Below are 57,671 nucleotides of genomic sequence, written 5' to 3' on the forward strand. Positions count from 1 at the left end.
CCTGCCAGCAATTGCTGGACGTGGCCAGGCAGGACGCCGCCTCGCGCGCCGACACCGCGCGCCTGACGGAACTGTCCGCCGGCGCCGGCTTCGAATCGCCGGCCAACCTGGCGCTGGCACGCGCCAGCGCCGCCGACGGCAACAGCCGCTACCTGGCCCAGCGCGCCAGCTGCGACGTCAACGTCAAGGCGCTGGTGGCGCTGACGGCGATGCAGGAGCCGGAGTTGCGGCGGCGGTTGGCTGGTAATGCCGATGCGAACGCTGGTGGAGCTGGTACTGGTGCTGGTGCTGGTACTGGTGCTGGTGCTGGTGCTGGTGCTGGTACTGGTACTGGTGCTGGTGTCGTTGCCGGCGCCGGTATCGTTGGTGCGACTGGAGCCAACGCCGGCGATAGCGGCGGCGCCAGCGTGCCGGCGATGGCGCCAGCCTTCGGCGTCACCGAACTGCCAGCGCAAACATTGGCCCAGCGCCCCGACGTTTTCACCGCCGAGCGCGAAGTGGCGGCCGCCAGCGCGGAAGTGGGCAGCGCCCGCGCCCAGCGCTATCCGCGCCTGACCATTTCCGGCGCGGTCGGCATCGCCAATTTCCATAGCGGCGGTGTCAATACCAAGACTGACACCTGGACTATCGGCCCGGTCTCGGTATCGGTGCCGATTTTCGACGCCGGCCGGCGCCGCGCCAACGAGGATGCCGCCGGCGCCCGCTACGACGCCGCTGTCGTCAGCTACCGCGCCACGGTGCGCCAGGCCGTGAGCGAAGTCGAGCAGGCGATGGTCAACCTCGACAGCACGGCGCATCGCACGCTGGACGCCGGCACCGCCACGCAAGGCTACCGCACCAACTTCAACGCGGTGGAGCAGCGCTACAAGAACGGCATGGCCAGCCTGTTCGAACTGGAAGACGCGCGCCGCACCCGCCTGGCCGCCGAACAGAACCAGGTCACGCTGGCGCGCGAGCGCAACGCCGCCTGGGTGGCGCTGTACCGCGCCGCTGGCGGCGGCTGGACCGCTCCTGCTGCCGTTGGTAACTCTGCTGACACCGCAGCACCCAACTGATACCTGATCCCGGACTTATGAAAACTCTGAAATCGACTATGAATCCTGCGAATTTGAAGCCCACCGTGCTGGCCCTGCTGGCGGTGTTCGTGGTGGCCGGCGCCGGCATGGCGTTCTATTCGCCCGCCACGCAAGCGGCCGACGATAAAAAAGCTGCCGCGCCCAAGCCCGCGTTGACCGTCACCGTGGTCAAACCGTCGTCCGCGCGTCTGCCCATCACGCTGGCCGCCAACGGCAACGTCGCCGCCTGGCAGGAGGCCAGCGTCAGCAGCGAATCGAACGGCTTGCGCCTGACCGAAGTGCGTGTCAACGTGGGCGACGTGGTCAAGGCCGGCGACGTGCTGGCCGTATTCTCGGCCGACACCGTCAACGCCGACGTGGCGCAGGCCAAAGCGGCCCTGCTCGAAGCGCAAGCCAATGCCGCCGATGCCGTGGCCAATGCCGCGCGCGCCCGCACGCTCCAGGATTCCGGCGCGCTCAGCGCCCAGCAGATCAGCCAGTACAACACCGCCGAACAAACCGCCAACGCCAGGATAGCCTCGGCCCAGGCGGCGCTGGCCACGCAGCAGCTGCGCCTGAAATACACGAAGGTGGTCGCGCCCGACAGCGGCGTGATCTCGGCGCGCACGGCCACCGTCGGCGCGGTGTCGGCGCCGGGAACGGAGCTGTTCCGCATGATCCGCCAGGGCCGCCTCGAATGGCGCGCCGAGGTGGTAGCACAGGACCTGCGCAGCATCGTGCCCGGTTCGACCGCGCTGGTGAAAGCGGCCAACGGCAGCGAAACCACCGGCAAGGTGCGCATGATCGCGCCGACGGTGGACCTGCAAACCCGCTCGGCGCTGGTGTACGTGGACCTGCCGCAGAACGCCGGCTCGAAAGACGCGCCGTTCAAGGCCGGCATGTTCGCCAGCGGCAAATTCGAACTGGGTTCGTCCGAGGCCCTGACCGTGCCGCAGCAGGCCATCGTGGTGCGCGACGGCTTCAGCTTCGTGTTCCGCCTCACGCCAGACAACCACGTGGCACAGGTGAAGGTGCAGCCGGGCCGGCGCCTGGGCGACCGCATCGAAGTGGTGGGCGGCCTGAAGGCCGATACTCCGGTGGTGCTGCGCGGCGCCGGCTTCCTCAATGACGGCGACCTGGTACACGTGGTGGCCGAGCAAGCCGCTACCGCCTCCAAGTAAGGAACGCCATGAACTTTTCCGCGTTATCGATCAAGAACCCGATCCCGGCGATCATGCTGTTCGTGCTGCTCACGCTGGCAGGCCTGATGGCCTACAAGGCCAACCCGGTGCAGGACTTCCCGGACATAGAGCTGCCCATCGTCACCGTCACCGCCACGCTTGAAGGCACGGCGCCGGCGCAGCTGGAAACCGAAGTCACGCGCAAGATCGAGGATTCGGTGGCCACGCTGCAGGGCGTGAAAAACATCTATTCGACGGTGCTTGACGGCGTCTCGACCACCACCGTCGAATTTATCCTGGAAAAGCCGATCTCGGACGCCGTCAACGACGTGCGCGACGCGGTGGCGCGCGTCAAAGCCGACATGCCGGCCGAGCTGCGCGATCCGTCCGTGACCAAGGCTGCCACCGCCGGCCGCGTGGTACAGACCTTTACTGCCGCTGCGGCCAATATTCCCGGCGAGAAGATGGACACGCAGGAGCTGAGCTGGTTCGTCGATAACGTCGTGGCCAAGCGCCTGCTGGCGGTGCCGGGCCTCGGTGCGGTCAAGCGCGTGGGCGGCGTCTATCGCGAGATCCGGGTGGAGCTCGACGATGCGCGCATGGCGGCGTTGCGCGTCTCGGCGCTCGACGTTTCGCGCCAGTTGCGGCTGGTGCAGAGGGAGGCGCCGGGCGGGCGCGGCGACGTCAGTGGCGCCGAGCAGTCGGTGCGCACGATTGCCACCGTCAAGAGCGCGGCCGAACTGGCCGCCATCGAACTGCCGCTGACCGACGGGCGCCGCGTGCGCCTCGACCAGGTGGCCACCATTACCGACACCGTGTCGGAACCGCGCGCGATCGCCATGCAGGACGGACGCGAGGTGGTGGGCTTTGAAGTGTTCCGCACCAAGGGCGCCAGCGAAGTGGCCGTGGCCCGGGGCGCGCGCGCCGCCATCGAACAGCTCAATCTCGACAACCCGAAAGTGGTGCTGCAACAGGTGATCGACAACGCGATTCCGGTCGAAGAAGATTTCGATGGCTCGATGCACCTGCTGTACGAAGGCGCGCTGCTGGCGGTACTGGTCGTGTGGTGGTTCCTGCGCGACTGGCGCGCCACGCTGGTGGCCGCCGCCGCGCTGCCGCTGTCGGTGATGCCGGCGTTCCTCGGCATCTGGCTGTTCGGCTACACGCTCAACATCGTCACCCTGCTGTCGCTGGCGCTGGTCGTCGGCGTGCTGGTCGATGACGCCATCGTCGAAATCGAAAACATCGAGCGCCACCTGCGCATGGGCAAAACGCCGATGGAAGCGGCGCTGGAAGCGGCCGACGAAATCGGCATGGCGGTGATCGCCACCACGTTCGCACTGGTGGCCGTGTTCCTACCCACCGCGTTCATGAGCGGCGTGCCGGGCCTGTTCTTCAAGCAGTTCGGCTGGACCGCCGTGATCGCGGTACTGGCCTCGCTGGTGGTGGCGCGGTTGCTCACGCCGATGATGGCCGCTTACCTGCTCAAGCCTGCCGTGCACAAGGAAGAAAAAGACGGCTGGATCATGACGCGGTACATGCGCACCATGCAGTGGTGCCTGCGCAATCGCGGCAAAACGGCCATCGCTTCGCTGGTGTTCTTTGCCGGCTCGATTGCGCTGGTAGGCCTGCTCCCTACCGGCTTCGTGCCAGCGGCCGACCGTTCGCAAACCCAGATCAACCTGGAACTGCCGCCCGGCTCCACGCTGGCCGAAACCCGCGTGGTGGCCGAGCGCGCGCGCCTGGCGGCGATGCAGGTACCTGGCATCAAGGCGGTATTCAGTTCCATCGGCGGCGGTTCGAGCGGCGACGCCTTTGCTCCCGGCGCGGCCGCCGAGGCGCGCAGCGCGGTGCTCACGCTGTCCACCGTGCACCGCACCGACCGCAAGGAATCGATGGCGGACCTGGAAGCACACATCCGCGAACAGCTGAACAACGTGCCCGGTGCGCGCTTCAAGGTCGGCCCGCCCGACAGCGGCGTCAAGATGCAGCTGGTGCTGCGCAGCGACGATCCGGTGGCGCTGCGCGAGACCGCGCAAAAGGTCGAACGCGAGATGCGCACGCTGCAAGGCGTGGGCAATGTGCGTTCCACCGCGTCGCTGGTGCGCCCCGAGATCATCGTCAAGCCGGACTTCGCCAAGGCGGCCGACCTCGGTGTAACTGCCAATGCCATCGGCCAGACCGTGCGCGTGGCCACCGCCGGCGACTACGACACCGACCTGACCAAGATGAACCTGCCCGAGCGCCAGGTGCCGATCCGCGTCAAGCTGCCCGACGCCGTGCGCGCGGACCTCGACGCCATCGGCCGCCTGACGGTGCCGGGCAAGAACGGCCCGGTGCTGCTGGCGACAGTGGCCACCATCACCATGGAAAGCGGCCCGGCGCAGATCAACCGCTTGAATCGCAGCCGCAACGTCACGTTCGAGGTGGAACTGGGCAAGCGCACCCTGGGCGAAGTGAACACCGAGGCGCGCGCCCTGCCCACCATGCAGAACCTGCCCAAGTCGGTCCACATCGCGGAACTGGGCGACGCCCAGGAGATGGCGGCGCTGTTCAACAGCTTCGGCACCGCCATGCTGATCGGCGTGCTGTGCATCTACTGCGTGCTGGTCTTGCTATTCAAGGACTTCATGCAGCCGCTCACCATCCTGGCCGCGCTGCCGCTGTCGATCGGCGGCGCCTTTGTGGCGCTGTTGATCACGGGCCGGGCGCTGTCGATGCCGTCGATGATCGGCCTGATTATGCTGATGGGGATCGTCACCAAGAACTCGATCCTGCTGGTGGACTACGCGATCCTGGCGCGCCAGGCCGGCATGAACCGCTTCGACGCGTTGGTCGATGCCTGCCACAAGCGCAGCCGCCCGATCCTGATGACGACGATTGCCATGGGCGCCGGCATGATGCCGCTGGCGCTGGGTTGGGGCGCCGACCCGAGCTTCCGTTCGCCGATGGCAATCACGGTCATCGGTGGGCTGATCACCTCGACCTTGTTGAGTTTGCTGGTGGTGCCGGCGGTGTTTACTTACGTGGACGATTTCGAGCACTGGTTGCAGCGTTTGATGCGAAAATTACGCCGCGAGCCGGAACCGGGACCGGATCCAAAAACACATCCGGCCACCACTTAAGGAGAACACGATGGAACACGAGATCAAGGAGTTACCCGCAGTACGCCTGGCGGGCCTGCGCTACAAGGGCCCGTTCGGCCCCGGCATCGGCGAATTCTGGCGCGAAGTGTTCACGCCATGGCAAAAAGCCTATAACCTGCTGGACCGCCACACGTACGGCGTAGCGCTGGACAACCCGGACACCACGCCGCCAAGCGAAACCCGCTACGACGCCGCCGTGGAAGTGGCCGCCGATTACCCGATTGCCTCCCCCGCGATCGAATCGTCGATCCCGGCCGGCCGGTACGCGGTCGCCGCGTTCGAAGGCACCGCCCAGCAAATGCCGGCCGCCTGGGGCGAATTGATGAAAGAACTGCACAGCGCCGGCACTGCCGCCGAAGGCATCTGCTTCGAACGCTACAGCGCCAACGCCGACAGCGTCCCCGATCCCGCTACCGGCATCTTCAAGGCCGAGCTTTGCGTGCCGGTTAAATAATCACCGAGAAGGGCCGGCGGTCCAGCCGCCGCCCATCGCCCGGTACAAATCCACCGACGCCGTCAACATGCGCGTACGCAGCTGCAAGCTGCCCACGTCGGCGCTGTACAGCGTGCGCTGGGCATCGAGTTCTTCCAGGTACGACGCGTAGCCGTTGCGGTAGCGGTTGTGGGCGATGCGCAGGGTTTCGGCCGCTGTCGCGCGGCGCGCATCGTTTTGCACTGCCTGCTCTTTCAACCGGGCGATGGCATCCAGGCCGTTGTCGGTTTCGGCAAAGGCGGTGCGCACCGCGCTTTCGTACGCGACGATCACCTGGTCGCGCTGCGCGGCCACCGAGTCGGTCTGGCTCTGCACCCGGCCGCCATCGAAAATCGGCGCAGCCAGCGCACCCGTCAAATGCCACAGCCGCGTGGGCGCGTTCAAAAAATCGTGCATCTTCAGGCTCTGGATGCCGCCGACGGCAGTGAGCTTGAACGATGGCAGCAGCTGGTCGCGCGTAGCCTGCAAGTTGGCGTTGATCGCTACCAGGTTGTACTCGGCGCGGGCAATATCGGGCCGGCGCCGCAGCAGTTCGGACGGCAAGCCTTCCGGCACCGGCGGCGACTGCAAGGCCGTCAATTCCACGCCGCGCGCAATCGGTCCCGGATTGACGCCGGCAAGGATGGCCAAGGCGTTTTCCTGTTCAAAAATCTGGCGCTTCAACTGCGGCACCGTCTCGGCCGTGGTCTGGTACTCGGCCTGCGCCTGCAGCCACTCCAGGCGCGAACTGTAGCCGACGTCGAACTGGCGCTTGGCCAGGTCGCGCGACTGTTCGCGCAGCTTGAGGGTCGCTTCCGTCAGCGCCAGCTGGGCGTCAAGCCCGCGCAAATTCAGGTAGCCGGTGGCCACGGTGGCGGCAATCGACAACGCCACCGCGTCGGCATTGGCCTGCTCCGCCTGGTACGTGGCAGTGGCGGCATCGGTGGCGGCGGCCAGCCGGCCCCACAGGTCCACCTCGTAGCTGGCCTGGACTTCGGCCTGGTAGACGTTGGTGACAGACGGCGTACCAACACTGGATACCTGGCGCGCGCGGGTGGGCGTGGTATCGGCCGACACCACCGCCTGTTGCCCGGCGGCCGCCACGCCCACCAGCGCGCGGTACTGCGCCACGCGGGCGCGCGCCACGCGCACGTCGCCATTGTGCTCGAGCGCCTGCGTCACCAGCGCGCTCAATACCGGATCGCCGAACGCCTGCCACCACTGCTGTTCCACCGGGCCGGCGTTCTGGCCCGGACCTGCTGCGGGCGTACGCCACGCCGCCGGCGTTTGCAGGGTTGACGCCGGTGGGGGAGCCACGGTGGCCGCGCAGCCGGCCAGCGCCAGCGCCGTCGCCAGCGCCGTCAGCCTGATCACGCTGTCCATCATGGCTGCCCTCCCTCGTCGGCATCGTTGAGCACCGCCGACGTGTCGATGCTGACGATCACCGACATACCGGGCGCCAGCCGCTGCGCGCGCGCCTGGCCGGCGTCGATGCGGATGCGCACCGGGATGCGCTGGGCGATCTTCACGTAATTGCCGGTGGCGTTATCGGCCGGCAGCACCGAGAATTCCGAACCGGTGGCCGGCGAAATGCGTTCGACCTGCCCGGTCAGCTGCGCACCGTCGAGTGCATCGACCTTGAAGGTCGCGCTCTGGCCCACGCGCACGTGGTTCATCTGGGTTTCCTTCAAATTGGCGATGACCCACAACTGGCGCGGCACCAGTCCCATCAACTGGGCGCCGGTGTTGACGTACGCGCCCTTGCGCACCGTGACCTGGCCCAGCTGGCCGTCCTCGGGCGCGACGATGCGGGTGTTCTCCAGGTCCACCTTCGCTGCCTTGAGCGCGGCGGCGGCGTTGTCCACTGCCGCTTCCAGCGACTGCTTGTTGACGGTGACCGAGCGCACCTGCTGCTTGGCGATGTCGAGGTTGGCGCGCGCCTGCGCCACGGCGGCGGCGGTTTGCGCCTGCACTGCGCGCGAGGCATCCTGTTCGCGCAGCGACAGCGAGCCGTCTTCTGCCAGCGAATCCACCCGTTTCAAATCCGCCTGCGACTTCATGGCCTGGGCCTGGGCATTGGCCAGCACCGCCTGGTTGAGCACCACGCCCGCTTCGGCCGTGCGGTGCGACTGCTCCCAGTTGGCCAGCGCCGCCTTCTGCGCGGCCAGTTGCGCCTGCGCCTGGTCGTAGCGCTGCTGGTAGATGCGGTCGTCAATCTTCGCCAGCAGTTCGTCCTTCTTGACGAACTGGAAGTCCTGCACATTGACCTCGGTGACATAGCCGGCGATCTGGGTGCCGATCAGCGTTACCTGGCCGCGCACCAGCGCATTCTCGGTGGAGACGATGGGCGTGGTAAACGGCGGCAGGCGCCACGCGTACAGCACCACCAGCACGCCCACCAGCGCGATCAGGGCAAAGGCGATGGTAGAGATGATCTGCGCGCGCCGGTGCGGCGGCGGCTCTTCCCTGGTGCTGGCCACGGCGGCCGTGGCGGCAGCGGCCGCTACTTCGGCCACATGTTTGTCGGAAGGCGTGGGATTGTCGGGAGTATTGTCGGCCATGGTGTTTTGCGAAAAATTATCGGGATTCGGAATTGGTCAGCGAGACGGCGGCTATGCCGGTCTGGGCGCCCTGGAAGAGGCTCGGCGGGCACACCGTGCAGATACTCCACAGGTAGCGCCCCAGCATCCACGCCAGCGTGAGCACCGCGATCACGGTCACCATCAGGAATACATCGTTATAGGCCAGGATATTGGCCTCGCGCGTGGCCGCCGCCCCCAGCGACGCCACGCCCTGGGCGCTGCGCACGGCCGGGTCGCCCACCACGCCGCCGAGCGCCGCGCCGCCGTTCTGGATGCGCGCGGCCACCAGCGGGTTCAGGAGCGTCAGGTGTTCGGTCAGCAGGCTGGAATGGTATTTTTCGCGCACCACCTGGAACGTGCCGACGATGGCGCTGCCCAGCAGGCTACCCAGCGTCTGCGTGATCGAGAACATCACCGAGAAGCTCACCAGGTTGTTGGGCGCGGCCACCACCGCGCCGAAGCCGGAGACGAACGTGGGGCCGATGAAGAACGCGCCGCCAAAGCCCAGCAGGAACTGGCTGATGTACATGTCGGCCGGGCGCGTGAGGTTGGTGGCGCGCGAATCCATGTAGGCGCCGATCGCCATCACCACCAGCGAGAACATGAGCTGCGCGGGAATGCGCGCCGGCGTGATGGTCCACGCGCTCACCAGCATGCCCAGCACGGCGCCAGCCATTACCACGATCCACAGCATCTGCATCTGGTCGTTATTGAGGCCCAGCGTCTGCAGGAAACCCACGGTGCCATTGGCCTCCGACTGCACGATGCGGATCAGCAGCACCGACAGCGCCAGGCGCGTCATGTTGCCGGTGGTGAGCCAGCGGGTGTTGATCAGCGGGCGCGCGCGGTTATGCTCGATCAGCAGCGCGGCGGAAATGAGCACGATGGCGCCCACCAGGCACAAGCCCAGCCAGCGCGACTCGAACCACCACACGGTGCGCCCCAGCGCCAGCACGGCGGACAGCAGCGCCACACCGGGCGCGAACAGGCCGAACGTGACGAAATCCATTTTCTCGAACGCCTTGATACGGTCGCCCGGCGGCAGTTTCAGGTACAGCACGCAGCCGAGCGACAGCAGCGCCAGTCCCAGTTCGAAAAAATACAGGCCGCGCCACTCGGCGATTTCCATCAGGTTGGTGGAAAACAGCCGCGCCATGGGCGTGGCCAGTTGCGAAAAGCCGATCCCCAATACCACGCCTTTCACACGATGCTGGGCGGGAAACGCCTGCAACACGTAGTACAGGCCCAGGGTGGTCAGCGCGGCGCCGCTCATGCCGTGGGCAGCGCGCACGGCAATCGCCGACGCCAGCCCGTGCACGAACAGGTGGGCCACCGTGGCCAGCGCGTACAGCACCAAAAACAATTCGGTAAACAGCCGCAGCCCGTACTGCTGGCGGAACTTCACCAGCAGCAGGTTCATGGAGACGTTGGCCATCACGTAGGCGGCCGGCAGCCATTGAATTTCAGCCGAGAACACGCCCAGCGAGCCTTGCAGGTATGGCAGGTTGACGATCACCAGTGCGTTACCGAGGCCGCCGGTGATGGCGACAATGAAGCCGATGACGAAAAACGCCACGCGGCGCGGGAAGGAATGGTGCGGGCTGGACGGCGACCCGGGCAAGGTGGGACGCTCATGCGGTTGCCAGACTTGAGGGGCGTAAACGTCCATCGGGGCCAGTTCTTTTAGTATTTTTTGACAGGGTAAGCTGAACTGCGACAGCCAGTATGTTGCATATTACTATGATGAGCCTGCGCACACGATTTGACGACTGCCCGGAAGTGAGGGAGCTTACAGAAAACCAGGCACAAAAAAAACGCCGCCACATCGCTGCGGCGGCGTCTCATGCTGCAATCGCGCTTATACCATCGAACCTTCGGCTTCACGCTGGAAGTTACGGTGTGCGCCCAGTGCCGCCTTGAACTCCGCCAGCGCCGGCGTCACGCTACCGGCATCGACGATCCACAGCGACGGATCGCCCTGGCCGCTTGGCAGCTTGACCTGTACACCGAGCTTTTTCAGCACGTCGGCGCCAGCGCCGATGGCCAGGATCGGCTTGCAGTGGTTGTACTGCTGGCGCACGAAGTCCAGCGCAATGGCTTCTGCCTGCAGTGACTTGGCGCTGCCCTCGCCATCGGCAATGACGACTGCGTCGTACAGCACGGCAGGACCGGCCTCGAACGAGATTTCCACGTCGAGCGCACTGCCATCGGCCGCTTTCAGCTGGCCCAGGTAAGGGCCGACCACGCGCGGCACCGCGCCAGCCTTCAGCAGGTCCGCGTACACGGCCTGCACCCCGGCGGCATCGACCCCATGGGAGGCGATGATCGCGACCTTGCGGCCTTTCACACCGACCGAACCGGGACGCGCCAGCAGCGACAGGGCCGGCGACGGCGCATATTCCGGTGGCGTGGCGTCGGTCGCGAGCGGCATCGGCGCCGGCACGTCCAGGCCCAGGCCGGTGGCCACGCCCTGGGCCAGTTCGGCATCGACATTGGCCAGCATCGACAGCAGGCGCACGCGGATCGCGGGCACCGTCACCCGGCTCAATTCAAAGCGGTAGGCGTTGATGATGTGGGTTTGCTCCGACGGCGTCTGGCTGATCCAGAACAGGCGCGCCTGCGAGTAGTGGTCGGCAAACAGCTCCGGCTTGCCGCGCACTTTATCCTCGGGCTTTTGCAGCTTCTGGTCGATGCTGGAAAACGCCGTGGTAAAGCCGGCCATGCCAGCCTGGAACGGGCAGCCGCCCGCCAGCGAGTTCGGTTCGTACGCCACGCGGCCACGATGGATGGCCTGGCGGTGCATGCCGTCGCGCTGGTTGTTGTGCACGGGCGCGACCGGGGCATTGATCGGCAGCTCGTGGAAGTTCGGACCACCGAGGCGGCTGATCTGGGTATCGACGTACGAATGGATGCGGCCTTGCAGCAGCGGATCGTTCGTAAAATCGATGCCCGGCACCACGTGCGCGGTGCAGAAAGCCACCTGCTCGGTCTCGGCAAAGAAGTTATCGGGGTTGCGGTTCAGGACCATCTTGCCGATGGGCTGCACCGGCACCAGTTCTTCCGGCACGATCTTGGTCGCGTCGAGCACGTCGAACGGGAATTGTTCGGCCTGTTCTTCGCTGAAGACCTGCACACCGAGTTCCCACTCGGGGTAGTTGCCCGCTTCGATCGCCTCCCACAGGTCGCGGCGGTGGAAGTCGGCGTCGGCGCCGCAGATCTTGGCAGCTTCGTCCCACACCAGCGAGTGCGTGCCACCCACCGGGTTCCAGTGGAATTTGCAGAATACCGAAGCGCCTTGCGCATTCACCAGGCGGAACGTGTGCACGCCGAAGCCCTGCATGGTGCGCAGGCTGCGCGGGATGGCGCGATCGGACAGGTGCCACATCAGCATGTGGGTCGATTCGGGCATCAGCGTGACGAAGTCCCAGAAGGTGTCGTGTGCGCTGGCGGCCTGCGGAATGCCGTTGTGCGGTTCCGGTTTCACGGCATGGATCAGGTCCGGGAACTTCATCGCATCCTGGATGAAGAATACGGGCATGTTGTTACCAACCAGGTCCCAGTTGCCTTCGTCCGTGTAGAACTTGACCGCGAAGCCGCGCACATCGCGCACGGTGTCGGCCGAACCGCGTTCACCGGCCACGGTGGAGAAGCGCACGAAGACCGGCGTGCGTTTGCCCTTGTCGGCAAACGGCGCAGCGCGCGTGAGTTCCGAATAATTGTCATAGCTTTCGAAGTAGCCGTGGGCGGCCGAACCGCGCGCGTGCACCACGCGCTCCGGAATGCGCTCGTGGTCGAAATGCGTGATTTTTTCGCGCAGGATGAAGTCTTCCATCGCGGTCGGGCCGCGCAGGCCGACCTTGAGCGAATTCTGGTTGTCGGCCACCGGCACGCCCTGGTTGGTGGTCAGGCGCTGACCGCTGGAATCGACGCGCACGCGGTCGAGCGGGTCCACGGTCGGATTGACGCCCTGCGGCTGGATGCCGTCACCTACTTTGGCGGACGCGTTGGTCTCGGTGGTCGTGCTGGCGCCGCCGAACAGGTGTTTCATCGGGCAAGTGGCGCCCGCTTGCGGCGTGCGCGCGGCATCGCCATGCTCACCGGCCTTGTTCGGATTGAACGGCATGCCTGCAGCCGCTTCCTGGCCGCCGGCCACCTTGTCGAGCAAGGCTGCCTCTTGAGGCGCGCCACCGAGACTTCCTGGCGGCGGCGCGGATGATGGTGTTGACACGGTACTCAAAACGGAACCGGCTCCCATGACGGAAGCCGGTGTTTTCTTAGCATTGCTCATTGGATATCCCTTGGTGTACGGCGCCCGCGCGGGCTGCCGGACATACCGGCAGCAGGACCGGCAGGGCAGCCTGGTTTTACTTGCGCGAGCTCAGCAGCTTGGAGATGCCGTAGCCAGCAGCGGCGGCAATCAGTACTGACAGTGCTGGATGCGAACGTACCTGGGTACGGCCCGATTCGGCCCAGACCTTGGCGTTTTCGCTCAGTTGCTTGGTGCCGGCGGACAGACGCTCGACGGTGCCATCCCATTTCTGGTTGACGCTGTTGACGGTGTCGGCAACCTTGTCAACGCCGTTGTGCGCGCTTTGCGCCAGACGGTCGGTGGTTGGCGGCACTTTGTCGGCCACGCGGTCGATGGTGGAATGGGCATCGGCACGGACGTCACGGTTGATCTTGGTGATACCGTCACGGGCGCTGTCGATCTTGTTCTCAATCTTGTTTTGCGTATTGTTATCCATGATCGTTCCTTTCGTTAGTTTGCGAAGCTGCAAGAACGACAATATGCGCATTTGTGACATGCGACCGTGCGGAATCTAACCATCAGCGCATCTGCAGCCATATGTGAGCTGGCACACGGACGAGCCGGCTGCACTGGAGGATGCTAAACTTTCCCCGTACTGTCTCTCAGGAGCGCGCCATGTTTCCGATCTCGTCCACGCTGACCACGCCGGTCAATTTCCCGACGGTGAACCCGACGCTGCAAACCTCGGCAGTGAATTCGGTCAACTCGTCCACCCAGGCGGTCGGCTCTGCCACCGATGCGCCGCTGGCCTCGGTCACCATCGACCTGTCGCCGGTGGCCGGCTTCCTGCTGGCGGTATCGCGCTCGCAGCAGCAAATCGCCCAGCTGCAAGCCGGAGGCAGCCGCGCCACCCAGGACGGCGCCCTGCGCGCCAGCCTGCTCAATGACGCCACCCAGCAGGTGGTCGATGCGTTCAACCTGTTGCCGGGCGTCGATTTCAACCAGTCGCAGCCATTGGGATCCACCCTGCTCAACAACCTGGTGAACAATCTCAACCAGCAGGTGCAAGGACAACAGACCGGGGCCGAGAGCCTGGCCCGGCTTGGCGTGACGCTGCAGCCGGCGCTGCTGTCCGATCCCACCGGCGGCCTGTCGCTCGACAATGAAATCCTGCGCGCCGCTTTCAATACCAACGAACAGAACACCACCAGCACCTTGCAGGACACGCTGACCAATTTCCGCAACCTGGCCACCGAGTATGCGGAGCAACTGAGCGCCACGGCCACCACCTCGTTCAACCAGCTGCTGCCCGGCGACACGGCCGCACTGTCGCCGGCAGACCAGGCGCAAAACGCCCGCCTCGACTTTGCCCGCGCCCAGCTCGACCTGCTGTCGCAAAACCCCTTGAATGAAACGGCCGCCGATCGCCTGGCAGCGCAGCGCGCAGCGCTCGAACAGCCGCTCACGCCGACCGCCACCGCGCCGGAATCGCCGATCGTCAATCCCTTGTTCACCTCGACCTCGGCCGCCATCGCCGCCCAGAACGCCCAGAACAGTCAAGCGCTGCAAGCGCAGCAGGCCGACCTGGCGCAACAGGCGCAACAGACACTGCAAGCGCAACAAACTACCCAAGCTGCCAACGTGGCGCAACAGCAGGCGCTGCAAGGTCTTAACTACGCCGAACTGCAACAGGCGGCACTGGCCCAGGCCGCCAACCTGAACGCGCAGCAAAATCTGCAAACCGACGCCACCTTGCAAGCACAGCAGGCGGCCCAGGCGCAACAAGTAACCCAAGCCCAACAAGCGGCCCAGGCCCAGCAAGATCTGCAAGCCGACAATACCTTGCAAGCGCAGCAGGCAGCCCAGGCACAACAGGCAACGCAAGCGCAACAGCTCGCCCGCGCCCAGCAAGATCTGCAAGCCGACAACACCTTGCAAGCGCAACAGGCAACCCAAGCTCAGCAAGCAGCCAGGGCGCAGCAAGACCTGCAAGCAGACAACACCTTGCAGGCGCAACAAGCAGCCCAGGCGCAGCAGACGATCCAGGCTCAACAAGCAGCCAGGGCGCAGCAAGACCTGCAAGCAGACAACACTTTGCAGGCGCAACAGGCAGCCCAGGCGCAGCAGACAATCCAGGCTCAGCAAGCAGCCCGGGCGCAGCAAGACCTGCAAGCAGACAACACCTTGCAGGCGCAACAAGCAGCCCAGGCGCAGCAGACGATCCAGGCTCAGCAAGCGGCCCGCGCCCAGCAGGGTCTGCAAGCCGACAATACGGTGCAGGCGCAACAAGCCGGCCAAGCGCAACAAGCACTTGCGCAGCAGGCGCTACAAGCCCAGCAGCAAGTCGCCAATACGCAGCTGGCGCAGGCGCGCCAGAATGCGCAGACCGTCAACGCCGCCCAAGTGCAGCAGGATTTGCAATCGGCCAATTTGCTGCAATCGCAGCTGGCCGCGACGCAGGCTGCGCAGCAAGCCACCGAGCAAGCGACGCAAACATCGGCTGCCGTGCAGGCACAGCAAGCCAATCAGACCCAACAAGCCAACCAGGCCCAGCAGGCCAACCAGCTGCAGCAGACGCAGCAGGCAGACCAGGCGGCCGAGACCACCGCGCAGGCCGACGAGGCCAACGCTACCCAGGCGGCTGCCGAGGCCGCTCAAACCAGCGCCCAGGCCCAGGCTGCCCGCCAGCAGACCGCTGCCAGCCTGAACGCCGCCACTGCCGCCAGCACGCAAGCGGCGGCCCAGGCGCAAGCGGCGCAGAACGCTGCCGCCACCGCTGCCGCCAACAACCCGGCCAATGCCGGCAGCCCCGAACAGCAGGCGCAGGCGGCGCAAGTGGCCGCCTCCAGCCTGGCTGCGGCGACATCGGCAGCGTCCAGTGCGCTGGCCCAGGCCCAGGCGGCGCAAAGCGCGGCCGATGCCCTGTCCGCGCAAAGCGCCGAAGCCGCCGCAGCAGCCGATGCCGCTCGCGCCGTGCTGGCCCAGGCCGGCAACTCGCCGGCTGCCACCGCCGCAGCGGCAGCAGCGGCGCAGCAAAGCAGCGCGGCCGACACGGCCGCCGCCAACTCGGCGGCAGCCAATGCGGCTGCGGCCGATGCCGCCCAGCAAGCGCGCGCGGCCCAGGCCGCAGCGGCGCAAGCTGCCGCCATGCAGGCCAATCCGCTGCAAGGCAACCCGGCGCTGGCAGCAGCGATTGCCGCCTACAACATCAACGACCCCACGCTGGGCAACAACACTCCTCGCGCCGTCCAATCCGCCACGCCTGCCGTGGCCCGGGTGGGTGCAGTGACGGCAGCGGACGGGACCCGTGGCATCGGCGCGTAAGAGCTGAGCAATTGCCAAGTCGCGAAGCCGGTGGTGCACATTCGGTGCACCACCGCCTCGCCACGGTGCAACCCGAATTAAATTCGGGGTGGTTGCCCGGCCGCCCCCACTCCAGCCTCGAAACGGCTGCGAACACGGTACAACTCGCACGATAATATGTCGAATATTTAGCGATAATCAGCGCTCGCTTCTATAGCGTTTATAACGTTTGCAATCATCGACATCGGGAGTTCGCATGGGTTTGAAGGACAACGTGAAGTACGCCGCAGCCGCCTTGGCGGTACTGGCAGCAACTGCAGTGCAAGCGCAGGATACAGTCGTCAAGATCGGCCATAGCGGCCCGCTGTCGGGCGCCCAGGCGTTCTCGGGCAAGGATAATGAAAACGGCGCCCGCCTGGCGGTCGAGGAACTCAATGCCAAGCCCATCACCGTGGCCGGCAAAAAACTCAAGTTCGAACTGCTGTCCGAGGACGACCAGGGCGATCCCAAGGCCGGCGTGGCTGCGGCCCAAAAACTGATCGACAACGGTGTGCGTTTCATCGTCGGCCCCTACAACTCGGGCGTGACCATTCCCGCCTCGCGCGCCTACAACGACGCCGGCGCACTGGTTGCCACCGTGGCCACCAATCCCAAGATCACCCAGCAAGGTTACAAGGGCCTGTTCCGCGTCAACGCCAGCGACACCCAGCTGGGCTCGAAAATGGCGCTGTACGCGGCCAATGTACTCAAGTTCAAGAACGTTGCCGTGATCGACGACCGCACCGCCTTCGGCCAGGGCGTGGCCGAAGAATTCAAGAAGCAGGCGCGCGCCTCGGGCATGACCGTGGCCGGCCACGAGTTCACTACCGACCGCGCCTTCGATTTCAACGCCATCCTCACCAAGCTGAAAAACAAGAAGATCGAAGCGATCTTCTTCGGCGGCTACGCGCCACAGGCAGCGCCGATGGCGCGCCAGATGAAGCAGCTGGGCATCAACGCCAAGCTGCTGGGCGGCGACACCATCTGCACCGCCGAAATGGGCAAGCTGGGCGGCGAGTCGGTGGGCGAGAACGTGCTGTGCTCGCAGGGTGGCGCGGTGCTCGACAAGGCCAGCGCCGGTCCGGCCTTCAAGGCCCGCTTCAAGGCCCGTTTCAAGAAAGACCCGGATGTATACGCGGCCGCCTACTACGACGCCACCATGCTGTACGCGCAGGGCATGCAGAAGTCGGCCTCGGTCGATCCGCAAAAAGTGGGCGCGGCGATCAGCGCCGGCACCTACCAGGGCGTGGCCGGCAGCTACGCGTTCGATGCGCGCGGCGACATGAAAGAATCGCCGGTCACCATCTACACCTTCAAGGGCGGCCAGCCGGTGCCGCTCAGCAGCTATTAACTGGTACCACGGTTAAGCGCGATCAGCCGGTCGAAGGCGTCCCGCGCGCCGGCGCAAGCGTCTTCGATCTGGGCGGGTTCCACCACGTTTGCGCGCAGCGCCACCAAAAACTGCTGCCAGCGCGGCCCGGGCGAACCGTTGCCGCGCAGGTAATCGAGCGGATGCGGCGCCAGCCGGGACGCCAGCCGCTTGTAGAGCACCGCCCCACCGAGCTGCGATCCTTCCACCACGTAGCATACGCCCCAGCGATAGGCGGCACTGGCCTGCGCCGGCCAAGGTGCAGGCGGCTGCGATAGCGACAGCAGCAGTTGCTGCGGCTGTGACTGTGACTGTGACTGTGACTGTGACTGTGACTGTGACTGTGACTGTGACTGTGACTGCGGCTGCGACGACGGCGTCACCGACTCCTCCCCGGCCGCTGCCGACACCAGTGCGCTATGCGCCAGGTCGGCGCGGATTGCACCGAGGTAATCGGGCAATTGCGGACCAACGTCAAAGCCGGCCAGCCACCCGGGCACGGGCGCCAGCCAGCGTTCGAGCAGGCGCAGGTGCGCGCCGTAGGCGGCCAGATCGACCTCGGGCGCGGCCAGCGGCGTGTGCGCGTCGAGCTCGGCATGGCGTGCGGCGGTGGCGGACCGCAGTGCGGCCAGCACGTCTTGTTCCCTGGTTTCCAACAAATCAACTCCTTTTTGTAAGATGCAATGATTTTACACAGGCGTGCAACAACCCGCACACCGTAGGAATTGCCGCCTTGGCAGGTGAGACGCTGAGGTAGAATCTGATAACAACGTCCTATTTTGCCCCATGAGCGACAACCTTTCCCAGAACTGTTCCGTGCTGCTGATCGATGATGAACTCATCGCGCAAGACCTGATCGGAGACCACCTTAGCCGCCAGCCCGGAATCCGCCTGCGCTACGACCAGCACGCCGAGCGCGCGATCGAGCTATGCCGGGAAACCGAAGCCAACGTCGTCCTGGTGGACTTGCGCATGCCCGGCGCCGACGGTTTCGACGTCATCCGCATGCTGCGCGCCAATGCCGATACCGCCCACGTGCCCATCATCCTGCTGTCGTCCGAAGACGATGCGGAAACCAAGGCGCGCGCGTTTGCACTGGGCGCCAACGATTACCTGGTCAAGTGGCCGGAGGCGCGCGAGCTCGAGGCGCGCATCCGCTACCACTGCGCCGCCTATCACGCGCGCCGCCAGCGCGACGCGGCGTTTATCGAACTGCGCCAGCGCGAGGAAGAATTGCGCGCCAGTCAGGCGGCCCTGCACCAGGCGCAAAAAATGGAAGCGATCGGCCAGCTCACCGGCGGCGTGGCGCACGACTTCAACAATGTCCTGCAAATTATCAGCGGCAACCTGCACCTGCTCAAGATGCTGGGGCTGGTCAGTCCGCAGGGCATGGTGCGGGTGGAAAACGCCCTGGCCGGCGTGGAACGCGGCGCCCGCCTCGCATCGCACCTGCTGGCATTCGCCCGCCGCCAGCCATTGCAAAGCGCAGTGGTTGATCTCACGCCCATGCTTACCGACATGGACGACATGCTGGGCCACGTGCTGGGCCCGCGCGCCAACGTGGTCACCGACATCGCGCCGCACCTGTGGAATATCGAGGTGGACGTTGGCCAGCTCAACAACGTGATCCTCAACCTGGCCATCAACGCCCGCGACGCCATGCACGGCGAAGGCACGCTTACCATCCGCGCCCGCAACCTTGACGCCGACGCCGCTCGCCTGCACAAGGTCAATGTCGCGGCCGGCGAGCATATACCGCACGCTGACTACGTGCTGATCGAAATCGTCGATACCGGCGTCGGCATGAGCGACGCAGTGATGCAGCGCGCCTTCGAGCCGTTCTTCACCACCAAGCCCACCGGCCAGGGCACCGGACTGGGGCTGTCCATGGCGTATGGCTTCGTCAAGCAGTCGGGTGGCGAAATTACTCTGCGAAGCCGCCCGGGCGAAGGTACGTGCGTGCAAATCTACCTGCCGCGCAACGAGGCCGTGGCGGCAGCCGACCATGCGGCCGGTGCCGAAACCGTGACCGGCGGCGCCGAAACGATTTTAGTGGTGGAAGACGAGGAAGCGGTGCGCAGCGCCACCGTGGCCATGCTGGCCGACCTGGGCTACCAGGTACTGGCCAGCCCGGATGCCGACGATGCCGCCCGCTTGCTCGAAGGCGGTACCTGCATCGACCTGCTGTTTACCGATGTGATCATGCCGGGACGCCTGACCAGCCTGGAACTGTCCGAACTGCTCAAGCGCCACCAGCCGCAAGCCCAGGTGCTATTTACCTCGGGCTATGCCGAGGGCTTGCTGGCGCACGACGGCAAGCTGCCGCACGGCGTCAACCTGCTGGCCAAACCCTATACCCTGGAAACCTTGAGCGCGCGCATACGCCAGTTGCTGCGCCAACGTTCCACGGCAGCAACAAACATTACTGCGGCTTGATGTAACGCTGCGAGCCTGGCGGCGGTTCGTTGAGCACCGCCCAAAAGATGCCGAGGTCGGAAATGGCGCGCACGAATTCCTGGAAATCGACCGGTTTTACGACGTAGGCGTTCACGCCCAGCTCGTAGCTGCGGATCAGATCCTGCTCTTCGCGCGACGACGTCAGCATCACCACCGGCAGGCTCTTGAGGCCTGCGTTGTCGCGGATTTCCGCCAGCACTTCCAGCCCATCCACTTTCGGCAGTTTCAGGTCCAGCAGCACCACCGCCGGGTTACCCTGATCGCGGTCGGCAAAGGCGCCGCGCATGTGCAGGTAATCGAGCGCGTCGGCCCCATCCCGCACCACGATCACTTCGTTGGCCAGCTGGCTGCGCTCGAGCGCGATCAGGGTCAGTTCCAGGTCGTGCGGATTGTCTTCGACGAGCAGGATGGGTTTTAGCATGCGGGTACCTCGGTCATTCTTTATCAGGTGGGGGTGTATCGGGAATGCTGAACGAAAAAGTCGCGCCTTCGCCGGCGACGGAACGGGCCCAGACCCGGCCACCATGGCGCTCGACGATGCGGCGCACATTGGCCAGGCCGATGCCGGTACCGTTGAAATCCTCCATGCGATGCAGGCGCTGGAATACGCCAAACAACTTGTGCACGTAGTCCATGTTGAAACCGACGCCATTGTCGGCAATATGGAACACGACTTCGTCGCTTAATTTCTCGCTGGTAATACGGATCACGGCGGGATCGCTCTGCGCCGTGAATTTCACGGCATTCGAAAGCAGATTGTACAACGCCAGCTGCAGGAATGCGGGATCGGCGATGACATCAGGCAAGGTATCGACATGCCATTCCACGCGCCGGCTCGCATATTCGGGCGCCAGCCGCTCGATACAACCATTGACCATCTCGCCCATGCGGATGCGCACGGGCCGCAGCGCCGCCCTGCCCATCTGCGAAAAACTGAGCAAATCATCGACCAGCTTGCCGGCCAGCCGGGCCGACGTCTTGATATTGGTAAGAAAGCGCAGGCGCCGCTCGGGATTGTCGTTGCCGGCAGTTTCCATCAGCAGGTCGGAAAAGCCGACGATGTGGCGCAGCGGCGCGCGCAGGTCGTGCGACACCGAGTACGAAAACGCTTCGAGCTCCTTGTTGGCGCGGCCCAGTTCTTCGGCCAGGTCGGCCATCTGCTCGGCGCGTTCGAGCGCGATGCCAAGCAAGGTGGTGCGAAATTCCAGCGCAAGCTCCAGTTCGGCATCGTGCCAGGGGGCGCTGGTGCCGTGCACGGCCTCGCGCCAGCTCTCGAAACTGGTGCGCGGCGACAGCGCCCCGGGGCCGCGTTTGTCCTGCGGGCGGCCGGCCCAGTCGATGGTGTACACGTGCTCGGGCCGGAACCACAGCAGGTAGTGCTGGTGAATGCGCGAAATCGGCATGGCCAGCAGGCCGCTGGCGATGCGGGCATAGGCGGCTGCGGGCGGATAAATCGCGCCCAGGTGCGCGCTGTGGAACAGGTCTTCGTGCGAGTGCAGGCTAAGCCAGCCTGCCAGTGCGCGGATCTGTTTGTCGGTCGGGGTATCGCCAAAGCTGATCAGGCGGTCGTCGATGACAATGGCCACGCCGCCGGCGCGGGCAAAGCGCAGCAGCTCCGGCATCACGCTGCGCAGGTTTTCGATAAAGTCGGCGCCCTGGGTGAGACCGCCCAGCAGGTTCACCATCACGCGCCGCACTTCGAGGCGGAATTGCAGTTCGTCGGCGTCGGCACGGTTACGGATGCGCAACGCCAGGATCTGGCCGATTTGTTCGCATACGGTACGCTGGTGATAGCTGAGGCGGCGCGGCGTGGCGTGGTGGCATGACAACAGTCCCCACAGCTTGCCCTCCACCACCAGCGAGATCGACATCGAGGCCAGCGTACCCATGTTGCGCATGTATTGCAGGTGCACGGGCGAGACGCTGCGCAGCGATGCCAGCGATAAATCGGTGGCCCGGCCCGTGAACGGATGCGTGGGGGGCAGCAATCCGGCCGGCGTGTAGTTGGCGTCCTGGATCAGGCGGATGCGGTTGAGCAGGTACAGCTCGCGCGCCTGGCGCGGGATATCGCTGGCCGGAAAGCGCTGGCCCATATAGCCCTCGTAGCCGTCCTGCACGGCCTCGGCCAGCACGGTGCCGTGACCATCCTTGTCGAAGCTGTACACCATCACCCGGCCGAAACCGGTAAGCGCGGCGATCTCGTTGACCGCCAGCTGGCTCATGTCGGCGATGGAATCGGCGTCGTTGATCTTGTTGAGGAAGTCACCCACCACCGGGTACAACCGGTGCAAGCTGGCCTCCAGGTTGCCGGCAGCCGGTTCGAATTCGAGCACCAGCAAGCCGTCACGGACGTGGGTCAGCACGTCGAACTGCGCGTCATCGGCCGTGAGCACCACGGTGGCCAGGAAGCTGGCGCGGTCATGTACCTGGTCCTGGCGCAACAGCGGCGCCAGCTGGTCGGCAGCGTTGCCGATGACGTCACGTAACTGTTGGCCCAGCGCAGCGGCGGGGGCCATGCCGGTGAAATCGGCCAGGTTGTCGCTGACCTGCACCACGCGCGCGGCCGAAGTATCCGCTGCGTCCGGCACGTCCGACAAATCGAGGGACAGCAGGAAGCCGTGCGGCTGGATCGCGCCGGGTATGCGGATCGGCTCGCTTTCGCAGGTGGCGATGTCGGCGGAGGTGGCCTCAGGCATGGTGAACTTACATGGTTGAGCAAAAGCGCATGATAGCAACTTTTACCAACGTCCGACGCGCCGTACGGCCCGCTTGTCCATTTTTATCGCGTGAATTTTCCGGGTCAATGCATATACTCGGGCAACACCGCGTGAGCCACGCCGTCGCGAATTTCCAGCACGCGTGGCTGGTGCATGCCAAAGCTCATCTTGTAACAGACCTGCCCCGCCTTCCAAGCGGTAGGCAACACCATCAGCAACTGGAATGCACTTGGTTGCTCTTCGCCAACAAAGATTGGTGGAGTGCCTGCAAGCAATATTGCCTGCATTGGTTGCTCGCCATCAATCTCGACATGGTGGCCGCGTACCGTGATCTCGCGCTCCCCATCGAGCCGGGCATTACCGACGATGGTGTCGTTGCGGCCGTCGACGACCAGGTTCAGGCGCAAATTGGGATGACCTTCGACGGGGCTGCTGATATCGTAGACGGCGGTAAAAAGCTGACTCATGTTCTTTCCTTTGGGAATGCTAATAACAGGATCAAACTGTAACCGCCCACGTCACTGCCGTCCTTCCGGATACCTTCCGAACGGCAAGTGACTGATTTATAAAGATTTAGCGCTTAGGCAATTGCCAGCCCGGCCGCACGTAATGGCAGGTGTAGCCGTTGGGAATGCGCTCAAGATAGTCCTGGTGTTCGGGCTCGGCTTCCCAGAACGGCCCTGCCGGCGCCAGTTCGGTCACCACTTTGCCGGGCCACAGGCCCGACGCATCGACGTCGGCGATCGTGTTCAGGGCGGTTGACTTCTGTTGCTCATCAGCATAATAAATGGCAGAGCGATAACTCGTGCCGAGGTCATTGCCCTGCCGGTTGGCGGTGCTGGGGTCGTGAATCTGGAAGAAGAATTCCAGCAGTTTGCGGTAGGAAATGACTGCCGGGTCGAATTCGATCTCGATCGCTTCGGCATGGGTGCCGTGGTTGCGGTAGGTGGCATTGGGCACGTCGCCGCCGCTGTAACCCACCCGCGTGGCGACCACGCCGGGCATTTTACGGATCAGGTCCTGCATGCCCCAGAAACAGCCACCAGCCAGGACAGCTTTGTCAGTTGCGCTCATCATCATTCCTTTTCGTTGATCTGGTCAGGCCACTTATGTGGCGACGACGCGGTTTTTATCAACCGTTTACCGGCACACAAATGCATTTCGATCTATAATTTGCCTGTAGGAAAAATTTCACACTTTTGCGTGCCACCTCCCCGCGCGCAGCCCCTCTCCGGCCTGGACCCAGCCGAAAGACCGCGACCTTGATGGTTGCCAACGTTTCGATTGCCAGCCATGGACCATTCCCCTTCTATTAGTAAACGTGTCCTGATCGTTGATGACAACGCGCAAGCCGCCGATGTCGCTTCGGAGTTGCTCGACCTCTATGGTTACCAGACCGCAGTGGCCTACGGTGGCCAGCAGGGTTTGCAGGCGGCCGAGGCATTTGCACCGGACGTCATCCTGCTCGACCTCGGCATGCCCGGCATGGACGGTTTCCAGGTGGCTGCCGCGTTGCGAGCACGGCCGGATTTCCGCGACGTGGCGATCGTGGCGTTCTCGGCCTGGGGCGACAAGGGCACCCGCCAGCGCACCAGCGCGGCCGGTTTCAACGACCACCTGACCAAGCCGGCCAGCCTCGATGAAATCGTCAGCACCATTGCCGCCGCCTGCCAGCCCTGCCACGCCTGACGCCGTGCGGGGTTTATGCTATTGTCAACCCATATTCCCCAGCAGAAGCAGGACGCACCATGAACAACCCGGAACCAGGTTCACGACCAGACCGCAGCAAGGCCATCGCGGTCGAAGCGGGGCTCGACCTGCTGAAAAGCGAGGGCCGTGCCGCAGCGGCCGCCTTCATGGAAGACGCCGGCGTGCCGCTGGCGGTGATCGCCCGCGTGCTCAACGAGCCGGACCGGCGCCGCCTGCCCGCGCGGGAAGACCCGCAATACAATGATTAATTACCAAGCGATTAATTACCAGGCGATTAATGCCGGGGCAACCAGCTATTGGTCGCCCACCAGTTGCACGGCGTCGATGGCCTTGTAATCGTGCTGTAAATTGTTGGCAAACGTCACCTTGATGCCCTTGGCCTTGTAGGCGGTCTTGTCGAAGGTGCGCACGAACCAGGTACGGTTGCCGTTTTCTTCTTTCCTGACGTCGCTCAGCCCTTCCCACACCGTGTGCCACTTGGCATCGGTATCCTGCAATTCCACCTTGTTAATCGCCTGCACACCCTGGCCGCCGGTGATCACCACCCGCACTTCGGTGGCGTTGACGGGCGTGGCGTACGTGGTTTCCAGCCAGTCAAAACCCTTGTCGATATTGTCGTTCATCCAGTTGCGGCCATCGGCCGGCCCCGCCGCGCTTTGTGGCTTGTTGGAGTCGGACACGCTCTTGTCCTTGTCGCCGAACACCGAACTGGCCTTGGCCTCGGCCGCCCACTGCGCACGCGGATCGTTGATGAACTTGTCTTCCTTCGTGGCGAAGGCTAGCAGTGCCTGCTTGCGCGCCAGTTCCTGCTGCTCCGCCGTCTGCTCGGCCGGTGGCGTTGCCGTGGCGGCGGCCGGCGCCGCAGCGACCGGCGTTTCGGCGGCCGGGGCCGGCTCGGGCTCGCGCTTCTTGCACGCGCCCAGCAGCGCAACAACGATCAACGGCACAACGACGGCGGTACGATTCATGCGGGTCTCCTGGCGAATGGAAATGCCTAAATGACATTATCAAAATGATCTTACCCGATTTTTAATGTCGAGCGCGCAACGTTGTTCCCCAGCCGCACGGGAGGCATGGCAAAATATGCAACTGCCAAACTTGATGCAACTTCAATGCTCACATTATTGCAACCCGGATTGACCGGCCTGGACCTGATAGAAACCGGCCTGGCGCAGCGCGCAGCCCGATATGCTGCCAGCGGCGACGACGCGGCCGTGCTGGCCCACCTGGCGACCCTGCCCGGTACACCTGGAACAGCCGGAGCCGCGCTTGGCTACCCGGGCCACCTCGCCTGGAACGAGATGATCGGTACGCCAGTCGGCTTCCATCAAGCATCGCAGGCCAGCATTGGCGGCCGCCACCAGTTATATTGCGCTACGACACTGGAGCCGGCCTGCGTCGCCATGCTGGTGCGCTTGGGCAAGGTACTGGCAGCGGCCGACCAGTCGCAGCTGCTTGTGCGCACCGCGCCGTCCACGCCCGCCTGGCTGCAATATCTGCTCAACGACGCCCTTGGCGGTACGTTCAACTGGGAGCGCCGCACCAGCGGCCCCGAAGACCGCGCGGCCTGGAACGTCACCCTGGTAGCGGCGCTGCTGGCCGACGACGGCCAGCCCGAATCGCTGTTGCTGCCGATCGTGTTCGAGCGGCGCGAACTTCATCCCTACCAGGCCGACATGGTACTGCGCCAGTTGCTGGCGCCCGGCGCGCTGGACGACTACCTGCGGGCCCACGTCGCCGAAGTGGCGGCGCTGGCGCCCGTGCTGCCGGTGGCAGGACGGGTCATGCTGGTCAAGCGCCTGGGCAGCCACCCGCCGTTGCTGGCGCCGTTCGCCGAACTGCTGCTGCGGCTGGCCCTCGATAGCAGCAAGGTCGTGCGCACTGCCGCTGCGCAAATGCTCGACGCTATCGACCGCGACCGGCTCGGCCCCTTGCTCGCCACCATGCTGCGCAGCAGCCGCAGCGCGGAAGTGGGCCACGCCGCCGATCTGCTGGCACGCCTGCATGGCGATGCCGCCCGCGCCGCGCTGGAGGCGGCTCTGGCGGATACCACCGGCAAGGCCGCCGCGCAGGCGATCCGCGCCGCGCTGGGCCGCCTGACACCCACCGCCACAGCACAGCCACCGGAGTTGCCGGCGCCCCCGCCGCTGCCGCCGGCCCCGCAAGAGGTACTGGCCGATGACGCGGTCGAGCTGCTGCAATCCAACCACGCGGCGCTGCTGGCACAGGCACGCCTCGATGCGGCAGAGGAAATCGAAAAAAACCGTGACCGCGAGTACCAGTCCGACTATTCCCAGCGCGCCTTGGCGCTGTACAGCACCGTCACCGGTGAGCACCTGCACCAGGCGGTGCAAGCGCTCAATGGCCAGGCGCCGCTGGCCGCCCTGGCCACGCCGGCGGTGGACACGGTGCTCGACTACCGGGGCCTGCTGGCGGCGCGCGCCGACTTCGGCCTGGCGCAATTGCTGCGCCGGCTGACGGCCACCCGGCGCGAAGGCGGCAGCATCTGGCGCCATCCGTTGTTCCGGGCCTGGTTCGCGCAACAGGACCAGCACCAGGTCGATCTGCGACAGCTGGTGGCGATCATCGACGCCAGCGGCGCCAACGGCCTGCACCTGCCGCTGACCTGCCTGTACTGGAACGACGAACAGTCGCCGCAGCAGATGCTGCCGGCCGACCGCGTGTGGCCGGTGTTCGCCGAACGCACGGAACTGATCGACATCGGCCTGGGGCTGGCGCCGCCGCTCGATCCGGCCACGTATTTTTATACGCCGAGCGTGGTCAACACGCTGTCGGTGCTGGCCACGTTCCCGGTCATGCCCGCGCGCTGGCTGCCACGCCTGCTGGAACTGGCGCTGGGCACGGGCAAGACCGACCGCGCTTCCATCCAGCAGGCGCTGGCCCGGGTGCCGGACATCGTCGCCCGCGTGAGCGAGGCGCTGGGATCGAGCCAGCAGGAAGTGCGCATCGAAGCGGCGCGCTGGCTGGGCGCGCTCGGCGACCGCGCTGCGCTGCCGGCGCTGCAAGCGGCGCTGAACAAGGAGATACGCGAAGCGGCCAGCGCCGCCATGCTCGGTGCGCTCGAAGCGCTGGGCGAGGACATCGCCACCCACCTCTCGCCCGACAAGCTGCTGGCGCAGGCGCGCAAGGGCCTCAAGGCCAGGCTGCCCGCCGGCCTGGCCTGGCTCGACCTCGACGCCCTGCCGCCGTGCGCCTGGCGCGACGGTACGCCGGTGGCGGCCGAGATCATCCGCTGGTGGGTGGTGTTCGCGTGCAAGCTCAAGGAACCGGCCGGCAATCCCCTGCTGGAGCGCTACCTGTCGCTGCTGGCGCCGGAAGCGCGCGCGACGCTGGGCCGCTGGCTGCTGCACCGGTTCATCGGCCATGACACCCGCGGGCCGTCGCTGGAAGAAGCGATGGCGTGGGCCGACGCCAACCAGCGCCGTACGCTGGCACTGTACCAGTCGGCACACCACCACATGGGCATGGAGATGCCCACGACGGAGCAATTGTACGAAGACCTCAAACGCGAACATCTGGCCTCCTATATCGGCACCGCAATCTCTGAAAAAGGCATGCTGGCGCTGACCTCCGGCGTGCCGGGGCGCGAATTCACCGCCATCACCAGCGACTACATGCGCGTGCACTACTTGCGCCGCGCGCAGGTGGAAGCGCTGCTGGAAGCGGCCAGCAACATCGACGACACGGCCGTGATCCAGCTGATGCTGGCCGTAGCCCGGCGCCACCGCACGACGTCGGTGCAGGAAAAAGCGCGCACGCTGGTGCAGCGCATCGCCGACCGCAACGGCTGGACCCGCGACCAGCTGGCCGACCGCACCGTGCCCACCGGCGGCCTCGATGACCACGGCACGCTGGCGCTGTCGTTCGGCAGCCGCCAGTTCACGGTCACGCTCGACGCCGACCTCAAGCCCGTGCTGCGCAACGCCGACGGCAAGGTGATCGCCGCCCTGCCCGAACCGCGCCAGGACGACGATGCCGATGCGGCCAAGGAGGCCAAACAGCTGCTGGGCGCCTGCAAGAAGGAAGTGAAACAGGTAGTGACCTTGCAGACCGGCCGCCTGTACGAAGCCATGTGCACCGGCCGCGTGTGGCCCGCAGCCGACTGGCGCACCTACCTGCAACAGCATGCGCTGGTGGGCCGGCTGGCGCAGCGGCTGGTGTGGCAGCAGGTGCCATCCGATACGGCGCCGGCGCGTACCTTCCGGCCCACCGAGGACGGCAGCCTGATCGATGTGGACGACAACGATTTTGCGCTCGCCGAGGGCGCCGGCGTACGCCTGGCGCACCGCGTGCTGCTCGATGCACCGGCTGCCGCTGCCTGGGCCGCGCACCTGAAAGACTACAAGGTCACGCCACTGTTCGCGCAACTGGCGCACGCGCTGCCGGTGGCCGCGATACCGGAAGGCAGCGTCATCGACGACCGCCTCGGCTGGCTGGCCGACAGCTACAAGCTGCGCAGCGCGTTCACCAGGCGCGGCTACCGCAACGCCCCGCCCGAACACGGTCCGGTTTTCTACGAGTACTACAAGGAATTCGAAAGCGCCGGCCTGTACGTGGGCATCCAGATCAGCGGCGGTGCGCTGTCCGGCGAAAACGATCCTGCCGCGCTCAAAACGCTGGGCGTGCGCAAGCTGGGTCAGCACCGCTACGGCGGTGGCGAGATACCGCTGCGGCAGTTGCCGCCGGCGCTGCTGGCCGAAGTCTGGGCCGACTACCACGCGGTGGCGGCAGCTTGCGCGAGCTTCGATCCGGACTGGCAAAAAAAGGTGCGATGGGAGTGAACCGGCCGACCTCGATTTGCCCAAAGCGGGGATTCATGTCAGCATGCGGTTCGTTTGATTTGCCTGTTCGCCAATGTTAAAAAAGATAATGGATGCCCTTGGCACCGCACGCCTTGCACTGAGCTCGGACCTGGCCGTGATCCGCAGCGGCCTGGCCGGCCTGGACCTGACCGACAAAACGCTGACCACCCGCGCGGCCAACTTCGTCGCCAGCGGCGACGATCCGTCCGTGCTAACGGCACTGGCGGCGCTCGGTGGCTTGCCGTTCGAAGCGCTGGGCGATCCGGGCTTGATCGGCTGGGTGTATGGCGGCCGCACGCAATCGCAGGCCGGCGCCACGGAGGCCGCCACGGCCAGCCTGCGCGCGCGCGCCAGCCTGTACCAGCGTGTGACGGGCGAACCGGAGCAGGTCGCCCTGCTGGCGCGGCTGGGGCAAGTGCTGGCGGCAGCCGGCCAGGCGCAGCACCTGAGCCGCCCTATCGACGGTCTGCCCGACTGGCTGCAAACCCTGCTCAACGACGCGCTGTGGAACACTGCCCCCCGTAACATCGGCAGGTCCGACATCACGCCGGAACTACGACCGGCATGGACGGTCGCGCTGCTGGCCGCCTTGCTGGCGGACGACAGTCGCTGCACAATACCAGTGCTGTCGATCGTTTTCGAGCGCAGTGGTATCGACAGCTATCACCAGAACCGTATCTACCTGCCGCTACTCGCGCCCGGCCTGCTCGACGATTACATGCTGGCCCGTCCCGCCGAGGTGGAAGCAGCCGGCCGCACGCTGTCGGCCGTCGGCCGCATCCAGCTGCTCAAGCGCCTGGGCAGCCACCCGCCGCTGCTGGCTGCCTTCGATACACTCATCATCACCATGGCCGCAGGCGACAGCAAGACCGTGCGCGCAGCAGCCATCCCCCTGATGGACAGCATCGCCCAACCCGCCGCGCTGGCGGCGCTGGCCGAACTGCTGGCTGGCGGCCGCACCGGCGAACGCGCCAACGCCGCCGACCTGCTGGCACGCACCCAGGGCGAGGCCGCGCGCTCGGTGCTGGAGGCGGCGCTGGCGCGGGAAGCCGGCAAAACGGTGCAGCAGGCGATCCAGGCGGCGCTGTCGCGTCTGGGCGCAGCCACCGATGCCGGCGAACTGTCGCTGCCGGAGCCCCCGCCGCTGCCGCCCCCGCCCACCGAGGTGCTGGGCGACGATGCGATTGAGCTGCTGCGGCAGAACCGGCTCGAACTGCTCGAGCGCTACCGCACCGGCGCGGAACAGGAAATTGCCGACAACCGTGACCGCACCCATCCCTACAAATTTGCGCAGGAGAAGTACGCCCGCTACCGCAAGCTGGACGACGGCATGTTGCGCGACGCGATCCTGGCCGTCAATGGCCAAGGTGGCCAAGGTGGCAAGGGCGGCGAGCGGGCCCGCGCGCTGCTGGCCGACCGCGATCTTATGGCCACGCTGGAATTGGGCGGGCGCCTCGAAGCGCGCGCCGACTTCGGCTTGCTGCAAGTACTGCGCCTGACCGTCGGCAGCGGTTTTAATTACTGGGGCTTGTGGACCCGGCCGCTGTTCCAGAACTGGCTGCGGCGCCAGGACCAGGGGCGGGTCGATCTGCGCCAGTTGATGGCGCTGGTAGGGCAATGCGGCGGCGACGTCCGCGCCTTTGGCGCCAGCCTGCTGCAGCCGCACGGCGGCTCGGCCCTGCTCGATCAACTGCCGGCCGACCGCGTGTGGCCGCTGTTTGCCGAGCATCCGGAGCTGATCGATATCGGTCTCGGGCTGGCGCCGGCGAACCTCGACCGCTACTCTCACGACGTAGGCTGCACGCTGGCGGTGCTGGCCACGTTCCCCGTGATCCCGCCGCGCTGGGTACCCACCCTGATGGAACTGGCGCTGGGCGAAGGCAAGTCCCACCGCGCGGCCGCCCGCCAGGCCATGGCGCGCATGCCCGACATCGGCAAGCGCGTGGTGGATGCCCTGCAATCGGGTAAACAGGAGCTGCGCATCGAAGCGGCACGCTGGCTGGCCGCGCTCGACTACCGCGCCGGCATCCCGGCGCTGCAGGCGGCGCTCGACAAGGAAACGCGCGAAACTGCCAGCGCCGCCATGATGACCGCGCTTGAACAACTGGGCGTGGATATCGCCGCCTACCTGGCGCCGGAAAAACTGCTGGCGCAGGCGCGCAAGGGCCTCAAGGCCAAGCCGCCGGCCAGCATGGCGTGGCTCGATCTCGACAGCCTGCCCGCCTGCACCTGGGCCGACGGTACACCGGTCGAGGCAGAGATCATCCGCTGGTGGGTGATCCTGGCCTGCAAGCTCAAGGAACCGGGCGGCAATGCACTGCTGGAGCGCTACCTGGGCCTGTTATCCAGGCCGTCGGCCGCCGCCCTGGGCACGCTGCTGCTGCACCATTTCATCGCGCGCGACACCGCGCGTCCGCCGCTGGAAGACCTCAACGCCGACGTCGATGCCAGTGTGGACCGGCACTACCAGGATTATCTCGCCTCGATCAAGCGCTATCCCGAGGCTTACGCGGGCCAGGCCAGGCTTACCCTCGAACAGATGCGCGCCCAGCTGTACGACCAGCTCAAGCGCGATAAAATGAGCGAGTACCTGGGCACGGCCATCAACGAGAAGGGCATGCTGGCGCTGGTGGCCTGCGTGCCGGGCGCACAGCTGGTGGGCGCCATCCAGCAGTACATGCGCGACCACTACCAGCGCCGCGCCCAGGTCGAGGCGCTGCTGGAGGCGGCCTGCGGCTCCAACGACGGCGCCGTGATCCAGTTCGCGCTCGGTATCGCGCGCCGTTACCGCACGGCGTCGGTGCAGGACAAGGCGCGCATGCTGGTGCAGCGCATCGCCGACCGCAATGGCTGGACCCAGGACGAGCTGGCCGACCGCACCGTGCCCACCGGCGGCCTCGATGACAGCGGCCGCATGGCGCTGCAATACGGCAGCCGCGTATTTACCGTCTCGCTCGACGCGGCCCTCAAGCCGGTGCTGCGCAACGAAGAAGGCAAAACGGTGGCCGCACTGCCGGCGCCGCGCCAGGACGACGATGCGGACGCCATCAAGGAAGCCAAACAGCAGTTCGCCACCTGCAAGAAGGAAGTGAAACAGGTGGTGGACATGCAGACCAGCCGCCTGTACGAGGCCATGTGCGCCGGCCGCCGCTGGCCCGCCGCCGAATGGCGCCAGTACCTGCTGCGCCACCCGGTGGTCGGGCGCCTGGCGCAACAGCTGATATGGGAAGAAGTGGCGGTCGATGGCGCAGGCATAGTGGTCACGCGCTGCTTCCGCCCCACCGAGGACGGCAGCCTGATCGACGCCGGCGATGACGACATCGATCTCGATGACGCGGCGCAGGTACGCCTGGCGCATGGCGCGCTGCTGCCGGCCGCCGCCGCTGCCGCCTGGACCGCGCACTGCAAGGACTACAAGCTGACGCCGCTGTTCGCGCAGATGACGCATGCGCTGCCCGCGCAGCGGGACGGCAGCGCAATCGACGACCGCCTGGGCTGGCTATCCGACAGCTTCACCCTGCGTGGCGCCTTTGCCAAGCGTGGCTACCAGCGCGGCGCGGCGGAAGACGGCGGCGTCTTCTTCGAGTATCACAAGGATTTCGCGGCCAGCAGCCTGGCGGTGGTGATCGAATTTTCGGGCAGCAGCCTGCCCGAGGAAAATATCACCGCCGTGCTCAAGTCGCTCTCGTTCCGCCGCCACGGCGCGCACCGCTACGACTACAGCACAGTGCCGCTGGCGCAAGTGCCGCCGGTGCTGCTGGCCGAAGCCTACGGCGACTACCTCGCGGTGGCCGCCGCCTGCACCGGCTTCGACCCGGACTGGGAAAAGAAAACGCCGTGGTAACCAAGGAATGCAATGACTGAACCAACCATCCTGCGCGCCAGCGCCGAACTGCGCTACCGCGAAGAACTCGAGCGCCTGCGCACGGCCGACAAAGACCAGCGCCCCGCTGGCTGGCGCCTGTCCCCGCGCGCGGTGCGCCGCTTCATCCTCGGCGATGCGGCGCTGGACGTGGGCCGCAAGTTCTACGGCGACGACCCGCTGGTGGACCGCGCCATCGTCACACTGATGGGCCACCAGGGCCTGATGCTGGTGGGCGAGCCGGGCACCGCCAAGTCGCTGCTCTCGGAGTTACTCAGTGCGGCCATCAGCGGCGATTCGGCGCTAACCATCCAGGGCACGGCCGGCACCACCGAAGACCACATCAAGTATTCGTGGAACTACGCGCTGCTGCTGGCCGAAGGTCCGAGCCTGCGCGCCATGGTGCCGTCCCCGCTGTACCAGGCCATGGTGGCCGGGCGCATCGTGCGCTTCGAGGAAATCACGCGCTGCCCGCCCGAGATCCAGGACGTGATGATTTCGCTGATGTCGGAAAAACAGATCATGGTGCCGGAACTGGGTGAGCAGGCGCGCGTGCATGCGCAGCGCGGCTTCAACGTCATCGCCACCGCCAACCTGCGCGACCGCGGCGTGCACGAGATGTCGTCCGCGCTCAAGCGCCGCTTCAATTTCGAGACCGTGCGGCCGATCCGCGACCACGACTTCGAGGTGGAACTGGTGATGCAGCAGGTGAAACGCGACCTGGACGGCGCCGGCCTGGGCACCGGGGTGCGGGTGGAGCGCGACATCGTCGCCCTCCTGGTGACCACGTTCCAGGAACTACGTGCCGGTCAGACGCGCGAAGGCACGGCCATCAAGACGCCGGATACCGTGATGTCCACCGCCGAAGCGGTCAACGTTGCCTACGCTGCCGCGCTGGAGGCCACCTATTTCGGCAACGGCCAATTGACGCCGCGCGAGATCGCCAACCAGTTGCAAGGCGTGGTCCTCAAGGACAATGCCGACGACCTCAAACGCGTGCAGCATTATTTCGATACCGTGGCGCGCGAACGGGCGCGGCGCGACAGCAACTGGAAGGCGTTCTGCGACGCCGCGCGCAGCCTGTGGCCATAGCGCCGGCGCCCGCGCTGGCGGCGCTGGCGCCGCTGTTGATCGACGGCGTCCACTTCGCGCCGATCCGCCATCACAGCCCGGCCTGCGCGCTGGCGGTGCAGGCGCTGATCCGCGAGGTGCGCCCTGCCGCCGTGCTGATCGAGGGGCCGGACGACTTCAACGCGCTGCTGCCGCTGCTGCTCGATGCCGCCACCCGGCCGCCGGTGGCGATCCTGGCCCAGGCCACGGCGCCGACCGGCAGGGACGATCCCGACGCGGCGCGTTCGGTGTTCTACCCGTTCTGCGACTACAGCCCGGAATGGGTGGCGCTGCACGAAGGCCGCGCGGCCGGTGCGCAACTGGCTTTTATCGACCGCCCTTGGCGCCCCGACGACGATCGCAACGATCGCAACGACAGCGACGACGATCAGGACATCGGCAACCTGATGTCGGAGCGCTACCTGGCCCACAGCGACTACCTGAAGGCGCTGGCCGCGCGCACCGGCTGCCGCGACCAGGACGAATTGTGGGACCACCTGTTCGAGCTGCGCGACGGCGCCGCCCTGCGCGACTGGCGGCATTTGTTCGCCGACGTCCACGCCTACTGCGCCATGGCGCGCAACGATTACGAGCCGGTGGTGCTTGAAGCCGAGGGCAGCCTGCCGCGCGAACGCCACATGGCAGCGCACCTGCGCGCCTGGCGCGCCAGGGTCGATGGCCCGATCGTGGTGGTGACCGGCGGCTTTCACACCACGGCGCTGCAACGCATGCTGCACGCACCGGAAACGGCGCCAGCGGTGAGAGACAGCGGCGCCGGCAAGCGCCTGGGCAGCTGGCTGATCCGTTACAGCTTCGACCGCCTCGACGCCCTGAGCGGCTACGCCTCCGGCATGCCCTCGCCGGCGTATTACCAGCGCGTATGGGAGAGCGCCAACGCCACCGCGGACGGCCCGCTGTTGGCCGACGTGGCCGCCGGGTGCCTCACCGGCCTGGCGCGCAACAGCCGCGAACTGAGACTCTCCGAGCAGATTTCCACGGCAGGCGTGCAGGCGGCGGTGGTGCAGGCGGTGCGCCTGGCCGACCTGCGCGGCCACGCGGGACCGGGCCGGCAAGACCTGCTCGACGCCGTGCGCTCGTGCTTCATCAAGGGCGCCATCGACGACGGCACCAGCGGCATGGCAGCCGATATCCACCGCTACCTCGGCGGCAGCAAAATCGGCGATATTCCGCCGTCGGCCGGCTCGCCGCCGCTGCTGGAAGACGCACGCCGCACAGCCGCGCACATGCGCATCAACCTCGACGACAGCACCGCGCGCACCGTGCGCCTGGACCTGTACCGCAAGGACCGCCACCGTGCGCGCAGCCGCTTCCTGCACCTGATGGCGTATCTCGACACGGGCCTGGCGCGGTGGCAGTCGGGCCCGGACTTCATCGGCGGCAGCTCGCTCGACCTCCTGATGGAAGAGTGGCGCGTGGCCTGGAGCCCGCTGGTGGAGGCGCGCCTGATCGAATGTTCGCCGCTGGGCGCCACCTTGCAGGCGGTCGCGATGGCGCGGTTGCGCCGCGACCAGGCCGCGCTGGCGGCGCAAGGCCAGGGCCGCTCGGCGTCGGCGGCGGTCAGCCTGCTCACGCGCGCGTGCGTGATCGGCCTGCACCAGCAACTGCCGTCGCTGCTGCAACTGGTCGCCGACCTGCTGGACGAAGACAGCAACGCCGCGTCGGTGATCACGTGCAGTCACCGGCTGCTGCTGCTCTGGCGCGGACGCGAGCCGCTGGGATTGCAGGAGCATCCGCAACTGCGCGCACTGCTGCTGCAAGCGTGGAACACCGCGCTGTACCTGGTGCCGCAACTGGCGCAGGCCAAGCCCGAAGACGAAGCGGCTGCCATCGGCCACCTGCGCACCCTGCGCACGCTGCACGGCGCCTTGCGCCAGCTGGCAGATGATCGGGCGGCCGGCGCTCCTGCGGCCGGCGCTCCGGCTGCTGGCGCTGCTGCGGCTGAATCTCCGGCAGCCGGCGTCCCAGTGGCTGACGGTCCGGCGGCCGGCGACCCGGCGACCGGCGCCCCGGTGGCCGGGATCACGGTGGCCGGCATCCCGGCAGCGAGCGCGCCCGCGCCGCGCCATACCAGCATCTGGCAACGCCAGTTGCAGGCGCTGGCCACGGCCATCGACGGCGCGCCCGGCGTGCGCAGCGCTGCTGCCGCCACGCTGTTCATCGACGGCGCCTGGACCGATACCGAACTGGCGGCGATGCTGCAAGCGTGTTTCGGTCCCGGCGCCCTGCCCGGCGACGCCGTGCGCGGCCTGGCCGGCCTGATGGCGGTGGCGCCGGAGCTGCTGCTCACCCAGGCCGGCCTGCGCGCGCAGGTGAGCGCCATCGTCGCCGGCTGGGACGAGCGTACATTCATCGACTTCTTGCCCGACCTGCGCCAGGCATTCACCCTGCTCAAGCCGCAGGAGACGGCGCACCTGGCCGAGGCGCTGGCCGGTACGCAGCAACTGACGCTGGCCGAAACCCACTACACCGCCACCGAGGCCGACCTGCTGGCCGGCGTGGCGCTGCAAGCGCGGCTAGCCGCCAGCGTGGCGCGCGACGGCCTCGATGCATGGCTGACCACCGGGGCCACATCATGACCGACACCATGAACAACCAGCACGACGACAGCGCCAGCGACCCCGAACTGCTGCGCCGCTGGCGCCTGATCCTGGGCCGCTACGCCGGCCAGCCCAACAGCGCCGCCATGAGTCCGCGCGACCAACAGATCGACCACGCGCTCGACTACCTGTACGGCCGCGAGTACCAGGGGCGCGGCCTGCTGCGCACCCCGGGCAGCGGCGGCTCGCTCGACCCCAGCGCGATCAAGGCGGTGGACTGGTTGCAGCGCACCCGCACGCTGTTCCCGCAGGACGTGTTCGAGCGCATCCAGCAGCACGCGGTGGAAAAATACCAGTTGGCCGAACTGCTGCAAGACCCGGACGTACTGCGTTCGCTGGAACCGAACCAGGCGCTGGCGCGTACCCTGCTCGGCATGCGCGGACGCCTGAGCGCGCAGATGCGCGACGCCGTGCAGGACGTGATCCGCCAGGTGGTCGAGGAGATCACGCGGCGCCTGCGGCCGCAGTTCGTCAACGCGCTGGTGGGCCGGCGCAACCGGTTTCGCCGTTCGCACATGCCCAGCGCGCAGAACTTCGACTGGCGCGCCACCATCGCCGCCAACCTGCGCCACTACGACCTGGCCAGCGGCCGGCTGGTGATTGCGCGGCCGATCTTCAATGCGCGGGTCAAGCGTCACCTGCCGTGGGACGTGATCCTGTGCGTGGACCAGAGCGCGTCGATGCTCGATTCGGTGATGTACAGCGCGGTGGTGGCCGGCATCCTTTCCAGCCTGCCCACGGTCAATGTAAAACTGGTGGTGTTCGATACCAGCGTAGTGGACCTGACCCACCTTGCTGCGGATCCGGTGCAGCTGCTGCTCACGGTGCAACTGGGCGGCGGCACCGACATCGGCCGCGCCATGCAGTATTGCGAAACGCTGGTGCGCACGCCGCAGCGTACAGTGATTGCGCTGATCAGCGATTTCGAGGAAGGTGCGCTACCGGGGCCGCTGCTGGCCAGCGTACAGCGCATGACCGAAGCGCGTGTAAAAGTACTGGGACTGGCGGCGCTCGATGAGGCGGCGCGACCGGTGTATGACCACACCATGGCGCAGCGCCTGGCCGGGCGTGGCGCCGAGGTGGCGGCGCTCACCCCAGCCCATTTCGCCGAATGGCTGGCCGAGGTGATGGCGTGACGGACTGGCTGCACATTTACCGCAACACCGACGACGACACCCTGGCCGCCCTGGGCAGCACGGGCCTGGTAAGGCGCGCCGCCAAGGACGTGGAAGCGGGCAAGGTGGCGTGGGAAACTGCGCCCCACCTGTTGCGCGCGGACGGACAACTGGTGCGCATCGACGCCGGCGGCCCGGCCCGCGCCAGCTGCGACTGCCCCGCACCCGGCGTATGCAAGCACATACTGGCCGCCGTCATCTGGCTGCGTAACGCCGCGCCGGAGCCTGATGTGGCCGATGCTCTGCCTGCCCTGCTGGCCGAAGTAATGGCGCTGGAACCTGCCGCCGTGTTCAAGACCGCCGGCCTGGCCGTCACCCGCAAGGCAGCTGCTCTGCACGCGGCGGAGCATCCAGTGACCTTGTCCGCCACCGCCGGCGCCTTGCTGATCACGCTGCCGTCGCTCGACATCACCTGCCGCTACATCGGCGGCGCCGGCTTTGGCGGCATGGTGTCGGAAGCGCCGCCCGCGTCGCGCGCGGCGGTGCACGTCGTGGCGCTGGCTGCCGTCTGGCGCCAGCAGGGCCGCGCCATCGCATGGCCGGCGCCGTCCAGGTCCGGTGCAGCTGCGGCGCTCGATGATGATGCCGGCCTGTCCGCCGACGAGCAGCGCTTCATCGAACGCTTGCGCGCGCTGGTGCTGGCCGCGTTCGAGGACGGCTGGTCGCACGTGAGCGAGATCGTACCGGCCCAGTTGCGCACGCTGGCCATGTCGGCGCGGGTGGAATCGTTCCCGCGCCTGGCCGGCATGCTGCGCACGCTGGCCGGCACCGCCAGCTTGCTGGTGGAGCGCGACGCGGGCGCCGACGAGCGCCAGGCGATCCGCCTGGCCACCCGCATCTACGCCCTCACCCACGCGCTGGAATCTGCCCGGGGTGAGCTGCTGCGCGAGCTGCGTGGCCGCGAGCGCCGCAGTTTCGACGGCAACCAGGCGCTGGAACTGCTGCCGCTGGGCGCCCACTGGTGGGAACAGCGCGGCAGCGCGCGCGGTTTGAGCATCGCGTTCTGGAACCCCGCCGCGCAGGGCGTGATGCACGCGGTGCTGGCGCGCCGCGACCACGCCGACCGCCACTTCAACCGGGAACTGGCCTGGAGCACGGCCAGCCTGTGGCAAGGCGCAGGCACGGCGGCCACGCTGGCCGTTGGCGCGCTGACGCTGGAACAGGCGCGCATATCCGACGACTTGCGCCTGGGCCTGAGCATGGAGACCCGCGCCAGCGTGCAGCCGCCCTGGCGCGCCACTGACGAGCGTTGGACCAGCGCCGGCTACGACGACTGGAATGTTCTGGCCGATGCCCTGCGCGCCAGCGCCGGCCTGCGCGGGGAGCCGCTCGACTGCGTACTGCTCAAGCCCGCGCGCTGCGATACGCCGCGCCTCGACGAAGCGCGCCAGACCTTGGACTGGACCTTGCGCGACAACAGCGGCGCGGCGCTGGCGCTGCAACTGCCGTGCGACCCCGTGCACCATCAGCGCATCGGCAACCTGGAGGACTGGGTGGCGAACGGCGCGCCGATCCGCGCCGTGCTGGCGCGTTATGAGCGCAGCCTGCAGGGCGGCCGACTCGAACCACTGACGTTGATGATTGAAACGGACGGCGTGCTGCGCGCAGTTTCGCTCGACTACGAAGGCGCGCCAGCCGGTGCGGCCAGAAGCACACCGCTGCTGCAACGACTGGCGCGCCTGTTCGGCGCCAGGCCGGCTGCCGCAACGGCAGCCGACATCCCCGCCGAATCCATCGGGACCGCCACCCACGCCGGCTGGATCGGCGCCATGCAACAACTGCTGGAAAACCAGGCCATGAGCGGCAGGCTGCATGTGCCGGGGGCGGACCGCCAGCGCCTGGTCGCGCTGCGCGCCAGCCTGCGCGCGAGCGGCGTCGATCTGCTGGCGGACGCACTGGCGCGCTATCTCGACCAGCCGGACACCGCGCGCGGCATCGCCCTGCTCTACCTGTGTCTGACCTGCGCCGAGCTAGGAGGTTAGCGGTACCTCCAGGCGCACCTCGGTACCGCCACCAGCGCGGCGGCTGATGCGCAAGCTGGCTTTGACCAGGTGCGCGCGCTCGCGCATGCCGGCCAGGCCCCAGTGGCCGTGCGGCGCACCGTGGGTCAGTACCTGGTCGTCGATCCCGCATCCGGCATCGAGCACGCGCAGTTGCACGCCATCCGGCGCGTAGCGCAGCGCGACGTGCACCATCACCGCGCCGGAATGGCGGCAGGCGTTGTGCAGCGCCTCGAGCGCAATCGCATGCACTTCGTGCTGCACACTGTCGGACAGCGGCACCGGCTTGCCCTGCTGCTCGACATGCACGGTCACGCCGTACTGCTGGCCGCAGGCGGCAGCTGCTTCTTCCAGCGCCCGCTGCAGGCCTGGTTGCGCGTCGTCGCCCGAGCGCAGCGCCCACACCTGTTCGCGCCCTTCCAGCAGCACCGCGTCGGCGGTATCAAGTGCGTTGTCGATTTCGCGTTGCAGCGGATCGTCGGTGGCGATGCCATGCTTGATGCGGTCAAAACGCATGATCAGCGCCTGCACGCTTTGCAGGAAGCTGTCGTGCAGGGTGCGGGCGATGCGGGTACGCTCGTCGAGGCGCTCCTGCATGCGCTCGGCCACGCGCGCCGTCGCCAGTTGCACGCGCCAGCGGAACAGGCCATAGCCGGCCAACGCCAGCACCAGTGCGCACAGCAGCTTGAACCACAGCGTCTGCACGAAAGTCGGTGCGATCGCCACATCGAGCGTGGCCGGCCGCGTGCTCCACACGCCGTCCTCGTTCGAGGCCAGCACCTCGAAGCGGTAATCGCCCGGCCCCATATTGGTATAAAAAGCCTGGCGCCGGGTACCGGCGTCGCGCCAGCCATCTTCCAGTCCCACCAGGCGGTAGCGGAAGCGCGCGCGCTCGGGGATGGTCAGCACGGCGGCGGTGAAATCGAGTTCGATGTTTTCGGTACCGGCGGGCAGGCGCGCGGCGCCATTGAGCGGGTAGGAACGGCCTTCCGCGCGCAGGCCGATCACCTGCGGCGTGGGCATCAGCGGATTATGGGTGATGTGGCGGGGATCTATCCAGCCGACATAGGAGCTGGAGGCGTACCAGATATGGCCGTCGCTGCTTTCCGCCAGCGTGGGGATGGGGCGCAGCTGCGTGGCGATGCCGCCATAGCCATCGAGGTAATCGAAGCGCTCCATGGGCACCGCCACCGTCGCTGCGCCGTTCGCCAGCGCGGTAGCCACGTCGGGCGCACGGATATGCGCCAGGCCGCCGACGCCATGCAACCACAAGTCGCCGGCAGCGTTTTCCACGATACCCGACACGCCGAACAGTTCGGCGCTGCCCGCATCGCGCAACATGGCGAAGCGCTTGCCGTTCCAGTGTGCGAAGCCATGGTCGCCGCCAACCCACAGGTGATCGCCACGACTGTTGATGGCGAGGATATTACCGGCGGCCAGGCCTTCGCCGGCGCCCAGCTGGCGCAGCGCGCCATCGGCCGCCAGCACCGCCATGGCGTTTTCCGGATAGCCGAACCAGAGCCGTCCCTGTGCGTCGGCATGCAGCGAAATCGCCGTGCGCGCCGCCAGTTCCGGCGCCGCCGGCCGCCCCCACACGCCCGCCTTGAATGTATGGATGCCGTGGCCGATGATCGAGAGCCACAGCGTGCCGTCGCCATCCATCGCCATGGCCTGCACCGCCATCCTGGCCGGCCCGCTCGGCAAAGGCCAGCGCCGGTACCGGGCATCGCGCACCTGCCACAGCGCTCCCTCTGCCGCGAACCACGCGCTGCCATCGGGGGCGCGGGTGCTCGCTGTCGGGCTGTGGATCGGCGTGGCAAAGCGGCGGCCGTGCTGGTCGACGCGGTACAGGGTATCGTCGAAGCCGATGATGCCCGGCGTGCCGCCCATCCATAACTCGCCTTGCGCGCCGGCCAGTACGCTCATGAACGCGGTCTGGGCGCCGCCCCACTCCAGCCGGTTGATGCGGCCGTGGCTGAGGCGATCGACGCCACCTTCCGTGGTCAGCCAGGTATTGCCTTCTCGGTCCGTGAACTGGGCGTGGACATTGCGGCCACTGAAGCCGCCTTCAATCGCATCGGCGCTGCGGGCAGGATCCGACGGATCGACCTGGTACAACCCCTGCGGGGTCATGATCCATAACCCGCCGTCCATTTTCTGGAAGACGTCCAGCCGTTGCTGCGTAAAGTGCGGCAGCGCCAGTGGCCGTACCGCCTCGGTGGCGGGATCGAAAATGAACAACGCCCGGTGCTCGGTCTTGAGCAGGATGGTGCCGTCGGGACGAAGGTCGCCGCTATCGATGGGGGGCAAGCCCGATGTACCTGATATGCGCCGGAACCGCTGGCTGCCCGGCTGCCTGATGTATAAACCCGTATCCGCGTATGCCAGCAAGGCGCCATTGGGCGCCACCGTAAAATGGCTGAAATTGCCCGGTGCGATGCCCTCGGCGGCGCCCATGGCGGCCCACCGCTGGCCATCGCGGCGGAACACCCCGACGTAAGTGGCCGCCCACATCACCCCGTCCGGGGTGCGGGCCAGTTCCTGCGTGGTACGCGCCGGCAGGCCTTGCGCCTCGCGGTAGTGCGTTACCGCGCCGTGCTCGAACACGCTCGCACCACCGAACCGGTAGCCCACCCACAGCGCGTCGCCGTACGCGGCCACCGCCGACACATCGGTCGCCAGCAGCTTGTTGCCATCGACCGCATCGACGCGGTCGAAGCGCACACCGTCAAACCGGTGCAGCCCCTCGTAATTGGCCAACCACAGCATGCCACGACTATCCTGCGCCATGGCGATAGCCGCCGACGGCGCGCCATCGCGCTTGCGCCAGGCGACATGCTGCAAGGTGCTCTGCCGGTACGGCGCAACCGGCACTTCGACCTGCGCTCTGTCGAAGATCTGCGGCGGCGGTGGCGCGGGCGTCGTGTAGCCGATGGCCGGCGCAAGCGCCAGCAAGAGCAACACGGGGCAAGCGGCCAGCCGCAATGCGCGTAGGGACAGTGGAACCATGTGATGTTGTGACGAGGGAGGCCACGCATTATAGACCGACAGGGAATTTAGAATCTCCCCTCTAATTAATAAATTCCATATGGAAATTACTTTTCCAGCAAGAAATATTCAATTACTATTACTTTTCCTCAATATGTATAAAAAATATAATCAATGAAGAATTTATCGTTCAAGCAAAAACTATGGCTGCCCCTGATACTGAGTCTGCTCTGCATCTTTGTCATTTTTGTCCACGGCGCGATCCAGACGCGCGATCTGCGCATGGAGGAGCGCCAGAAGGATCTGACCAACGTCAACCAGGTAGGCCTGAGCATCGTCAAGCATTTTGATGCGCAGGCCACCGCCGGCCAGATCACGAAAGAAGAAGCCCAGCGCCGCGCCATCGACGTTGTGCGTTCGCTGCGTTTCGGCGAAGACGGCTACACCGCCATCGCCAGCAAGGACATGATCTCGCTGATGAATCCATTCGCGCCGCAAAACAACGGCAAGGACATGAGCGGCTTCAAGGACATCAACAACTATTACCTGTACCGCGAGATCGCCGCCGCTGGCGCCAGCACCGCCGGTTCCGGCTACGTGCGCTACGTGTGGCCGCGCCCGGGCGGCAAGGAGCCGCTGCCGAAGACCAGCCGGGTGGACCGCTACGGCCCGTGGGGCTGGGACCTGATCACCGGCGTGTACATGGACGACATCGACCGCGCCTTCAAGGCCGAACTGCTGCAATCGGGCAGCGTGTTATTGGGCGTGACGCTGCTGCTGGGCTTTATCGTCACCCGCATCAACCAGAGCCTGCGCCAAACCATCGGCGGCGAACCGGCGCTGGTGCGCGAAGCGGCCGGTCGCATCGCCAGCGGCGACTTCAGCGTGCCGATCCATGTCGACGCACGCGACGACAGCAGCATCTTCTTCGGCATGAAGAGCATGCAAACCCAGCTCGCCAGCACCATCGGCGACATCCGCCGCAGCGCCGACACCATCGCCCTCGCCTCGTCCGAAATCGCCAGCGGCAATATGGACCTGTCGGCCCGCACCGAGTCGCAAGCCAGCTCGCTCGAACAGACCGCCGCCTCGATGGAAGAGCTGACCGCGACGGTCAACCAGAACGCCGTCAACGCCCAGCAAGCCAACGAGATGGTGATCTCGGCCGCCAGCGTTGCCGGCAAGGGTGGCGAAGTAGTCGCCAGGGTCGTGCAGACCATGGACGCCATCAACAGCTCGGCCACGCGCATCGTCGATATCATCAGCGTGATCGATGGCATCGCGTTCCAGACCAATATCCTGGCCTTGAACGCGGCCGTGGAAGCGGCCCGCGCCGGCGAGCAAGGCCGTGGTTTCGCCGTGGTCGCGAGCGAAGTGCGCAACCTGGCGCAGCGCAGTGCAGCCGCCGCCAAGGAGATCAAGACCCTGATCGGCGACTCGGTGGACAGCATCAAGGTGGGCAGCGACCTGGTGGCCGAAGCTGGCGCCACCATGGACCAGATCGTGGCGAGCGTCTCGCGCGTGACCACCATCATGACCGCGATCACCGCTGCCTCGCACGAACAGAGCATCGGCATCGGCCATGTCAACCAGGCCATCACCGAAATGGACGCCGTGACCCAGCAGAATGCCGCACTGGTGGAAGAAGCGGCATCCGCCTCGGCCAGCATGCAGGACCAGGCCAGCATGCTGGCGCAACTGGTGCTGCGCTTCCGCCTGGACAAGGCCGAGCGCAAGGTAGCCCTGCTGCGCTAAGGCGCTTGGTCCGTCAGCGCCGTTCGAACCACGCCATGAAGGCGTCGTATTCGGGCTGCGCCTCCGGCACCGGCCGGCCTTCCGCCACCAGCTGATGTCCGGCCAATGGAATGCGGCGGAACGTCACATCCCGGCCCTGGGTGCGCAATTGAGCGTACAGCACTTCGGTGGACAGGATCGGTACGCTGTCGTCCTGCATGCCGCTGGCCAGGTACACGCGCGCCTTCGAGTGCGCCAGGTTTTCCGCCGTGGACTGCGCAAAGAAACTGCTCCAGCGCAGGTACGGGTGACCCCAGGCGAACTTGCTGGTGCTCGTCGGATCGGCGGCGATCGCACCGTAGGTCCGGTCCAGCTCCTGCAGCTGTTTGAGCTTGTCCTCGTCGCTGCCGTTCGAGCGATAGATGTTGGCGGCGAAGTCGTAGAGCTGGGTCGGTCCGTTGGCAGCGATAAGCACCACGTCCGTCACCTCCGCCAGTTCACGCGCCAGTCCGGCGGCCATGGGTGCGCCTTCCGACATCCCGATCACCAGCACGCGTCGCGCGTCGACTTCGGGCAGCAACAATGCGTGGCGCACCGCCTGCTTGAGCGTGGCCAGCCACGTGTCGTAGGAAAAGTGGCGATTGAAATCGCCGGCGCAGCCGACTGCCGAACCAGGATTGCCCTGCTGTGGCTCTTCCGACTGGAATGGCTTCTCGACGGCCATGACGGCATAGCGCTTTTCGGCCGCGAGCGGTATCCACGAATAGATGTTCGAAGAGCGGTTGGCCGTACCCAGTCCGGCGAACGGCGGGACACACCCCGAGCCCTGGATGTACAGGACCAGCGGCGCCTTGTGCGCCGGTTTGGAGAGATAGTAGCGCACCGGAGCGCTGTCACCGCCGTGCAAGGTGATCCGCGCGAACGAAAACGTCTTGAACTCGAACTGCTCTTCCTTGACGGCGGCGGGGGCGGCGCTGGCTGAGGTATATAACAGCGTGCAGGCGAAGAAAAGACTGGTGCAGGACGCGGTGACGCGAGTTGTGAGGGCGAGCATGGAGGGCTTTTTTAATCGAAATAGCTATTTTGCCGGAAAAACCATTTGGCAGGACAAAGTTGAAATACGAATGTGAATCGCGCCTTGTGAATTGACTTCATGCAGCTATGTGTGTGCATTGAATGTGCAATGTACATACACTACAATAAAATCTGCTATTCGCCGAAGTTCGACTTTTTAAAAGGTGCCATGATGTCCAAGGAAGTACAGATGACTTTCCGCGTCGAGTCTGAATTGCGCACGGATTTTGCAGCAGCAGCTGCTGCAGAAGATCGCCCCGCTGCCCAATTATTGCGAGAGTTTATGCGGGCATATGTCAACCAGTCGAAACAAAAGCTGCTTACCTCGGCTAACGATAACGTTTCGCCCGCTGAGAAGCGGCGCAGGGAGCAGGCCGTTAACTTTGCCCGTGCGTCCGTAGGACTGGAAGGCTTCAAGCCGTCACCGGCAGCGGAAGCCAGCGCCCGACAATTCATTAATGGTCGAGTCAACATGGCTGAATTAGTAAAGCCAATCAAAGACGCCGAATGAGCCATGAGCAATAAATCGTTGACCGACGAGCAGCGCGAACAGCTTGAAGCCGACTTCACATTCAAAAGAATTTACGAACTTGAGCTATACCCGGTGCAAGGAAAATTCGACGCAAGCCACTTGCGCCAAGTCAACCGCCGAATTTTTCAAGACCTGCCCGGCGTCGGCTTTGATCACGTCACCCCAGGCGAATATCGGAAGCCGGTGCCTGATGGCCGAGACTGGATGAAGCAGCGCGGCCTATCGACCGTGAACGGCCAATTCTTTGTAGCCTACTCACGTATGGACGCGCTCGCAATTAACCGGATTGACATCGCGCTTGCTACGGCCACGCCCGCCGAACTTCGCAATTTGAAGACATCAGAATTCACGGCGCGACTTGCAACACTTTACACGGAGCTTGATTACCTTCATCCGTTCAGCGACGGCAACAGCCGAACCTTGCGAACCTTCACCAGGCAACTCGCCAGGGAAGCGGGCTATCAACTGGAGTGGGAACGTTTTGGAGGTAGCGAGGTTGCCCGCGACCTCCTGTACATCGCACGTGACCGCAGTGTCAACGAACTGGCAAAACCGCATGTTCAACACGAAAACACCATGCGCAAAATCATTTTTACTCGTGACCGACTGGACGGCAATCGAGACTTGCCGGACTTACTGCGCGATGTGGTTCGTCCCGGCCGCGCGGTAGCTTTCGAGAGAAGTCCCGAAGCGCAAGCATTGGAAGATTATCCAGAACTGAAAGAGGCATACAAAACGATGCGCGAGGCCGCGCGGTATTTTGCGACCAAATGGCCAGGCAAGGTCGCGGCGCAAGAGCAAGCAATTCAGACTGTGATGAACCACGTTCAGAAGCGTTTGAACGCTGGCGAAACGACAGATTTTTGCAATTCCTAAAATGGAAAAAACCGCGCCCTTCTTTGCAAGGGTGCGGGCTTCTGCTATTACCTGATTCGCTTGCCGGAATCACATTCCTCTATGGCGCACCTCTCCCAGAGACCCAAATGTCCCTCGCTTGTCCCTCAGGCGGACTCTTGTTCGCCAGTATGGTTCCCGGCGTGCTCTGGAGCAATTGAACGTGGCCAATTTCCGAGCTATGTGGGCGTTGGACTGGGGGCAGCAGAAAAGGTTCAATTTTTTTCGTTTTAGCTCGCATTGCGTGACATTTGGCGAATATTTCGTAGATGCAAATATGATATCCTCAGCGAAGGTTTAGTTGGACAAGTTTTTCAAATAGGCTTGCAAGCTGAGGTAGGTTCGCAAAACAACAATAGATCGCTACGAAAAGGAAATCCGAATATGAGTTCGGCTAGGCATGATTACCAGCAATTCCTTACTTGGCTACACACTCGAGAGCATCAAGCTCCAGAAGACGTTAGACGCTTAGCCAATTTAATCGAGGCGAACTTTGACAAAATTTCCACGACGTCTAGATCTCAAAGTCGTCGGTCATTAATGTTGACCGCTATCGCCAGAGCTTCTTTACCGACAACAAGCTTTGAGCCACCAGAGATGCCCAGCTCCCAGCGGACAGGAACATGGGAGTGGAAATCACTGCAAAGCTTGAAATTGGGTCCCTTCCGCGGATTTCCAACCCCAGAAACATTTCAATTTCCACAACGAATCACAATGTTTTACGGTCCTAATGGGAGTGGAAAAACGAGCTTATGTGAGGCATTGGAGCTGGCACTATTGGGATCAGTAGATGAAGCTTCAGCGAAGCGTATCCCTCAGCAACGCTATTTTGCAAATTTGCATGTCAATAAGTTCCAGCCCCCCATATTAGCAGCGCGCGATATGCATAATAAAGCATTGACGGTTAAGGCTGACTCGGAGGCATATCGATTTTGTTTTATTGAAAAAAATCGGATTGATAATTTTTCTCGTATAGCATCAAAAACTGCGGGTGAAAAGAAGGACCTGATCGCATCGTTATTTGGCATGGAACAGTTCCATGACTTCGTGACAAACTTTAATGAGTCGATGGACGGCCAACTCAGTTTGGTAGCTATTCGACTACAAGAACTTACAAATAAGCGTGCAAGCCTCCAACAAGACCAAGCTACAGTGGATGGTGAAACCCAAGCAGTTCAAGCAATTACACTTGAGGAGGCGACTTACGCTAAAGCTTATGCAGCCGACCTGACATATAGCCAGCTTCTTTCTCAAATTGGTAGCGACGAATCACCTGGGCGCCTCCATCACCTCAACGCCCAGCTAAATAGTCCCACTCCAGGACTTTACAGCATCAATAGCGCCAAGCTTACCGCCGCATACCATGCCGCTGAAAACGAACAAAAGCGACTTGAAGATATCGCGGCAAGGCTCGGCTCGAAAGCGGGTGAGACATCATTCCAAAGTCTTTACCATGCAGTGCTTGCGCTGCAAATCAAAAATCCGGAGAGCTGCCCTGCCTGCGGAACTCCGCTTGTTGGAGATTACAGAGTCACTTACGATCCATATGCACAAGCTCGTGACGGACTTGCGCAACTCAAAGACCTTGCTGAGTTGCAAGCGGAGATGGCACAGGTTCGGCGGTCATGGGACATTGCGTCCCGAAACCTAGAGTCTTTACTGGCTTACTTCTCTCAACGAGTCGGCGCTGAGGCAAATAGCCCAGACGAACGTCTGCATTACCTTGCAGTTCCTGGGATTGATCACGGCACAGCATGGTGGCGCTCAAGCTTTAAACAGCCAGAGGGTGGAAAGTCGATAGCGCAAAAAATCGTTGATATGGCAACTGAGTGCGAAACGCTCGATACTCAAACTAAAACCGCTTTGGCAAGCCGTGCTCAATTGGTTGCAGAGCGTGAAAAGATTGTGCAGGCAGCGCAAGCTGTCGCTAGTTTTAAAGCTCGTCGTATTGAAATAGCAAAGCAAGTTTCCATAGCAAAGAAAAATATCGAGAAATTCGACGAAGCCAATAAAGAACTTTTTACAGCAGTTCAGCAAGAAGCAGTAATAATTGCAAGCGACTTGAGGATTAAATACGCTTACGAGGAATTTCTCAGACTTTTGCGGAATTTTCGCGCCGAGCTACCTGGAACTCTTATCGCTGGGATCAATAATATAGCGCTAGAAATCTATAATGAATTTAATCGACGAGACCATGAAGGTGACAAGCTAGCAAACTTACTGCTGCCGACTGATGAGGGGGGACGTATTGAGCTTGCGTTCCGATCGACACCGCAAACAAACGTGGATGCTCTTCACGTTTTGAGTGAAGGTCATGTGCGTTGTCTTGGTGTCGCCATACTTCTCGCGAAAGCATTGCACATTCACGCGCCGGTCATCATATTTGATGATGCAATCAATGCAATCGATACAGAACACCGCGAGGGGATCCGCGAAGCTATTTTTCAGAGTGACCGCTTCGCTGAAACCCAGATCATCGTGACATGCCATAGCAGTGAATTTATCAAAGATTTGCAGAACCATGTCGCCAGTGAACAGTGGACGGCATATTACTTCATGCCGCATAACGGTGATCACCGACCCCGTGTAAAAGGAAACGAGTACACCTTCAACTATCTTACTCAGGCTCGCGAAGCGTTGGACATTGGAGACTGGCGCAACGCCTTAGGCGCGTCCAGACAATGTCTTGAAATGCTCGCCGATAAGGTTTGGAATTGGCTAGGCAAGAATGGGCTTGGACAGTTGGCATTGCCTCTGGCTGGACGCGGCGCAGAGCCAGCGCTGCGAAACCTATGTGAAGCATTGAAAAAGCGACTCGATGACACCCGCGCATTTGTCCATCAAGACAAGCCTCACCTTGTCCAAGGACTTGGTGCCATTCTTGGGGTACCAGCCCCATCCAATGTGTGGCTCTATCTAAACAAAGGCATCCACGAGGAAGCTAACCGGGATGATTATGATCCAAATCTTGTTCGGACCATTGTGGAAAATCTGGAGGCACTTAATCAACTTCAACTCCGGCCAATGTCAGCAGCTTTGTCGGGAACGGCTCAAACAGCTGTGGCAGCAGCCGTACTAACTGCCGCTTCCGCCCCACCAAAGGCTTGAGCTGACTTAGGTGGACCACTAGGCGCACCAGTTCCAGGCACTTTTAGCGGTTGATGGCGACGACTAGCGGTAGCGGCACCATTCGGATCCTGCTATATCCAAGCGACCGGAGCCGATAACCCATCAGTACACTGGGTTCTGCCTGTCCTTAAGTTCACGCTCTCCATGATTGGCCTTCTTAGCTGACCACCTCATTTCATCGGATGCATTTATCATAGGAATTTAGTGAAATCAATTGAAGCTATTACTTTAAATTCGGCCAAACTCACACGAACATAATTAAATTATGGATGAAAATTCAGATCAATCTACTCCGAATCCGGCGCCTGCCTCCTTAGGCGAACAATTCACAAATTTTGCATCACGAAGCAAAAGAGAGTTTGATGATAGCGGTTGGAAACTATTTGAGGAAAAGATAATTGAATTTCAAAATGATCTTTACACTGGAACACGACGCGAATCTATCTCGCGCCAAGAAAATGCGCTAGTCCAAATTTTCAGCGGCAAAGACGTTGAGCGTGCAGCTGTTAGAATTGACTTCCAACGTTTGTATTCACGAAAGAAGCGGAAACATTTTCTACAGCTTGCTGCAATTATCGCCAGTTTATTTTCTGGAGTGTTCGGAAATTGGGCATTTACCTCAACCGACACTAGCCCTAGAATTTTCCCTTGGATTCTATTAATATTAACATTGATCGCAACAGTAGCATTTTACTATCAATCATTTATTCAGGACATGGAGCCATAATTATGAATGATGCATTATTGCAAAAACAAAAGAACAGATTTATTTTATTACATAAGCTTTATGAGCTTACTGATGGAGTTGCTGAACGCCATTCGATTGACATACGCGAAATCGGAGTTCAGCTAGGCATGACGTCTGATCTCGCTTTAAATACATTCGAATACCTTAAAGGGGAGGGTCTTGCAAAATGGATGGCACTGGGCGGTTACGGAACAATAACTCACTGGGGCATAAAAGAAGTAGAAGATGCATTGGTGCAGCGGCCAACCGCTCATTTTCCTGCAAACATTATAATACTTACTAACAGCCCGGGGGCAACGATCAACGCTGGGGTAAATAACAACACTTCAACGATCTTCGATCAGCGTAACCAACAGGTAAAATATCAATACAATGCCGCTGGAAACATTAATCTTAACTCCTCCACCACCAAAGATGATTTTATTAAGCAACTAGATTTGTTAAAAACGGAACTAAAAGTAGCTGCTGATGCTCAGGCCATCGACGAACTATTAGAGAGTAAAATTCGCACCTTGATTTTAGAGGCCATCGCTGAGGCAAGGAAAGCGTCACCTGAGAAAACTAGCTTAGTTAATTACCTGAAGCAGGCGAATGACAGCATCTCAAGCATTACCAGCGTCGCCGAGTTAGCAGGCAGCATCACAAATGCTTATGAGTGGGCTAAACAATTTCTTTAAGCAAAGATGCTATATTACACAACAAGACTCAGACAAAGCGAGGTCAGGGATCAAGCATGAAATTTTCCGATTTTACTGTTTATTATCTGAGGATTTCACTCTACCTCAGCTAAGGTGCATTAGCGGCCTGGCTAGCGCGATAGCCCTCGACCGCGAGGATCCTGCCTGTTCCGTTCCGCCATCAACCTATTCAAGAGACGTTTCTGCATCTGCTCCACATCATGTTGGTATCGATGACGTGGCCCTTTTCTTTCGAGAGGCCGTATTCGAGCGCGCCGCGAAAGCTGCGGCCCTTGATGGCTTTAGCGATCATCGAAGTTTTCCTTGACGCCAAGAAGGATCAACCGCAGTCGCTGGGTCTAGGCCTGCAACTGCTTGAGCAAGGCGTCGGCGATGGTCACGCGCTGGCCTTCGTTGGCCAGGCGCGTGAACTGATTGAGGTTGGCGGACAGGCGCGCCAGTTCGACGTACTGTTCGCGGTTGATGGCGACGACGGGTGGTGAAACCCTTTTGTACCCTGTTCGTAGCTCATTCGTAGCTCATTCGTAGCCCACTCGTAGCTTGTTCGTAGCTCATTCGTAGCCCGTTCGTGCCCTGCCGAAAAGACCGCAAGAGGCACTCCACCCTATGGTGACAGTCTTCCTGGCTTGGTGCGGGGATTCCCCGCGCCCCTGCCAATCTCTCACACATCACGCAACCTCCGGTTGGGCCGCAAAGCCGCGCCAGTGCTGGCTTTGCGCGTATACGTGTCTCAGGTCTCTGTCATACAAGCCTCCCGCGATTGAACCGCAAAGCCGCACCAGCACTCGCTTTGCGGCAGATTTTGGCGTTAACACGCTCCGGTCCTCGGCGAAACGGTTTAGCGCCAGAGAGAATCAGCCGCAGGGACTGCAGGCCTGCAACTGCTCGAGCAAATCGCCCGCACTGGTCACGCGCTGGCCCTCGTCTGCAAAGGCGCGGAAAATTGCTGTCGTCACAGCCGGTAGCCGCGATGAGTGCTGACCTGCACGTGCTGATCACCGCCCACCATGCCGGTGACGATTTACGTCCAGCCGCGCAAGCGTTGAGCATTGCTGTCGTTCCGGCCACCCGGCCTCGCAGAGCAGGATTCCGTTGAGCACGAAGTGCGAATAAGGAGTTGTGATGGAGGAATACACGCTAGCGTGTAGGCCTACATCACCTATCCTGCCCTGCTCTCAGCGTCGATTCATTCACGAATATGTCCGGTGGGTTGGCCGGTTTGAGCGGGTTTTTGCGCGGTTTTGGCAGGGTTCTGACCGAAACTCAGGCAACAGATAAATCCGCAGGTATGGATTTCAGATTATTGAGGACTAAACCGGCTCCAGCTGCCGACCTGCCAGGTGCGTGCGGCGCCGCTGCTGCATGCCGGTGCCGACATTCCTGCCGGCGCCGACCTGACGGCGCACCGCGCCCACCGTCATCAACTGGCGTGCTGCCGCCCTGCTTAAACGGCATATCGGCGGCGTGAATGAGTTGTGCGTCCTGCCGACGTCAGCGCTCATGATGGCCCGTCCTCGCGGCAATGTCGTCTTGCCACGCCGCAGCTTCCGGGCTCATCAAATAGTAATAATAATATTACTATTCTTCCTCTTATTATTCTTATTATTACTACGGGTCTCAGACGGCGCCAGCTTTGTTCTGGATGAGTCGGCTCAGCGGACTGATGCGCATCGGCAGCCGGACTGTTCCGGTGCAACGCGGGAAGGTCGGCGGATGATGCCGTAGGTAAAAGATTCAAGCAGGAAGTTAAAACACCAGTTTCCTTTTCGCAGCATTGAGCAAACTCAAGCGTACGTCATCTTTCCGGCGCAAGTCGCTGCAAGCTGGCGCTGCGACAAACACCGCTGGCAGTCAGCGCCCTACTTTGTCGCTAGACCTGCCGCGACGAGGAGACACCGCATGAACACCAGCCACACCGATAGCCCGCCCGGCACTGCGCGCCTGCTGCGCATCCGCGAGGTGCTGCAACTGTGCGGGCTGTCGCGCGCTACGCTGTACCGCGAGATCAAGCTGCACACCTTCCCTGCCCCGGTCAAGCTGTCGGCGCGGTCGGTGGGGTGGTTGCAGGAGGATGTGGCGCAGTGGCTCGCGGCGCGCATTGCCCAACGCGGACCGGCGTATGACGCGGCGCCGCGCAGTAACCTGCGCGCGGCGAAGGAGGCTGCTGTTACTGCGGACCGGGGCCGGGCACCGCACGAAGGGGAATGACGTCCGCACCGATGCGCAGCTTGTCCAGGTAGTCGGCCCAGCGCTGCATCATCGCGGCGCGTGCTGGCAGGTGCGCGGTGCGGTTGTAGGCGCGGCCGTTCGGGTCGATCACGCGGTGCGCCAGCTGGTGCTCGATCAGGTCCACGCGCTCGCCCAGCACTTCGTCCAGGATCGTGCGCGCCGTGGCGCGGAAGCCGTGCGCCGTCATCACCTCCTTGGCAAAGCCCATGCCGCGCAAGGCCGCGTTGATGGTGTTCTCGCTCATGCAGGCCTGCTCGGTGCGCAGGCTGGGGAACACGTACTTGCCGTGGCCCGTCACGCGGCGCAGCTGGCGCAGGATGTCGAGTGCCTGGGTGGACAGCGGCACCATGTGCTCCATCCGCATTTTCATCTTGGCGGCCGGGATGCGCCACGCGGCGCCGTCAAGATCGAATTCGCGCCATTCTGCGGCGCGCAATTCGCCGGGACGTACAAACACCAGCGGCGCCAGTTTTAACGCCGACACGGCCACGATATGGCCGTTGTAGGCGTATATCGCGCGCAGCAGCACCGCCAGTTCTTTCGGCTCCGTGATCGCGGCGAAATTGGTGCGCGGGACGGCGATCAGCGCGCCCTTCAAATCGGGTGTCACGTCGCGCTCCGACCAGCCGATCGCCACGCCGTGGCGCAGCACCTGGCCGCACAGCTGCTTGATGCGGTGGGCCGAGTCGACGGCGCCGCGCGCCTCCACCCGCTGCACCACGCCCAGCACGTCGCGCGGCTTGATGGCCGATACCGGCATGCTGCCGATGTACGGGAACACGTCGTGCTCCAGCCACGCCAGCACCTTCTCCTGGGTGGCGGTGCTGCGGCTGGCGTCCATCTTCGCCAGCCACAGGAGCGCCAGTGCGCGAAAGGTATTCTGTGCATCCTCGCGCCGCTGCTGCTCGTACGGGTCGATGACCGGCGCCCGCGGATCGACGCCGGCGCGCAGCAGCTTGCGGGCGTCGGCGCACGCTTCGCGCGCCTCGGCCAGCGTCACTTCCGGGTAGATGCCAAGGGCCAGCGTCTTGTGCCTGCCGTCGAAGCGGTAGTTCATCCGCCAGTACTTGTTGGACTCCTTGACCAGCAGGTACAGCGCGCGGCCGTCGCTGTATTTGTCGCCACTGGGTTTGCCGGAATGCTTGAGCTTCCGGATAAAAAGATCGGTGAGTGCCATGGCGCAATCCCATTCCGAGTGCGGCGCCGATTGAGGGACCAAGATTTTTCGTGAGGGACAAGCGCCAATTTGTCCCTCACCGGTCGTGGATTTCATGCTACACCCCGGTAAACCACGAGACAACAAAAAACCCGCGCTCCCTATGAGAGAGGCGGGTTTTGAGACTTCTTGACACTTTTTACTGCTGAGTTCTGGTGCCGCTTGCCGGAATCGAACTGGCGACCTTTTCATTACGAATGAACTGCTCTACCAACTGAGCTAAAGCGGCGACGACCCGCATTCTAACAAAGAACCTTCGCACCACGCTAGTCCAAAACCAATAAATTTTGGCCGTGGTGCAAAAATAACCTTGCTATCTGCGGATCAGAGGCAATCAGCCCTTGTGATAACCGGTTACCACTTCCACTTCCTCGCGCGAGCCGAGGAAGACTGGCACGCGCTGGTGCAGCTTGGTCGGCTGGATGTCGAGGATGCGTTGCTGGCCGTCGGTGGCGACGCCGCCAGCTTGCTCGACGATGAAGGCCATCGGGTTCGCTTCGTACATCAGGCGCAGCTTGCCGGGCATTGAGGTGTCGCGGGTGTCGGCCGGGTACATGAAGATGCCGCCGCGGTTCAGGATGCGGTGCACGTCGGCCACCATCGAGGCTACCCAGCGCATGTTGAAGTTCGAACCGCGCGGGCCGGTTTCGCCGGCCAGCAGTTCGTTGACGTAGCGCTGCACCGGAGCGTGCCAGTGGCGCGCGTTCGACGCGTTGATGGAGAATTCGCGGGTCTTGGCCGGGATCTGCATGTCGCGCTGGGTCAGTACCCACGAACCCATCTCGCGGTCCAGTGTGAAGCAGTTGACGCCGTTGCCGGTGGTGAGCACCAGCATGGTCTGCGGGCCGTACACGGCGTAGCCGGCGGCGACCTGGCGGCTGCCCGGTTGCAGGAAGTCCTGCTCGGTTGGCTCGGTCATGCCTTCCGGCGCTTTCAGCACCGAGAAGATGGTACCGATCGAGACGTTGACGTCGATGTTCGACGAACCGTCCAGCGGGTCGAAGGTCAACAGGTATTCGCCTTTCGGATAGCGGTTCGGGATCTTGTGGATGGTTTCCATTTCTTCCGACGCCATCGCGGCCAGGTGACCGCCCCACTCGTTCGCTTCGAGCAGGATCTCGTTGGAGATGATGTCGAGTTTTTTCTGTACTTCGCCCTGCACGTTCTCGGTGCTGGCGGTGCCCAGCACTTCACCCAGCGCGCCTTTGCCCACGGCGTGGCTGATGGTTTTGCAGGCGCGGGCCACCACTTCGATCAGCAGGCGCAGTTCGGCGGGGATGGAGTTGTTCTGGCGCTGTTCTTCGACCAGGTATTGGGTGAGGCTGATGCGTTTCATGAGGGGCCTTTGGTTAAGATTAATTGGCGAGTGCTTTGGTGATCACTTCCAGCACGTCGTTCGAGAGTTTGGTTTGGGCGGCAACCTGCTCCAGCGCGGCTTTCATTTTCGCTTGCAGCGCCGGGGCGTAACGGCGCCAGCGGTCCATGCTGCGCGCGAAGCGGGCGGCTACCTGCGGGTTGATCGCGTCGAGCTTGATCACGTGTTCGGCCCAGAAGGCGTAGGCGCTGCCGTCCGCCGCGTGGAACTGCGACGGGTTGGCGTTGGTGAAGTTGAACAGCAGGCTGCGCGCGCGGTTCGGATTCTTGAGCGTGAAGGCCGGGTGCTGCATCAGCTTGCGCACGGCGGCAACGTCGGTGGTCGGGGTGGCGGCCTGCATGGCGAACCACTTGTCGATCACCAGCGCTTCGCCGGCGAAATCGTCGTAGAAGCGTTGCAGGAACGCGCCGGCCTCAAGGCCGCTGTGGATCAGCGCCACCAGTGCGGCAAAGCGGTCGGTCATGTTGCCGGCCTGTTCGCACTGGTGCTGCGCCAGCGACTGCGTGACCGCGTCCGGCGCCACCAGCAGGTACGACAGGCAAAGGTTTTTCAGCGCGCGCTTGCCGGCCGACAGCGCGTCCGGGCTGTACTCGCCCGGGGTCTGGTTGGCGTGGTACTGCGCCAGCAGCTCGGTGCGCAGCTCGGTGCCGATGGTGCGGCGCATGAACTGGCGCGCGGTGTGGATCGCGTGCGGATCGACCACGTCCATCTGCTCGGCGATGATGCCCTCTGATGGCAGTATCAGGGCCAGTTCGCGGAAGGCCGGATCGAGCGACTCGTCGATCAGCAGCGCGCGCTGGGCGTCGAGGAAGGTCGTATCGAGCTTGAGCGGTTTGTCATGCTTGCCTGCCACCTGCGCGGTGAGCTTGAGCAGGCGCGCCATGGCCAGGCGCTGGCCGGCTTCCCAGCGGTTGACCGGATCGCTGTCGTGGCGGAACAGGTGCAGCAGTTCGTCGTCGGTGTAGTCGTATTCCAAGATCACCGGCGCGGAAAAATCGCGCAGGATCGATGGCGTGGGACGCTCGTCGATATTGCGGAAGCGGAAAATCTGCTCGTGTTCCGTCAATTCCAGCACCCCGGTGGTGGCGCCCTTGTCGTGGTTGCCGCCGTCGAGCGTGAGCGGCAGGTCGCGGCCATCTTCGCCCAGCAGGCCCACGGCCACGGGAATGTGGAACGGCAGCTGGTC

At 64.0% G+C, this 57,671-nt stretch carries 40 protein-coding genes and 1 tRNA gene (2 of these 41 cut by a window edge); 23 read left to right on the forward strand and 18 right to left on the reverse strand.

The genetic code is table 11. The annotated features are described in order from the left end of the window. The 4 genes in view from F8197_RS10720 to F8197_RS10735 are tightly spaced (at most 38 nt apart) and all read left to right on the forward strand, a layout consistent with a single transcriptional unit that may run on beyond the window. On the forward strand, positions 1 to 1,055 hold the 3' portion of the coding sequence (locus F8197_RS10720) for a TolC family protein (protein ID WP_152881795.1). 526 nt of this gene lie to the left of the window's left edge; only the last 1,055 of its 1,581 coding nucleotides appear in the window; the start codon falls outside the window, past its left edge; its stop codon occupies positions 1,053 to 1,055. A gap of 38 nt (positions 1,056 to 1,093) precedes the next feature. Beyond that, a complete protein-coding gene (locus F8197_RS10725; protein ID WP_373996836.1) occupies positions 1,094 to 2,236 on the forward strand; it encodes an efflux RND transporter periplasmic adaptor subunit in 1,143 nt (380 codons plus the stop codon). 8 nt (positions 2,237 to 2,244) lie between these two features. Then, the gene (locus F8197_RS10730) at positions 2,245 to 5,361 is read left to right on the forward strand and encodes an efflux RND transporter permease subunit (protein ID WP_152881797.1); all 3,117 of its coding nucleotides are present in this window, start codon (positions 2,245 to 2,247) and stop codon (positions 5,359 to 5,361) included. Between the two features lie 10 nt (positions 5,362 to 5,371). Next, positions 5,372 to 5,836, forward strand: a complete 465-nt coding sequence (locus F8197_RS10735) for a GyrI-like domain-containing protein (protein ID WP_152881798.1) — start codon at positions 5,372 to 5,374, stop codon at positions 5,834 to 5,836. On the opposite strand, the gene F8197_RS10740 is transcribed toward F8197_RS10735, so the two are convergent. From F8197_RS10740 to F8197_RS10760, 5 genes are all read right to left on the reverse strand, one after another. After that, positions 5,837 to 7,240, reverse strand: coding sequence for an efflux transporter outer membrane subunit (locus tag F8197_RS10740; RefSeq protein ID WP_227012187.1), 1,404 nt, complete (start codon positions 7,238 to 7,240; stop codon positions 5,837 to 5,839). It abuts the gene before it with no gap. Further along, complete coding sequence (locus F8197_RS10745; RefSeq protein ID WP_056141148.1) at positions 7,237 to 8,415, reverse strand: HlyD family secretion protein; 1,179 nt, start codon at positions 8,413 to 8,415, stop codon at positions 7,237 to 7,239. Before F8197_RS10745 ends, F8197_RS10740 begins: the two co-directional genes overlap by 4 nt. A gap of 16 nt (positions 8,416 to 8,431) precedes the next feature. After that, the gene (locus F8197_RS10750; protein ID WP_152881799.1) at positions 8,432 to 10,105 is read right to left on the reverse strand and encodes an MFS transporter; all 1,674 of its coding nucleotides are present in this window, start codon (positions 10,103 to 10,105) and stop codon (positions 8,432 to 8,434) included. Between the two features lie 189 nt (positions 10,106 to 10,294). Beyond that, positions 10,295 to 12,724, reverse strand: coding sequence for a catalase (locus F8197_RS10755; protein WP_152881800.1), 2,430 nt, complete (start codon positions 12,722 to 12,724; stop codon positions 10,295 to 10,297). A gap of 76 nt (positions 12,725 to 12,800) precedes the next feature. After that, on the reverse strand, positions 12,801 to 13,181 hold the full coding sequence (locus F8197_RS10760) for a hypothetical protein (RefSeq protein ID WP_019923050.1): 381 nt from the start codon (positions 13,179 to 13,181) through the stop codon (positions 12,801 to 12,803). Between the two features lie 179 nt (positions 13,182 to 13,360). On the opposite strand from F8197_RS10760, the gene F8197_RS10765 reads away from it, so the two are divergent. Together F8197_RS10765 and F8197_RS10770 are read left to right on the forward strand one after the other, a co-directional pair. Beyond that, the gene (locus F8197_RS10765; RefSeq protein ID WP_152881801.1) at positions 13,361 to 16,009 is read left to right on the forward strand and encodes a hypothetical protein; all 2,649 of its coding nucleotides are present in this window, start codon (positions 13,361 to 13,363) and stop codon (positions 16,007 to 16,009) included. 235 nt (positions 16,010 to 16,244) lie between these two features. Then, a complete protein-coding gene (locus F8197_RS10770) occupies positions 16,245 to 17,378 on the forward strand; it encodes a branched-chain amino acid ABC transporter substrate-binding protein (protein ID WP_152881802.1) in 1,134 nt (377 codons plus the stop codon). On the opposite strand, the gene F8197_RS10775 is transcribed toward F8197_RS10770, so the two are convergent. Further along, a complete protein-coding gene (locus F8197_RS10775; protein ID WP_152881803.1) occupies positions 17,375 to 18,052 on the reverse strand; it encodes a biliverdin-producing heme oxygenase in 678 nt (225 codons plus the stop codon). The genes F8197_RS10770 and F8197_RS10775 overlap by 4 nt on opposite strands. 160 nt (positions 18,053 to 18,212) lie before the next feature. Here F8197_RS10775 and F8197_RS10780 point away from each other — a divergent pair, with 160 nt between their 5' ends. Then, complete coding sequence (locus F8197_RS10780; protein WP_373996837.1) at positions 18,213 to 19,832, forward strand: response regulator; 1,620 nt, start codon at positions 18,213 to 18,215, stop codon at positions 19,830 to 19,832. Here F8197_RS10780 and F8197_RS10785 read toward each other — a convergent pair. The 4 genes from F8197_RS10785 to msrA form a co-directional block, all read right to left on the reverse strand. Then, positions 19,819 to 20,274: a response regulator gene (locus tag F8197_RS10785; protein ID WP_056141170.1), complete on the reverse strand. Its 456-nt coding sequence runs from the start codon at positions 20,272 to 20,274 to the stop codon at positions 19,819 to 19,821. The genes F8197_RS10780 and F8197_RS10785 overlap by 14 nt on opposite strands. A gap of 13 nt (positions 20,275 to 20,287) precedes the next feature. Beyond that, on the reverse strand, positions 20,288 to 22,549 hold the full coding sequence (locus F8197_RS10790) for an ATP-binding protein (protein ID WP_152881805.1): 2,262 nt from the start codon (positions 22,547 to 22,549) through the stop codon (positions 20,288 to 20,290). 104 nt (positions 22,550 to 22,653) lie between these two features. Beyond that, entirely contained in the window at positions 22,654 to 23,037 is a 384-nt protein-coding gene (locus F8197_RS10795) for a DUF1842 domain-containing protein (RefSeq protein WP_056141176.1), read from the reverse strand. Positions 23,038 to 23,143: 106 nt separating this feature from the next. Beyond that, complete coding sequence (gene msrA / locus F8197_RS10800; protein WP_227012188.1) at positions 23,144 to 23,644, reverse strand: peptide-methionine (S)-S-oxide reductase MsrA; 501 nt, start codon at positions 23,642 to 23,644, stop codon at positions 23,144 to 23,146. 219 nt (positions 23,645 to 23,863) lie between these two features. Between msrA and F8197_RS10805 the strand changes: the two genes are divergently transcribed. After that, entirely contained in the window at positions 23,864 to 24,259 is a 396-nt protein-coding gene (locus F8197_RS10805) for a response regulator (RefSeq protein WP_152881806.1), read from the forward strand. A gap of 59 nt (positions 24,260 to 24,318) precedes the next feature. Beyond that, the gene (locus F8197_RS10810) at positions 24,319 to 24,528 is read left to right on the forward strand and encodes a hypothetical protein (protein WP_152881807.1); all 210 of its coding nucleotides are present in this window, start codon (positions 24,319 to 24,321) and stop codon (positions 24,526 to 24,528) included. A gap of 45 nt (positions 24,529 to 24,573) precedes the next feature. Here F8197_RS10810 and F8197_RS10815 read toward each other — a convergent pair whose 3' ends face one another. Then, entirely contained in the window at positions 24,574 to 25,248 is a 675-nt protein-coding gene (locus F8197_RS10815) for a hypothetical protein (RefSeq protein WP_152881808.1), read from the reverse strand. Positions 25,249 to 25,392: 144 nt separating this feature from the next. On the opposite strand from F8197_RS10815, the gene F8197_RS10820 reads away from it, so the two are divergent. The 6 genes from F8197_RS10820 (at position 25,393) to F8197_RS10845 (ending at position 39,850) form a co-directional block, all read left to right on the forward strand. Beyond that, on the forward strand, positions 25,393 to 29,082 hold the full coding sequence (locus F8197_RS10820; RefSeq protein WP_227012189.1) for a DUF4132 domain-containing protein: 3,690 nt from the start codon (positions 25,393 to 25,395) through the stop codon (positions 29,080 to 29,082). Between the two features lie 88 nt (positions 29,083 to 29,170). Continuing rightward, positions 29,171 to 32,947: a DUF4132 domain-containing protein gene (locus F8197_RS10825; RefSeq protein ID WP_152881809.1), complete on the forward strand. Its 3,777-nt coding sequence runs from the start codon at positions 29,171 to 29,173 to the stop codon at positions 32,945 to 32,947. Between the two features lie 12 nt (positions 32,948 to 32,959). Beyond that, complete coding sequence (locus F8197_RS10830; protein WP_152881810.1) at positions 32,960 to 34,057, forward strand: AAA family ATPase; 1,098 nt, start codon at positions 32,960 to 32,962, stop codon at positions 34,055 to 34,057. Continuing rightward, the gene (locus F8197_RS10835) at positions 34,048 to 36,672 is read left to right on the forward strand and encodes a DUF5682 family protein (protein WP_373996838.1); all 2,625 of its coding nucleotides are present in this window, start codon (positions 34,048 to 34,050) and stop codon (positions 36,670 to 36,672) included. The genes F8197_RS10830 and F8197_RS10835 overlap by 10 nt, the downstream gene beginning before the upstream one ends. After that, positions 36,645 to 37,829 (forward strand): VWA domain-containing protein, encoded by a 1,185-nt coding sequence (locus F8197_RS10840; protein WP_227012190.1) that lies wholly within the window; start codon positions 36,645 to 36,647, stop codon positions 37,827 to 37,829. The genes F8197_RS10835 and F8197_RS10840 overlap by 28 nt, the downstream gene beginning before the upstream one ends. Continuing rightward, positions 37,826 to 39,850, forward strand: a complete 2,025-nt coding sequence (locus F8197_RS10845) for an SWIM zinc finger family protein (RefSeq protein WP_152881812.1) — start codon at positions 37,826 to 37,828, stop codon at positions 39,848 to 39,850. The genes F8197_RS10840 and F8197_RS10845 overlap by 4 nt, the downstream gene beginning before the upstream one ends. Here F8197_RS10845 and F8197_RS10850 read toward each other — a convergent pair. Next, on the reverse strand, positions 39,839 to 42,877 hold the full coding sequence (locus F8197_RS10850; RefSeq protein ID WP_152881813.1) for a sensor histidine kinase: 3,039 nt from the start codon (positions 42,875 to 42,877) through the stop codon (positions 39,839 to 39,841). The genes F8197_RS10845 and F8197_RS10850 overlap by 12 nt on opposite strands. Positions 42,878 to 43,030: 153 nt before the next feature. Here F8197_RS10850 and F8197_RS10855 point away from each other — a divergent pair, with 153 nt between their 5' ends. Then, a complete protein-coding gene (locus tag F8197_RS10855; RefSeq protein WP_152881814.1) occupies positions 43,031 to 44,611 on the forward strand; it encodes a methyl-accepting chemotaxis protein in 1,581 nt (526 codons plus the stop codon). A gap of 13 nt (positions 44,612 to 44,624) precedes the next feature. On the opposite strand, the gene F8197_RS10860 is transcribed toward F8197_RS10855, so the two are convergent. Beyond that, positions 44,625 to 45,644, reverse strand: coding sequence for a S9 family peptidase (locus tag F8197_RS10860; protein ID WP_152881815.1), 1,020 nt, complete (start codon positions 45,642 to 45,644; stop codon positions 44,625 to 44,627). A 129-nt stretch (positions 45,645 to 45,773) separates the two neighbouring features. Here F8197_RS10860 and F8197_RS28875 point away from each other — a divergent pair, with 129 nt between their 5' ends. The 6 genes from F8197_RS28875 to F8197_RS28570 all read left to right on the forward strand — a co-directional run bounded on the left by F8197_RS28875 (position 45,774) and on the right by F8197_RS28570 (position 52,147). Beyond that, positions 45,774 to 46,175 carry an antitoxin VbhA family protein gene (locus F8197_RS28875; RefSeq protein WP_227012191.1) on the forward strand — a complete coding sequence of 134 codons (402 nt, stop codon included), beginning with the start codon at positions 45,774 to 45,776 and terminating at the stop codon, positions 46,173 to 46,175. A 3-nt stretch (positions 46,176 to 46,178) separates the two neighbouring features. Further along, positions 46,179 to 47,072 (forward strand): Fic family protein, encoded by an 894-nt coding sequence (locus tag F8197_RS10870; protein WP_152881816.1) that lies wholly within the window; start codon positions 46,179 to 46,181, stop codon positions 47,070 to 47,072. A 558-nt stretch (positions 47,073 to 47,630) separates the two neighbouring features. Continuing rightward, entirely contained in the window at positions 47,631 to 50,198 is a 2,568-nt protein-coding gene (locus F8197_RS10875; RefSeq protein ID WP_227012192.1) for an AAA family ATPase, read from the forward strand. A gap of 286 nt (positions 50,199 to 50,484) precedes the next feature. Continuing rightward, positions 50,485 to 50,946, forward strand: a complete 462-nt coding sequence (locus F8197_RS10880) for a hypothetical protein (RefSeq protein ID WP_152881818.1) — start codon at positions 50,485 to 50,487, stop codon at positions 50,944 to 50,946. A 2-nt stretch (positions 50,947 to 50,948) separates the two neighbouring features. Continuing rightward, positions 50,949 to 51,644 carry a hypothetical protein gene (locus F8197_RS10885; RefSeq protein WP_152881819.1) on the forward strand — a complete coding sequence of 232 codons (696 nt, stop codon included), beginning with the start codon at positions 50,949 to 50,951 and terminating at the stop codon, positions 51,642 to 51,644. A gap of 296 nt (positions 51,645 to 51,940) precedes the next feature. Continuing rightward, positions 51,941 to 52,147 (forward strand): hypothetical protein, encoded by a 207-nt coding sequence (locus tag F8197_RS28570; RefSeq protein ID WP_193333394.1) that lies wholly within the window; start codon positions 51,941 to 51,943, stop codon positions 52,145 to 52,147. 828 nt (positions 52,148 to 52,975) lie between these two features. On the opposite strand, the gene F8197_RS10895 is transcribed toward F8197_RS28570, so the two are convergent. Next, on the reverse strand, positions 52,976 to 53,167 hold the full coding sequence (locus tag F8197_RS10895; protein ID WP_152881820.1) for a hypothetical protein: 192 nt from the start codon (positions 53,165 to 53,167) through the stop codon (positions 52,976 to 52,978). 397 nt (positions 53,168 to 53,564) lie between these two features. On the opposite strand from F8197_RS10895, the gene F8197_RS10900 reads away from it, so the two are divergent. Continuing rightward, a complete protein-coding gene (locus tag F8197_RS10900) occupies positions 53,565 to 53,873 on the forward strand; it encodes an AlpA family transcriptional regulator (protein WP_152881821.1) in 309 nt (102 codons plus the stop codon). Here the strand turns inward: F8197_RS10900 and F8197_RS10905 are convergent. The 4 genes from F8197_RS10905 to pepN all read right to left on the reverse strand — a co-directional run. After that, a complete protein-coding gene (locus tag F8197_RS10905; protein ID WP_152881822.1) occupies positions 53,833 to 55,071 on the reverse strand; it encodes an integrase arm-type DNA-binding domain-containing protein in 1,239 nt (412 codons plus the stop codon). The two genes, F8197_RS10900 and F8197_RS10905, sit on opposite strands and share 41 nt — an antisense overlap. A 192-nt stretch (positions 55,072 to 55,263) precedes the next feature. After that, positions 55,264 to 55,339 (reverse strand) — tRNA-Thr (locus F8197_RS10910). A gap of 105 nt (positions 55,340 to 55,444) precedes the next feature. Continuing rightward, the gene (locus tag F8197_RS10915) at positions 55,445 to 56,446 is read right to left on the reverse strand and encodes a class 1 fructose-bisphosphatase (protein ID WP_152881823.1); all 1,002 of its coding nucleotides are present in this window, start codon (positions 56,444 to 56,446) and stop codon (positions 55,445 to 55,447) included. Between the two features lie 19 nt (positions 56,447 to 56,465). Then, positions 56,466 to 57,671: the end of an aminopeptidase N gene (pepN, locus tag F8197_RS10920; RefSeq protein WP_152881824.1), read on the reverse strand. The gene runs 1,443 nt beyond the window's last position; 1,206 of the gene's 2,649 nt are visible here — the last part of the coding sequence; the start codon falls outside the window, past its right edge; its stop codon occupies positions 56,466 to 56,468.

The organism is Duganella sp. FT27W (genome assembly GCF_009295655.1).
GTDB lineage: Bacteria > Pseudomonadota > Gammaproteobacteria > Burkholderiales > Burkholderiaceae_D > Rugamonas > Rugamonas zoogloeoides.

Bases quoted from the DNA above. Each gene is read 5' to 3' on its own strand.
- F8197_RS10725 (WP_373996836.1), top strand. From the start codon at position 1,094: ATGAATCCTGCGAATTTGAAGCCCACCGTGCTGGCCCTGCTGGCGGTG.
- F8197_RS10730 (WP_152881797.1), top strand. From the start codon at position 2,245: ATGAACTTTTCCGCGTTATCGATCAAGAACCCGATCCCGGCGATCATG.
- F8197_RS10735 (WP_152881798.1), top strand. From the start codon at position 5,372: ATGGAACACGAGATCAAGGAGTTACCCGCAGTACGCCTGGCGGGCCTG.
- F8197_RS10740 (WP_227012187.1), bottom strand. From the start codon at position 7,240: ATGATGGACAGCGTGATCAGGCTGACGGCGCTGGCGACGGCGCTGGCG.
- F8197_RS10745 (WP_056141148.1), bottom strand. From the start codon at position 8,415: ATGGCCGACAATACTCCCGACAATCCCACGCCTTCCGACAAACATGTG.
- F8197_RS10750 (WP_152881799.1), bottom strand. From the start codon at position 10,105: ATGGACGTTTACGCCCCTCAAGTCTGGCAACCGCATGAGCGTCCCACC.
- F8197_RS10755 (WP_152881800.1), bottom strand. From the start codon at position 12,724: ATGAGCAATGCTAAGAAAACACCGGCTTCCGTCATGGGAGCCGGTTCC.
- F8197_RS10760 (WP_019923050.1), bottom strand. From the start codon at position 13,181: ATGGATAACAATACGCAAAACAAGATTGAGAACAAGATCGACAGCGCC.
- F8197_RS10765 (WP_152881801.1), top strand. From the start codon at position 13,361: ATGTTTCCGATCTCGTCCACGCTGACCACGCCGGTCAATTTCCCGACG.
- F8197_RS10770 (WP_152881802.1), top strand. From the start codon at position 16,245: ATGGGTTTGAAGGACAACGTGAAGTACGCCGCAGCCGCCTTGGCGGTA.
- F8197_RS10785 (WP_056141170.1), bottom strand. From the start codon at position 20,274: ATGCTAAAACCCATCCTGCTCGTCGAAGACAATCCGCACGACCTGGAA.
- F8197_RS10790 (WP_152881805.1), bottom strand. From the start codon at position 22,549: ATGCCTGAGGCCACCTCCGCCGACATCGCCACCTGCGAAAGCGAGCCG.
- F8197_RS10795 (WP_056141176.1), bottom strand. From the start codon at position 23,037: ATGAGTCAGCTTTTTACCGCCGTCTACGATATCAGCAGCCCCGTCGAA.
- msrA (WP_227012188.1), bottom strand. From the start codon at position 23,644: ATGAGCGCAACTGACAAAGCTGTCCTGGCTGGTGGCTGTTTCTGGGGC.
- F8197_RS10805 (WP_152881806.1), top strand. From the start codon at position 23,864: ATGGACCATTCCCCTTCTATTAGTAAACGTGTCCTGATCGTTGATGAC.
- F8197_RS10810 (WP_152881807.1), top strand. From the start codon at position 24,319: ATGAACAACCCGGAACCAGGTTCACGACCAGACCGCAGCAAGGCCATC.
- F8197_RS10815 (WP_152881808.1), bottom strand. From the start codon at position 25,248: ATGAATCGTACCGCCGTCGTTGTGCCGTTGATCGTTGTTGCGCTGCTG.
- F8197_RS10820 (WP_227012189.1), top strand. From the start codon at position 25,393: ATGCTCACATTATTGCAACCCGGATTGACCGGCCTGGACCTGATAGAA.
- F8197_RS10825 (WP_152881809.1), top strand. From the start codon at position 29,171: ATGGATGCCCTTGGCACCGCACGCCTTGCACTGAGCTCGGACCTGGCC.
- F8197_RS10830 (WP_152881810.1), top strand. From the start codon at position 32,960: ATGACTGAACCAACCATCCTGCGCGCCAGCGCCGAACTGCGCTACCGC.
- F8197_RS10840 (WP_227012190.1), top strand. From the start codon at position 36,645: ATGGCTGACCACCGGGGCCACATCATGACCGACACCATGAACAACCAG.
- F8197_RS10850 (WP_152881813.1), bottom strand. From the start codon at position 42,877: ATGGTTCCACTGTCCCTACGCGCATTGCGGCTGGCCGCTTGCCCCGTG.
- F8197_RS10855 (WP_152881814.1), top strand. From the start codon at position 43,031: ATGAAGAATTTATCGTTCAAGCAAAAACTATGGCTGCCCCTGATACTG.
- F8197_RS10860 (WP_152881815.1), bottom strand. From the start codon at position 45,644: ATGCTCGCCCTCACAACTCGCGTCACCGCGTCCTGCACCAGTCTTTTC.
- F8197_RS28875 (WP_227012191.1), top strand. From the start codon at position 45,774: ATGTACATACACTACAATAAAATCTGCTATTCGCCGAAGTTCGACTTT.
- F8197_RS10870 (WP_152881816.1), top strand. From the start codon at position 46,179: ATGAGCAATAAATCGTTGACCGACGAGCAGCGCGAACAGCTTGAAGCC.
- F8197_RS10875 (WP_227012192.1), top strand. From the start codon at position 47,631: ATGTTGACCGCTATCGCCAGAGCTTCTTTACCGACAACAAGCTTTGAG.
- F8197_RS10880 (WP_152881818.1), top strand. From the start codon at position 50,485: ATGGATGAAAATTCAGATCAATCTACTCCGAATCCGGCGCCTGCCTCC.
- F8197_RS10885 (WP_152881819.1), top strand. From the start codon at position 50,949: ATGAATGATGCATTATTGCAAAAACAAAAGAACAGATTTATTTTATTA.
- F8197_RS28570 (WP_193333394.1), top strand. From the start codon at position 51,941: ATGGCTTTAGCGATCATCGAAGTTTTCCTTGACGCCAAGAAGGATCAA.
- F8197_RS10895 (WP_152881820.1), bottom strand. From the start codon at position 53,167: ATGAGCGCTGACGTCGGCAGGACGCACAACTCATTCACGCCGCCGATA.
- F8197_RS10900 (WP_152881821.1), top strand. From the start codon at position 53,565: ATGAACACCAGCCACACCGATAGCCCGCCCGGCACTGCGCGCCTGCTG.
- F8197_RS10905 (WP_152881822.1), bottom strand. From the start codon at position 55,071: ATGGCACTCACCGATCTTTTTATCCGGAAGCTCAAGCATTCCGGCAAA.
- F8197_RS10915 (WP_152881823.1), bottom strand. From the start codon at position 56,446: ATGAAACGCATCAGCCTCACCCAATACCTGGTCGAAGAACAGCGCCAG.